The following is a 57,671-nucleotide window of genomic DNA, read 5'->3' on the forward strand; positions in this document are numbered from 1 at the left end:
CCATCACAGTCGATGAGAGGGATCCCTAGTTGAGCCGCCACGACAATCGGAATCATTGAATTCACACCTCCGGCCTCCATCGGATACGTTCCAGTGATTTTTTCTTTTCCTAAATATTTAGCTAGCTTTTGAAAAACTTTAACAAACTCGTCTCCACGCGGAAATTTCTCTACTAGAACAGATGGTGCCCCCATCATTGCAGCTGGGATGAAAAAGTCTTCATCATCTATTTCATCTACAGAATACAATTTTACAGGTCCATTTTTTTCAATGGCTGAGAGGGCCATCAATTTTCCAATATAAGGATCTCCTCCCCCGCCAGTTCCTAAAAAGGCAGCTCCAATCGCAATATGTTCAATGGCTTCTTTATCTAAATATCTCATCTATTCTCCTCCAACATAACAGTCTTTTGTACGGATATACGATACCCGAAAAAATAAATAACAAATGAAATCACAATACCAATCAAAGGCTGATTAGGTACTTGAGGCAAACTTGGGAAAAAGGATAATACAACCGGAATACTAGCAATGACAGCACCTACTAACCAAGAAAAAACGCCTAAACGGTTTACGCCTTCTACCTCTTTCCAGCTACTTTTATCACCCTTGTTCATCACCCAATATGAGGCGATCATCACACCTGCAACTGGTGGAATCATCGCTGATAAAATTGACATAATCGGTGTAAAATAATTTAATATCCCTACCACAGCGAGCAAAGTCCCTACCGATCCAGCAATTCCAACCGCCATTTTTTCTTTTCCTTTGGAAATGTTGAACCCATTAATCAAGGCAATTCCACCCGATATCGCATTCACCATATTTGTTTTCCATGTAGCTAAAATCAAAACAACACCACCAATAAACGGTGTTGCTATATTCAAAAAGACAGCAGTAATATCACTTGTTTGATAGGCAATCGTTAACAAAGCTCCTACACCAATCATTAGTATTCCAGCAGGGATAATTCCAAAGATTGCCGCTTTTAACACTTCCGAACGTTTTTTGGAAAACTGGGAATAATCACCCGCTATTACCGCACCTAATGCAAATGAACCCATTGTTACCGAAAGTCCATCCATAAAACTCATATTCCCATTAGGTTTGTAATTGTGAATAGCTTGTAGATGATCTCCAGTCAATGTTTGAACTAAGCCAATGATAGAAATGATGACCAATAATGGAACGGCAATATAACTTAATACACGTAGCACCTTGATACCGTAAATAGCTGAAATCACCATCACCAAACCACTTAGGAAAGAAGCAAACGGAACGGGCATATTCATATCATACTTCGCCAATAAATTAGCTAACGAAGCTCCACAAACATTGGCTTGGATACCGAACCAACCTAAGCAAGCAATCGTCAAAATAATGGATAAGATCGTCCGAGATCCTTTTTTACCAAACACTTGTCCCGCAATATGAACGGTTGGCTTTCCTAAGTCACTGCTTTGAATGCCTTGTAAAATCATGATGAGTACGACGATTGCATAACCAACAAAAGATACAAATAATGTCTTTGGTAAACTCATATTAGAAATCAGCGTATTCCCTACTAAAAGACTTGGTATGCTAATCATCGCACCAGCCCAGATAATCCCTAGGCTATACCATGACTGATGCTCGCCATCGTTTCTCATATTGCCCACTCCTCTTCGTTAACTTTATTTTTTAAAATTATAAAAGAAAGAGTAGGTACGAGTCTTTTTCAAAAATGAAAAAAAAATCCGAAATTTTGTCGTTTCTGACAAAACTCCGGATCAAACTAACTATTTATTAAACGATAGATCATACAAGCCAAATACACATCATAAAATTCGGAATAAACCGTTACATCGCTTCCAATTAGATCACTTATCTTTTTAATCCGATACTTTACTGTATTTTTGTGAATAAATAAAAGCCTTCCACATTTATCAAAATTTCCATTTGCATCTAAGAGAAAGGTCATCAATGTTTTCAGAGACTCCTTATCATCTAGAATGGGGGCAATGACAGAAAGGTATTCTTCAATTACTTCTTCCCCTTGTTTGCTTAAATCAATGGCCCGCTTCATCGATCGGACTTCAGCAGCCGTATACAATTTACGCATTGGATAGATTGAATGGACTTTCTTTCCTACATTATTCACCAACTGGTACATGCGGCGAACATCGGTCGTGTTTCTCATTTTTGGCGAATAAACGACCTCCGATAGTTGAGAAAAATAATTTGTCGTTTCAATATACTCAGTGGCAATCTCAAACTCATGATAGTTATATAAGCAATTCCCTAATAGGACAATCATACAATGATCAATACTTTGAATCACTCTCGTTTTATAATATTTCGAAAGTTGTTCTTCCAATTCTTCTCTTATTTCCTTTTCTGCTGACAAATCATTAATGTAAACTAACCACATCATTTGAATGGCAGAGACATCAATGTTAAGCAGATTAGCTAGTCTTCGCATTTTTTCACTTTCATCATTAATGATTGCTTTCACTAATGCATATTCACTCACTTCATCATGCTTGTCTCCCCATAGATTAATCGCCACTTGTACAACTTCGCTCACTTTTTCAATGGTTTTAGCCGGCAATTTTGTATTCTCTTTAATAAGAAACAGGTAAAGCGGTTCCCCATTCTTTTGGTGAATGCTCTTACACTCAACGAAGCAAGATTTGGCCATTTTTTCTGCTTCCTGTTTCTCCTTGCTACCATTTAAGTTAGATTGTTTAAATTCTTTAATAACTTTCATCACATCTAAGGAAGAATTCCGGGGCCACATCACTTGGTTCACAATATCATAATGGATATTTGTTAATACAAGATTGGCTTTCAGGCGATCAGATAACATTTTAAGTGTGATTTCTACACTCTGCAGATGTTCTGGTAAAGAGGAAACCTTTTCTAAAGTTTCTTTTACAAAATGATCATTAACAGCCTGATTGCTTACAATCGCTTCCATTACTTCATAAATTACTTCATTATAGCGAAGCGAATAATCGTTTTTTGGCATGCAAATAATAATAAAATCCTGGGAGTCTGCTAATTGCAAGACCTCCTCTGGTATTTCCGGCAGGACAATTCCCACATAATATAAAATGAGACCTAATTCTCCTAAATCATGCAAGTGTTGAATGGCTTCACATTGTTTTTCGACACTCTCTTTAACCGAATAAAAAGAACTAATGACAAGTTCTTCCGCATACCACTCATCTTGAACGGTTTGAATAATCTGCGAGAAGAAATCTACATTTGAAACTTCTAGCACCGATAAAGAAGAAACTGTTCGATTAAGAATATTTTTACCAGTTAACACCTCTGCTCCTCTTAATGAGGGCAATTGAAGCAAATCTTTTACCGTTACCCCATTTTTATTCACCACCCGCTTTCCACATTTCCATTGCTATAGAGTAAAATAAACATGTTTAATCCAATAATCTTTACATTAACCTTATGTCATCAATAAGTGCATCAATATCTTCTGTTTTTGTTGCCCAGCTCGTACAAAAGCGGGTTACTGTATGACTTTCATCTACCTTACTCCAAACCTCAAAACCATATTTCTTTTTCAAAACATTCATTTGTGCATTCGTTAGAATTGGAAATTGTTGATTCGCAAGTGAATGTCCATGAAGTTCGATCCCTTTTTCTTCGAATGCATGTCTTAATTTTAATGCGTAATCCACTGCATTACCACAAATCTTAAAATATAGATCCTCTTCAAAAAGTACACTAAATTGAATACCTAATAACCTACCTTTTGCAAGTACACTACCACGTTGTTTCATAGTGTATCGAAAATCTCTTTTTAATGGATTAGCACTTATAACTACCGCTTCTCCAAAAAGCGCACCACATTTTGTGCCCCCGATATAGAAGACATCACATAAATTAGCTATATCCTCAAGTGTTAAATCATTATATGGACTTGTGAGAGCATAGCCTAAGCGGTCTCCATCTAAAAATAAAGGAAGGTCCAGTTCTCTACACACTTTACTTAATGACTCTAATTCAGCTTTCGTATAAAGGGTACCCATTTCAGAAGGGTTAGAAATATAAACCATACCTGGTTGTACATCTGATTCACGCATTGGATTATCCCAATGAGCATGATACAACTCCCTCACCTGTTCAGCTTGAATTTTTCCATCATCTGTTGGGAGTGTAAGTACTTTATGTCCTGTCGCCTCGATCGCACCAGCTTCATGGTCAACTATATGTCCAGAAATCGCACTCACTACCCCTTGATGCGGGCGCAAAATCGATGCAATAACGATAGCATTCGTTTGCGTTCCTCCTACAAGAAAATGCACATCTATATCCTCTTTATTACAGGCTTTTTTTATCTTAAGGACCGCATCTTTCGTATACTCATCATTGCCATATCCCGAAGATTGCTTAAAATTTGTTTCTATTAATTTTTCTAAAATTTTCGGATGGCATCCTTCTAAATAATCACTTTGGAAATTAATCATTCGTGTTCACCCCTGGGATTTTTTCTTTTATTATCTTAAAGTATCGATTCTCAAATTCTACTACTATGATGTGCTAAAATGCAAAAATGCAATTTAAACAATTAATAATTGTTTTACTATTTTCAAAGGATAACTAACATGTAATGTCCGGCACTCTAGTAATTGCCTTTTTTATAAGAGGTTAGAGACATTTCCTACTAATAGGAAAGAAACGTAAATGTAAGCGGTTAATATTGTTGTTATGATTGAATTAATCAAAAGGAGGATGAACATTATGACAAAAAAAGTTCTATTAGTTTGCGGCGCAGGAGCATCATCTGGATTTATGGCGGCAGCTGCTCGAAAAGCGACTAAAAAGTTAGGTAAAGATATTGAATTTAAAGCAAAAAGTGAGTCAGAAATTGGTGAACATTTAAATGCGATTGATTTGCTATTAGTTGCACCGCATTTGAAATACATGATTGACGATGTAAAAAGTGCATGTGAAGAAGCAGGCGTTAAATACGGTATCATTCCTCAAAAAGTGTATGGATCTTTAGATGGTCAGGGATTGGTAATAGTAGCCGAAGAAATATTACAAGGCGGTGTTCAATAATGGAACAAATTAATAAAGAAGAACTCGCATTAGTTTCAATGAACGTAATCCTACATGCTGGAAACGCGCGCGATTATGTTTATCAAGCTGTAGACAAAGCTTCAAATGGAGATTTTGTTCAAGCTGATGAACTCATGGAAAAGGCAAATGAGGAAATCGTTACCGCTCACAAAGCTCAAACAAATACTTTGCAAAAAGAAGCTGAAGGTATTGAAATTCCGTATTCCCCCTTATTTGGCCATGCCCAAGATACAATTATGACGGTTAAATCAGAAATGAATATTATGCGGGAGATTATAAAACTTTACAAAAAAATCTAAAGGGGTGAAAAAGATGGATAAATTTATGTCATGGATGACTGATCGTTTTGCTCCGAAGGTTAATAAGATAGCCAAAAACGCTTGGGTTGCATCCATTCAAGACGCTATCTTGACAGCCATGCCAATGATTTTTATCGGTTCGTTTGCAACTATTTTGTCAATTGTTAAGGATTTTTGGAAGGGCTTTCCTGATTTTTCGATGATTAGCACTTTTTCATTCGGTTTATTCTCATTATTTTTAGCTTATTTAATTCCAGAATCAATAATGAACCATAAGGGTCATAAGGGTGTTTCAAAACAAGCAGGTCTTGCAGGTTTGGCATTTTTCTTAATGTTGGTATATCCCCAAATTACTGAAGACGGTCATATTAAGTTTGATTTAAATACATTTGGTACCGGTGGAATGATTGCTGCTTTAATTGCCGGATTGTTTGTAGGTTTTATTATGAACCTCTTCTCAAAATGGAAATTTATTGGTGAAGATTCACCGATTCCAGACTTTGTTGCCGTTTGGTTTAACACATTAATTCCAATCATCGTCATTTTATTAATTGGTTGGATTTTTACATTTGAAATGAATATCAACGTATATGATGTCGTAAATTCAATCTTTTCGCCACTAATTCATCTAGGTCAAAGTTTCTGGGGATTTGTATTGATTTTCTTCCTAGGTTTTTCATTCTTATACACGTTTGGAATTTCAAGTTGGGTTTTATATCCAGTTCAAACCGCTATAGCATTACCGGCTATTGCGGAAAACCAAGCAAACTTTGCAGCTGGAAAGGCTGTCACAAATATTTTCACGGTTGAGACAGGTTCATTATTTCTTATCGGTGGTGGAGGAGCGACATTAGCTCTTTGTATCATGTTAGCATTTATGGCTAAATCGCAACGTTTAAGAATGATAGGAAAAGCATCGCTTGTTCCTTCGATTTTCAATATTAATGAGCCAATTGTATTTGGGGCGCCAATCGCCTTCAATCCGATTTTGATGATTCCAATGTGGATTAATGGACTACTAGGACCTATTCTAACTTGGTTTGTGATGAAAATTGGTTTGGTACCAATTCCACATGAGCCATTTCAACTTTGGTATTTACCAGGTCCAATTCAAAACTGGATTATTACTGCATCCATCATTGGGCTGATTTACTTTATTGTATTATTTGTCCTTTCATGGATTGTCTATTATCCATTTTTCAAAATTTATGACAAACAAGCGGTTAAACAAGATGCAGAATTAGCAGAGGAAGGAGAATAATAATTATGAGACAAAATAAATATGCGAGTTTTCCAAAAGATTTCTTATGGGGCGGCGCAATTGCCGCGAGTCAAGCTGATGGCGCTTACAGTGAAGATGGGAAACAACCCAATTCATCTGATGTTCAACCATACCTCAAAGGAATGTCAAATGCAGAAATTCAAGAGTTGGAGAAGCAAGGGATGACGTTGAAGGAAGTGAAAAAGAATCTTACCGATACAACTCATTACTTTCCAAAACGCCATGGTATTGATTTCTATCATACTTATGAAAAAGATTTAGAATTGCTAGCTGAAATGGGTTTTAAAACGTTTAGAACTTCCATTGATTGGTCAAGAATATTTCCTAATGGGGATGAAACCGAACCTAATGAAGCAGCTTTAAAACACTATGACAAAATGATTGATAAGATGAAGGCGCTCGGAATTGAACCAATTATAACTATGTTGCATTATGAAACACCGATTAACATCACATTACAGTATGGTGGTTGGTACAATAAAGCGGTCATTGATATGTTTGAACGTTATGGTAAAGTATTGCTTGAACGCTTTGGCGATCGGGTGAAGTATTGGATTATTATTAACCAAATTAACATGATTCAAATAGAACCGTTTTTGTCTTTAGGTATGTGTAAGGATCAATATGATCATATTGAAGAGGCAGAATATCAAGCCGTACACAATCAAATGGTAGCTTCAGCTAAAATTCAAAAGTATGCGAAAACCTTAAATTATGATTTAGAAATCGGTACAATGGTTGCTGACATGACAGTATATCCATATTCATGTAAGCCAGATGATGTAGTGTTAGCCATGGAGCATAATCGTATGCAGTATTTCTTTACAGATGTTCAATTTCGTGGCGAGTATCCAAAATATGCTTTAAATTATTTCAATGAAAACAATATTCATCTTGATATTACCAAAGAAGAAGTACAACTATTGAAAGAAAATACGTTGGATTACCTGGCCATTTCCTATTATTTCTCACAGATGGTTGATGCAACGAAGAATGTGAATAAAGCTGATTCAACTACGGTAAATCCAAACTTAGAGGCAAATCCGTGGGGCTGGAATGTCGACCCACAAGGGCTGTATAATACACTTTCCCAATATTGGGATCGCTATCAGAAACCAATCATTATTGCAGAAAACGGATTCGGTATGTATGATACGCTTGAAGACGGAAAAGTTCATGACGATTACCGCATTTCATACTTAAGTGACCATATTGAACAGGTTGGCCGAGCTATTTATGATGGCGCCGATGTTATTGCCTATTGCGCTTGGGGACCGATTGATATCGTTAGTTGTTCTTCACAACAAATGTCAAAACGATACGGTTTTATCTATGTTGATTTAGACGATGAAGGTAATGGGTCTGCAGAGCGAATTAGAAAAGATAGCTTTTATTGGTATAAACAAGTCATTTCTACTAATGGTTCAGAAGTTTAATACAAACAAAGAAAGGGAGTAACCTTACTCCCTTTTTTAATATATAAGGACTGATTTAATGAACAAAACTGAAATGTTACTAGATTATCTTAAAAGTCATTCAGGGGAAGACTTTATATCCGCAAAAACGTTAGCCGAACTATTAGGTGTAACCGACAGAACCATTCGTCATTATGTTAAATCGATAAATGACGAACAGCCTAATTTGATTGAGTCTAGCCGAACAGGATATAAGTTAAGTGATAATACAACCAATATTGTTAAACATATAGATAATAGCAATCATATTGATAATCGTCGTTTTTATATATTAAGAAGACTCATAAAGAGTTCCGATCGCGGCTTAGACCTATTCGACTTAGCCGACACTCTCTATATCTCAGACGCAACGATACGTGCCGATATTGCTAACCTTAATCGTTTAGTAACCAAGCATGGCTTACAAATCATTCAACACAATAATCGTTACATTCTTACTGGAGACGAAAAGAGTCGCAGAAAATTGATGATTGATTTAATTGACTTCTCAAAACCAACAAAAACATCCCTTGAAGAAGAAGTTCAAAAACTCCTAGGGAACGTCTCACTCCAAGAATTGATGAAAATAAGTAAAACCAGCTTCGAAAAATATAGCGGTCATCCAAATACCTATTTCTTCAAAAATTTTATTTTACATTTAGCAATTGCTATTGATCGTGTAATTGATAACGAACAATTAGAACAAAGTTCATTTCAAATAAAGCATCGAGATACAACCGGACACAAAATTGTAAACGAAATAACAGACAAACTGAACAAAATATATCATATTCAGTTTTCGCAGGCGGAAATAGACGAATTGGCCATCTTAATTAATGGACAAATCAAAGACAATAATATCTCAATGGATCAATATGCAAACAACAAGGTTTCGAATGCATTAGAACACGCCATTCAGGAAATAGGTGAAGTCTACATGCTAGATTTCGACAATGCTAATTTTAAAGCACGCCTATTGGTTCATGTACAAAACTTATACAACCGTCTAAAACAAAACAGATATTCTAGAAACTTGAGTGTACTAAGTATTCGAATTAAATACCCAATCATTTTTGATATTGCTGTATATCTAGCTTCAGTTCTAGCAAATGATTTGAACGTTGAAATTAATGATGATGAAATTGCCTTTATTGCGTTACACATTGGATCATTTTTAAACAATCAACAAGATGAAAATAGCAAAATTAATACAATTATCATCACCCCTGCGTATCTAAACCAGCAATCAGAAATAGAAAAGTGTATCCAAAAACACTTTAGTGATGATTTAGTTATTAGAGGGATATTTGAAGATATAAATCAATTGAACTCATTAACCTCAAATGAATTAGTCATAACAACCCAAAGCAATGAACATGTAAAAAATAATTTTGCAACGGTTAACACTGAAATTGTAAATATACATGAGTTTATAAATAAACATGATATTGCCATGATTAGCCGTGCAGTAGAGAAAATTAAACATAATAAGTACTTTGATTTTCTTAAAGAAAATATTCCTAAGTTAATAAGAGAGGAGTTTTTTGTCAATATTAATGACGATTCCTCGAAGGAAAAAATGATGAAGATAATAGCTGATGGCTTCCAGCAAAATGATTATGTAGACGATAATTACTTAAAGAAATTAAATGAACGAGAAAATGTATCATCTACTGCTTTTCCAAGTGGCATAGCAATTCCTCATACAATGAAGTTTGAAGCAAAAAGTACAGGTTTAATAATATTAAAACCAGTCAATCAAGTTGATTGGGACAGGATAAAAGTTAAATTAATTATTGGGATTGCTGTCAACAAAGAAGACTCACACATATTTAACAGGATATTCCCCCGAATTATCGAATTGACCGCAGAACCTTATAACATTAATTATCTTGTTGGAACAAATACTAGAAATGAATTTATTGATCGCTTAATTGAATTAATGGTGAAGGATAACTATTTTCCAGAATAAATATAAGTGGATTGCGAATGTTTTACAATTTTCTAAAGCGATAAGGGAAGGGAAGGATGCCATTAGGCCCTTCCCTTTTCGTTAAATCCATTAAGAAATGGGCATATTAACAAATAGTTTTCATTTTTAGGAGGGAGAAGATTTGTCTGATTTTTGCGCCTCATTATGGCCGGAGGAATCCACACCAGATAATCTTATGAATTGCAGCGAATGCGGTCTCGACAAGCACGGGTCGCGGATGGTTTGGGGTGAAGGGAATCCGGATGCACCGATCATGGTTCTATTAGATAATCCCGGGGCTCGTGAGGATCGGGAAAACAAACCCTTTGTCTGCGGGACAAGACAAGCCTTACAAAAAGCTACTAATCAAGTAGGCTTAACAGTCGATGACCTATATGTAACCTATGTTTTAAAAAGAAAACCAACAAAGGCATATAACAAAGAAAAGACAAGGCAAATCTGCATGAATCATCTTAAACAACAGCTTAAGTCAAAACAACCTAAGCTTATTGTCTGTCTCGGAAATATTGCAGTCCAAGCCTTCTTTCAAAATCCAGAAATAGATGTTAAATCATTGCGTGGTAAATTCCATGATGTTCATGGATATCAAACAACCGTCGCCTACCACCCTTTAGCTGTAAGGAGACGTCCTAATCTATGGCATTTATTTTTAGAGGATTGGAAACTAGTAGCGGAAAATTATTTTAATCAGATACGATTGAGTTAAGGGGGAAAAGTCCCCCTTTGATGTTGACAAATGATAATGTCCTATAACCGTTAACACTGAAAAGAGCGTGTGAGAACAGATAGTGCGTGCCAAAATTTAATTTTATTTTCTTCTATACCTAGATAATTGCAACTCTCCCTCTATAAATTAACTTTTATTCCAGGTAAAGTACTTTTGTTAAGTGAATTAACATGATTATTTTTTTTTCGAATAAAAGAAAGGATCAATATGCATACGATATAAAGAATAGATAAAACAATTACAGAGTAAATATTTCTCTCAAGTGAAACTTGATTAGAGATACTCGCAAAGATATTAAAAAACGTGTGAGCTAACATGACGATCAATATCTTTTTAGTAATGAAAAAAGTTAAAGCGAAAACAATACCTAGTAGAAAAGCATTTACAACTTGAAGAATGACTAGGGTTGAACCAGTCTCCGGATTAATGGCACTTGCACTGTGCAAAAGGCTAAAGACAAGGGAAGAAAATAATACATACAAAACTGGACCTTTATCTTTTAATTTGAGAAAAAAGATACCCCTAAAAAGTAACTCCTCTGTGTAGCCTACTAAAATCATCTGCACAACTGTTAACATAAGAACAGATAAAGAAATAGTTACGTCTATTCCCAACATCATTGGTTGAACTAATATGATCACTCCCAACATGATAAAAATACGGTAATCAATATTTTTTAGAGAGAAGCCTAATTTCTTTAGAGATGTATGGTTCTTAATTATTTGTCTTGTAAAGAAGATTGCCATTAAAGAAAAGGCAAGAATTTGAATGACAATCATACCTTTCTCGCTGGTATGCAAAATTGCGGATAATGCTGAAAAGAATGACACTGTAAAAGTTAAGAAAATACTATACAAAATAAGCACTAAGTAAGAATTTTTTTTGATCATTATGAGCCCTCCATAACTGAATTTTCTCTAATTTATCATAGAGATTAAAGCATTTATTTGCTAAAATTCCTGTATACAGGAATTAAGGAGGGAGAAATTATGTATGGCGCGACATTGAAGAATATAAGAAAACAAAAGGGGCTGACGCAAAAAGAGGTCTATACTGGTGTAGTGTCAAAATCGTTTTATAGTGATGTTGAAGCGGATAAATACTCCGTTAGTGTGGATAAATTTCAAGGACTTCTCAAAAACTTAAATATCTCTTTTGAAGAATTCTTTTACTTCCATAACCAGATGGATTTATCTGATACTCAGGAATTAGAAAAAAAGATAGATGATTACTACAAACAAGGTAAATTTGAGGAATTGTTTAGTATTTATCAAGAATATTACTCGAGCAATAGTAGAGAAATTCGTTACTTGGCATCGAAAGCTTATCTTTTAGTATTGATTACTAATAGTAACTTTTACAACTTTTCTAGAGATCCCCTGAATGAAATAATTTCGAATTTAGAAAGTACCAAATCTTGGACATTAAATGAGATTAAACTAGCAAAGTTAGTTCTCCTTTCGATACCAGAGAAAAAAATGACGGAATCCTCCAATCTTTATAAAAAAATATCAGAACAATTATCAAAGTATAAAAACTTTAGTGATATGGTCTATCAAAAAGAATTAGCTGATTTGTATTTCAATAGAATCCAAAGCCTTCTCGTTCTAAACAATATTTCCGAAGCGGAAAAGGTATTCCGTGATTACTCAAATTTGATGAATGGAAATGACGATCTTAATTTATTCATCCAATTCTATTTCATCAAGACTTTGCTTGGTCTGTATTTAGATTATTTTGTTTCCAAGGAAGAGTTCGATTGTTTCTTACGTAGCATTGATAACGTTCCAGTATCAGAATGCCATTTTTATAAGATTATTTTTCAAATACATAACGAAAAAGCTAAGAATTATTTCTTACGTTATCAGAAGTCCAATCCCACTTCCAAATTACAGAAAGATCAAAAAGCAAGAAAAAACAGCACCAAAAATGGTAAATAGCGGAACGAGTCAAATCGCAAATCACATAAATTTCACACTCAAAAAGAGTAAGATATGCAATTATCTCTCGGCCTTTTTTAAAATTTCCTTCTTTTCTTGAAACCACCCGTATGTTGGACAAATTCATTAGATATTAAAGTGAGTTCGATAAATAAACGGAGAAATTCCTCTTAATTAGAAAATAGCATTAAATAAAGCTTAAATAGACGGAAGAATTCCGACTATTTACTCAGAAAACGTAAAAATGGGTAATTTTACTTTGCTTAATAGGAAAATCTCCGCTTATTTACCCCAAACTGGTCTTCTGTCAAGAAAGTAGACAATAAAAATCGAGACTTTTTTAATAAAACACTACCGCACTTCGTTTGCTGGGGTGTTAGAAATAATCAGTCCAAAACCACGACTGATTATTTCTAACACCAAATGGCTAATTTATGAGGTATACTCCACTTCATTTTGTTGCTGTTTTTTCTCGAATTGGTTAGGAGAACAATTATCCAAAGTGGTATGTTTTCTTTTTCCATTATAAAAACTACTAATATAGTAATTTATTGCCTTTACAGCTTCCTCTCTTGTTTTAAAGCGTCTTCTGTAAATTAAATCTTTTTTGATTGTGGCATGGAATGATTCAATGCAGGCGTTATCGTATGGGTCACCTTTTTTACTCATGCTTATTTGTGCATTCTGTTCTTTCAAGATATCAATGTAATCATGCGAACAATATTGAGAGCCGCGATCAGAATGATGAATAAACCCTTCTTCGGGCTGCCTTGAAACAATCGCCATATTTAACGCTTGTATGGCTAACTCCTTTTTCATGTGAGTGGCAAGACTCCACCCTACAATTTTTCTAGAGAATAAATCCATAATCGACGATAAGTACAGCCATCCTTCCAACGTCCAAATATATGTAATGTCAGCTACCCAAACCTTATTGGGTTCCTCTACATCAAATTGTCGGTTAAGTAGGTTAGGGTAAATAGTTAAATCATGATTAGAATCTGTAGTAACTACGTACTTTTCTATTGGAGTAGCTCTTAAACCCATTTCCTTCATCATTCGTGCCACTGTTTTTTGCGAAATACTATACCCCCATTCCATTAGGTCATCGTGAACTCTAGGGCTTCCATAGGTTCCGTAACTCTCGTGAAAAGATCTACTAATTTTTTGTTGGATCTCTAAACGGTAATATTCCTTCTTAGAAAGAGGATTATTCTGGACCCTTAGCCACTTGTAGTACCCACTAGTTGATACTTCTAAAACTTTACACATCTTCCACACAGCGTATTCATCTGAGTGGGCTTGAATGAAGGCGTAAATTACTTTTGGCTTTTTGTGAAGATGTGCATACTTTTTAGGATTTCATTTTCCTCTCTTAACTGTTCTATTTCCCTTTCGTGTTGTTTCTTAAGATCTTCCAGTTCTTTGGGTGTAATATAATCTGGCTTCTTACTGTTCAATTTCTCCCTGTATGCCTTAACCCAGATAATGAGGGTCTTATAAGGGATCTCAAGCTCATAGGCAACTTCTGTTGCTTTTCTGCCTTCCTCCACAACTAACTTTGAAACATACTCTTTGTATTCTTGTGAATGATGCTTCCCCATGTGAACACGTCCTTTTAAATGTTGATTCAATTATAAACTAAATCTCGTTTTCCAGTGTCCACTTTTTAGACTAACCTCAAAACCGAGCTCTTTCCAGCGGGATAAGCGGGAAATTTCCGCTTATTTTTAAATATCACTGGTTACTCAATGAAGGATAAGACTTCTTATGTTTCGAAAAAACCAAGTAAACCTCATTTAGATGCTTTGAATCTATTGTAATCGCAATAATCCGCATACTAAATCACAAAAAATTTTCACACCATTCAATAATTTTTTCATACCCTGTGATTTACTATGTGAATTAGGGAACCAGTAAGCGATTAAAATTCTCCAAAATATTGATAAATCAATAAAAACGCATTGTGAATTCAAGCGTCTTTTGCTATGTGTTTTATAATGTTTTGTTTGCATTATTTTAACTTTCGCCATAAAGAACCAAGGATGATTGCCCATTGTCCGGTTATGTATTTCATACTGTAATCGAAATCGCCTTTATGAAAAATAAAATGGCTTTTTGTACTCATTTTCATTGTTAACAGTCAATCAATTTTTTTGCATTATCCTCTGTATTTGATAGCTAGTCCTTTCAAGAAGTTTCTGGCGAAATTATCTCCGCATTCTTTATAATTCTTATGTCCTTCTTTTCTTAGTAAAGCCCCTAGTTCTGCTTTTGATACCCTTAATCCTGCCTGTTTAAAAATATCCAGTATATCCTCCGTCGTTAAAGCCAATGCAATTTTCACTTTCTTTAAAAGTAGATTATTCACATTTCCACTAGTCTTTAACGGAGATTCTGGAGGATTAGGTTGTCCTGGCTTCGGCTCTTGTTTTCCTCTTTTGTATATAATAAGCCCATTTAAAAATGAATCTAACATGCTATGCGTACATTTTATTTGATCTTCATTCTCGAAATCCTCATCATCGTATGTTTTTATGAGTACCTTGACCACCTCCGGTACAGACAACTCCATGCCACCAAGTTTAAATATCTCTGCCATCTCTTTATTTTTTAATTCCAACGCGTATCTTAATCGAATTAATATATCGTTATTATCCATTTAAAGACCTCCTTATAATTTGTGCTTTTACAAAGTTCCGTTTATCTATTCTTTTCATCCTTTTAAATATTCCTTGCATCTTATTTAGACCCAATGAGAATCGAATAGGAGAGTTTTCAGGTACACTAATTCGGTTTTTGTTATTTTGACATAAAAACTAAAAAAGTATTATTTAACATCAATTAAATATACCAACAAAACTTACCCGAAGGAAGAGTATTACCGCCCCAATATTAAAAGAAGCAGGTTTTTCCCTTTTTGGGAACCTACTTCTTTTAATATCCGTTATTTATCCATTCAATTAGTTCAGATTCTGTAATTTTTTCAAAGTTGATTTTTTTTTCCACTTCTGAAGCGATTGATAATTTCATACCATTCGGTAAATCTCTTGATAAAAAGGAACAAAAATCATCTTTTAAAAACCATCTTTCCTTTATCTTATTGAAAGAAATGTTCGTAGGATCGATAAAAAAACCTTTTCCTTTTAATTTTAAATACGCTTCCTTTAAAGTCCATATCGATGTTAGTAAATCAGCCCTGTTTTTACTATTATTAAGAAGTTCATATTCCTCATCGGCTAAAAATAATTTATATCCCACAGTTGATAGTTTTTTTTCCACATCTATTCCTACTTTATTAGTAGACATAGCAACTACAATCGTATTTTCACAATGGGAAATAGAAATATGCTCATGATGCCCCATTAAAAAAGGTTGCCCAAGCTCAGTGTGCAACAAATTTAATTGCGCACTAAGCTTCTTATTCGTTAACTTCTTTGCCAACGATAATGCGAGTAAGGAATTGTACCTATCTGCAAATTTTTTGTACTTCATTAAATAATCTTTTTCAATCGTATGGATGAAACGAAATAATTGATCATAGACTTTGGAGTTAAAGCTGGCAGATATTTGACAAATTCTGATTGTATTATTTTGGGACAGCATTTTACAATTACTTATACCCCGGCTAATACTGCAGGTCGATTGACATATCCAACGTATATCGCATGCTCTAGCATACGATACACAAAAGCTTTGTCTGGAGTTGGCACTTTTACCCCATTTTCATTCAACACACTCATTGTATGAGGGCAAGTATAAACAAGTGGCGAATCTTTGGCTCCATCACCCTCTAGACCTGCCATTGCTAACTCTAAGCCTTCCTTATCCTTCGGTTGATCTGAGTACAAGTAATCTACATATTCTTGTTGAGGTAATAATTTTATATCATAACCAAAGTCGTTTATTGCTTGAATAAATTCTTTATAAGAGATATTCAATGGATTGCAAATGTTGTAAACTCCACCGATAGATTCATCTAGCATAGCAATCGTCGTAATCGATTTACTTGCAAAATCAACCATAGTAAAGTCCATCTTATAATCTACATCCGGTGCTACACCTAACAGAATGAATCCTTTGACCATTCGATAGACAGCATTATCATTAATGTTCATTTGAAACAAGCCTGTCTCATATTGACAAGTAATGTTTCCTGGACGATAAATGGTAACGGGCAATCCTTTTTTATAATATTCCTCGACCAACTTCTCTGATTCCAGTTTACTATTAGTATATAAGCTCATAATTTCGGGAGCATCTGCTATATTAGTAGCCTGCAAGAACTCATCCCAATTTCCTTCCATTGCGAGGTCTTCAGGGATCCCTAAAGTCGACACATAATGAAAACGATCATTACATAATTGTTCGGCTAGCTTTAATAAATTCTTCGTGCTATCCACGTTTGTTTTCGTGAATTCCTCTTTACTTCCAAAGTGACGCACATCTGCACCACAATGGATGATCGAATTGACTTTCTCTTGGACCCTTGCATAGTCTTCTTCAGATAATCCTAAATCGGCTTTCGTAAAGTCACCAGGTATAACAACCACTCGATCTTTTAAGTTATAGTTAATATAAAAATTCTTTGGTGCATAGTAACTAAGCGTTGATTTTAAACGTTTTAATCCTTCTTCTTTGGTTTTTGCTCTTACCAATGCAAAGACGGTTGTATTAGTATCTCTTACTAAATCGATTAAAATATGTGAACCAAGATAGCCGGTTACCCCTGTTAGAAGTACTCCTGTTTGCGAAACAGCTTTATAGTCCAAAGTTGTATGTAAGCGTTTTGGATGTTCATATAAATCTGTTTCCTTTAAATTAGTAAATACATTTTCTTCAGTTTCTACTACCTGATCTTGCCTGATCTTTTGAGCTAATGCTTCAATCGTTGGATAAGTGAAGAAATCATTGATTTTTAAGGTTGGAAAATCCTTTTTTAAGATTGATAGCGTCGCTAGAACCTTTAACGAGTGACCTCCAATTTCAAAGAAGTTCTCATCAACACCGACTGACGATAATCCGAGAACACTTTTCCATGCTTCAACAAACTTTTCCTCGACTTTATCTGAAGGCGCTTTTTTATCCTCATCAAAACTTGATTTCAGCTCGATTGGTCGTGCGGTTAACTCTTTGCGGTTAATCTTTCCGCTTGGTAATTGCGGCAGTTCCTCTAACTCTATGATATAAGAAGGAATCATATATTTAGGTACCTTTGCGGTTAAAAAGTCTAACACCGCTTTTGGCGATCCAATCACATTATCTTTTTGTTTATAGTATGCCACCAGCATTTTATCGCCGTTAACATCTGTTGCTACAATGGCGCCGTCTTCGATGAAATCTACTTGTAATAGCTTATCTTCAATTTCGCCCATTTCGACACGATAACCACGAATTTTCACTTGTGAATCTTTCCGACCAACAAATTCAATATTCCCGTCATCTAAAAGTTTCACAATATCTCCGGAACGGTATACTAAATGATCAGATAAATCGGTTTTCACGAATACTTCTGACGTTTTTTCTGGTAAATTTAGATACCCATCAGATAGACCTTCGGTTTCAATAAGCAATTCACCCGGTACACCAATTGGATTTAAATGATCCTTTTCATTTACGATATAAACGGAATAATTCTTCAATGGTTTTCCGATTGGTATATTGACTAAGTCTTCTGGTACCTTATCTGTCACAGTATAAGTGGTAGAGAGTACGGAACATTCTGTCGGCCCATACACATTAATTAATGGAATGCTTCCAAAACGATTTTGGAATAAACGAGCGGTTTCTGCTGTTAAAGCTTCTCCTCCGACACCAAAATATTTTAAGTTACGAAAAGCTTCTACATCTTTTTCTGTTGCATATAAGGAGAACTGCTTCAATGCACTCATCGGTAACATCATGGCTGACGTGATATTTTCGCGCTTAATGGCATCTGCAAATAGACTTACATCTAACCGTTCTTCCTTTGAAAGCATATATAAACATGCACCAGTGAAAATCATCGGGCAAAGCTCCAGTAACGATGCATCGAAAGTTAATGTATAAAATTGTGTTAACGTATCTTCACTCGTAATATCGTAGATTTCTAATTCGGAGTAGCCAAATGTGATAATACTTTTATGAGGAATTTTAACCCCTTTTGGCTTCCCCGTTGACCCGGAGGTATAAATAATATAAGCAATATCTGTCGCTTTCACATCTACAAGAACAGGTGTTGATGGACCAGCAATATTTTCAATGTTCATTATTTGTGCATCCTCAGGCACTACGCCATCAATGAGATGCATACTTTCACTATTTGTAAGAACGACTTTTGTATTCGCATCCTTCATAATATACGCATTTCGCTCGTTTGGGTTGTCCGGGCTTAGCGGCACATACACCGCTCCTGCCTTCATGACCCCTAACATCCCAACAATGGCCTCAATGCTTCTTTCCATATAAACTGCGATATAATCCCCTATTTTGACCCCATTCGTTACTAAATAGTTTGCGACTTGATTGGAGTAATTCTCTAATTCTCGGAAAGTGATTTTATTAAATTCATTGGAAAGTGCATATTTCTCAGGGTAATTTCTAACCGTTTTAGAGAAGATACTGTGTAAGGTTTCCCCTTTTGGAAAGTCCTTTTTATTATTATTGATGCTTTTCCATAGTACTAATTCTTCGGGTGTTAAAATTTCTAAATCAAGCACAGCCTTTTCTTTATTGTAAGTAAGGTCAAGTGCTAGAATATTGAAACTAGATAAGTAGCGTTGCTCAAAATTGGCATTAATTATTTTCTCTGCTCCAGCAAAATAGAATTTATCCCCTTCTACAACCAACTGAAATACAATATCTTCCACGTCATCGATTTGCTTATCTGTGAATATAATATGGGTTGTACTAGCCTCTACTCCGCCTTTCAAAAGAGCTTTTTGTACCATAGATGCTACTGTTTTAACTGTAGTCTCCTTAGAGAAAGAGATTTCCAATGGGTAAAACTTACCATTCCTATGTATATCTAAAGAAACCGTCTCTTCATTTGTCATGCGATGAATCCATGAAATAAAAGCTGTTACAAGCAAAACATTATCTGTATAGGGTAATTTTTTTATGGAGGTTTTATATTTATTGGAAGTTGATTTCAGTTCTTGTTTTACTGGAAAATTTAACGTATTAATCATTTCACTGATATTTTCTTTACTATTGATCTGTTTTGTCATAATCCCTCTATCCTTCAATTATTAAATGTAGATTAATAAAGATCTATCAGGTGTTCAAGATTTTCATCACGAACACCTGACCATTCACATTTATACCTATCTATCAGCCTTTAAAGTTGATACAACACTATCTAAACCTTCTGCCACTTGGCTCATATCTTTAGCTGATTGGATGATTGTTTTAAAAGTTGCTTCTTGTTCCTGAATATTTTCCGATATCGTCTCTACTGTTTCATTATTTTTATTTGCGATTACCGATAACTGTTCAAAAGTAGATGTTACTTGTTGGTTCCCTGCAGCAATTTGTTGTGTTGCCGCCGATACTTCTTGTATACGAACAGCTACCTTACCAGCAGAATGCAAGATTTCAGAGAAAACTTTCTCCGTTTCTTCTACCAATTTAACCCCTTCATCAACAAATTTTGCTTCACTTTGAATGGATTCAACTGCTTTCCCTGTTTCAATTTGAATACCGGAAATTAGTTCTTCAATCTGCTTAGCCGATTCCCTTGACTGCTCTGCAAGTTTCCTTACTTCATCAGCTACTACTGCGAATCCCTTTCCTTGTTCTCCTGCCCTTGCTGCTTCAATAGCAGCATTTAAAGCTAATAAGTTAGTTTGGTCTGCGACGTCGGTTATTAACTGAACAATCTTACTGATTTCATCTGAGCGTGTTTTCAAAGCTAAAATGCTTTCTTCCGAATTTTTTGTTGAACTACTGATATAGGCCATTTGCTCTTTCACTTTGTTGACTGATTCATTCCCTATTTGAGCTTGCTCTTCCGTTTTAACGGAAAGCTCACTAACATCTGTTGAATTACGTGCAACTGAATCAACACCAGTAGCTAATTCTTGTAATGATTGGAGAACTTCATCTGTTGCCTCCGTCTGAGTATTAAAACGTGAGGACATTTCGGTAATTTCACTTGTTATCTGTTCAATTGTCTTTCCTGACTCTTCCACTGATGAGTAAAGAGTATTCGCATGATCTGTCGTCTCACTTGATGCAGATTTCACCGAATTCAAGAGATTTCCAACCGTTTCAACCATCACATTAAATTTAACTGCTAATTGACCGAACTCACCTTTCGTCTCTTTTAATTTAATTGAATAATCTCCATTTGATACCTTTTCGACCCCTACCATCATGCCCTGAATAGGTCTAAATGCTCTGTTCATAATAAAATATTGAATCACTGATGCTACAATCAATAATCCTATTAAAATACTAATAATAATGAACGTTTCATGATGTTTACCATCGATATAAGATTTTGCTTCAAAGTCTACTCCGTAATATGCTACTACATCACCTTGTGGGTTCATGATTGGTTTTAACACCGTAATCCATGTTCCAAAAGAATCCTTATAAGGTTCGGAAGAGACTAATGACTTTGTCTCTTTCATTTTCTTAATAGCTTTGGCAATGATATCAGGTTGTGTATACATATCTCCGATGTTAAGATTTGATTTCTTGAAATCCTCCATAAGAAAAGTCGGCCCTGAAACAACACTCGTATCTGTACCATTTTTCAATTCAGTCCCAAAAATATATCCTTGAGCTACGGCAGGTTGATATTTTGCTAATTTATCAAAATGTTCGACAAGACTTTTCGAAATCTCACTATTCTCATCCTTACTTTCCATTAAGGATAAAATATCATCATTATTTAAATCTTTTGACCAAGCCTTTACCGTGTTAGTAGAATCGGTTGTTAACTTATCCATTAGAAAATTCATGTCTGAAAAATAACTAATGCTTGTAACGACAATAGCGACTACTAATGTGCTTATAACGCTTACCATCGTAAATCGCGCCTTGTATGATACATTTGCAAAACTAAAGAATTTCTTCAAAATAAACATTCCTTTCATTATTTTTTAACCTTTTCGGCTTATAGCCTAATCACTAATCTTAAGCTAATACCATACCAACTCGCGCTTCCTTCAACTATTGAAGTTTAAAAAAGGTGATACACAGACAAAAAAGCTCACCAATTAAGATTGGTGAGCTTTTAATAAATGAAGTTAAATAAAGCCATAGCTGTACATATAAACTCATTTCAAAATTCCAATCCTTCTTGGTAACCCGGCGGTCCTAGCTTAAAAGCCTTAGATCCGTAGCTTTGCGTCCTTATTTTTCAATAAGTTTGCCCTTATCAAAAGGTATTATTCTATGAAATTGTATTAGCGAGAAATCTCGTTTGTAATTTAAAGATAGGATTAATGAATAGAACTAAATCACTATTGATACGATAGGATAATTTACTCAAACAAAAGAAGTTTGATTAGAACGTTTTACCCATATCAAAATATTATACAGGGTAAAATGTTATATGTGAATAATAAATAAGGAATTACTTTGAAAATGTGAATTTTTTGTGCAAACCATTATTGACTAATCGTAAGAAATAAGCGGAGAATCTCCGGTTATACTGCAGAAATATGCTTTGTTTAGGGGATATAAGCGGAAATTTTCCGATTAAGCAAAGCAAAATTACACATTTTCATGTCTTGCGAGTCAATAGTCGGAAAACTTCCGTCTATTTTAGCTAATTTCAGTGCTATTATGCTAATTAAGGGAACTTTCTCCGCTTATTTATCAAACTCGCTTTAGCATCTAATGCATTTGTGATTTTGTAAAAAAAAGGCTTAGAGATATTTACATCTCTAAGTCTTTTTGACTGTGAATTAAACAGTGAAGTTTATGTGATTTACCGTTTTGCGACTTACAAGTGAACCCGTTATCAATATGAAGGTGTCTATCTTTTTTGTGCTACATCAATATTGTACAAATTCGTCTATACTCCCCATTAGAGCAAGTTGGTGTAAATGATCCAGGTCTTCTTGATTCAGCTATAAATCGCCCCAGGCAAACAATCTCTGGTAACCAACTATTTATGAAAAAGCTGCTGCTTTGTTTGAATCTATAGCTAGAAATCATGCTTTCTACAACGCTAACAAACGAACTCCCCTCGCCACAATTATTCCTTAATAACCTTAAACAGGCCGTATCCTATCTGAATTCTTTGGATCACCCAACCCCACATGAAACATACTGCGTTTTCGTCATTAATCTAAGTTGAACTGGCTTAACAAATGGAAAAAGCCCAGTTTTGACACTAGGCTGGGATGATTATTTCATTTTATGCTTCACAGAAACCTTCACAACATCATCCATATATTTCATTGTATTATATCCGTGAATAACCAGTCTTTTGGGAATCACTTTTTCTTTTGCATTGTCAGTGCGTAACGTCATTTTATAAACAGTTTCGAAATAACGCGGCTGCTCGACCATTTCATATGCGACAGGATTTTCATTCATATCGTATTCATTCCCGTTTTTATCGACTAGCACTCCTTGATTCTCATTTTCTATTGAACTCAGATCATTTTTATCATCACCGAAGATTTCCAAATCGAGCGACTCATATGCACGATTCTTAATTTCGGAATTGCTTACGACAACCTCAGTAGGTTGTCCAACTTTCACCTTGTCGATGGAAATTTTACTTCCTGCATATTCAAAGGTTTGAGGATATTCTTTAGAAGCATCCAATTCAATAGTTTTTTCATCTTTAAATGATAATTGGGCAGAATTGAATTGAGCGTTTACCTCTTTTGGCTTTTCTCCAAAAAGAGGGTCAAAGTTTGCCTGAAAAGTACTCCAATCAGTGTTTTGATCTAAAAAAGAAGCCCCATATAAGTCAACTTTCACTTTTTTATTATTCACTTCTAGATTATCGAGATTAAGAAACTCAACCCGTTTATCTGTCCGTTTATTATTAACAGCATAATCTAAAACCGTCGTTGTTGGGGCAATGGTTAGCTTGTCAAAGCGAACTGGAATCCCCTCGACCACTGTTTCACCGCGCAATGTATATTCGATGGACGGCCTTTTTGTTACAGGGATCTCGAAGTTCCACTTCCCTGTTTCCGCTTCTTCCATGTCCTCGAAACCCCATAAACTATTCTTATCTGAGGAATTACGAACTAATTTTAGAAGCTTTGTGATTGTAAGTTTGATAGTCCCTTTATCTTTTAGTAGTGGCTGAAGACTAATCTTTCCGTGATACACGTTCTTTTCTTTATTGTTTAAATCCGATTTTAGGTCAGGAGGATAAAATCTCATATTTGCTTCGGTATTCGTTTCAATTTCGTTCTCGACAGAAACCCCTTCACCAAAGTCTATAAAGAATTGACCATCTTCCCTTGTATCTACTATTTCATAAAAAACAAGTGTCTGAATATCATCAGCAATCGCGCTTTTAATCTTAATTTTTATCCCATTACTCTCAGCTTCCAAGTTCAGCCTTTCACCCAAGCCTTTTTGCAGGAAGGTACGCAATTCCTGATCTTCTTCTGTCCATGTATAGTAGAGGTTAGTAAATGAGCCGGTAAATATCCCGATACCGATTAGTAATGCGAAAAAACTTGCAATAGCAATCCCAATTTTTTTTCGTTTATTGTTCTTTAATTCTCTGATCTTTTCCTTTTCTAACAACCTAGCTTTGACGTTTTCCATGAAATCAGAAGGAACATGTAAGTCTTCAATGATCCTTTTAGAGTTTAAAATAGTTACCATGACCCTCTGAAAGGACGCCAGATCCTCCTGACAATCTTGGCAATTATGCATATGTACCTCAAAATCAATCTTTTTTGCTCGATCAAGATTTTTTTCTAAGTAATCAATGTAATACCTATGGTAGTCATTACATCCATTAAAGGATTGCTCATAACCCACTCCTTTTCTAAGTGACTGGATTCCGAAAAACAATAACTCTTTCAACTTTTCTATTGAAACTTGGAGAAGATGTGATACTTCCTCATGAGTGTGCCCTATTAAATAGGTAAGAACGAGTGCCTCCCTCTCATTCTCCTTCAACTGATGGAGTGCATTAAATAATTCCTGCTGCGGTGAACCTTCCTCTACAGCTTGTAAACTTCTATCTGTTGAAAGCTCCCGGCAGGTTTGTATAAAAATAGATGTAACACTCGTTTCAAATGATGTTTCTTTTTTTAATTGTGGTAACTCTTTGAGAACTTTTATAATGGTCCGGTAAAAAAGCTCCCCCATTTGCTTCTGATTCCTAAGATAGGACCACCCCAAAATATAGAACGACTGTTTGTGCAGATCGAACCAATCGATGATGGATTCCATGCCCTTTTCTCTTTTAGTAGTAATTAAAGCGGGCTCTATTTTTGTTGGAATCATCAACGCATTCCCCCCTTGAATTGTCTCATTAAACCTAATGATATTTATATTTTAATCTACTCTATCATTCTATCTTTTAAAAAGGTTACCATTATTCTGTCTTTTATTCTTAGATGCTTTCCGTAAAAATTTACCCCACATCCAGTTGTTTACTAAAAAAACAATTTTATCCCTCTTTTTATTGTACATGATTTAGGTAAATAAAGCATAATTGATTGAAGGGTATAGAAATAATAAAGATATTTTCTCCAACTTTACTAATTTATAATGGAGGGAAAAAAATGAAGATCGTTATAGCTGGTGGTTCAGGATTTATTGGACAAAAATTGACGAACGCATTAATTGATGATGGGCATGAAATTATTATCTTAACTAGGAAGGAAAAAACATCTACGGGAAATATATCATATTTAAAGTGGCTTGAGGAAGGTACTACTCCAGAAAGTCAATTAGGGAATGCCGATGTATTTATTAATTTAGCAGGTGTTTCAATTAACGATGGCAGATGGAATTTAAACCATCAGAAGCAAATTTATGATAGTCGAATGAGAGCAACTGATGAATTATTGAAAATCATATCAGCTTTACCACAAAAGCCTTCGGCACTAATTAATGCAAGTGCAATCGGTATTTACCCATCATCATTAGATGCCGTATATACGGAAGAATCTATAGAAACAGCAAATGATTTTCTAGGTAAGACTGTACATGATTGGGAAAACAAAGCAAAGCAAGTAGAAACATATTCAATTCGTACCGTCTTTATGAGATTCGGTGTTGTGCTTGGAAATGAAGGCGGGGCATTTCCTCTTATGTCGTTGCCATATAAATTATTTGCGGGCGGCACTATCGGTTCAGGTAAACAATGGGTGTCATGGGTCCATATAGCAGATGTAGTACGGTCCATCCTATTTGTCATTGAAAATGATAAAATACATGGCCCTGTCAACGTGACATCACCATCTCCAATACGGATGAAGGATTTTGGTAAAACAATCGGTTCCGTTTTACATAAACCCCATTGGTTACCCGTTCCTTCATTTGTAATGAAATTAGCCCTTGGTCAAAAAAGTAACCTTGTTCTTAAAGGACAACAAGTTATACCGCAAGTATTAATGAAAGAAGGATTTACATTCATGTTCCCTTCACTCAACTCAGCTTTGGAAGATCTGCTAACAAAAAAGTAGGGAAAAAAGGTAAAATGTACCCTATAGAGTAGACACATAAAAAAGTCTACCTATAGGGTGCTTTTTTGTATAATTAATAAATACAACTAGAGAATTAACTTGGAGACGGGGAAATTATGAGTAAAAAGACTTTCACGGAGAAAGAGATCAAGCAGCTAAAAACCAATAAATACGTTAAATCTGTAAGTTCAAAGGGGATCACTTATACAGATGAATTTAAGCATATTTTTATTGAAGGAAAAGAGAAAGGAAAATTTGCTAGAGAAATATTTGAACAATGCGGTTTTGATGTAGAAATTTTGGGGACGAATAGAGTTAAGTCGGCGAGTAAAAGATGGCAGAAAGCCTACAAGGAGAATGGGATTATTGGTTTGCGCGACACTAGGGCAGAAAACTCAGGGCGGTTACTGAAAAGTGAACTTACCCTAGAGGAGAAAAATGCTCGCTTAGAAGCACAAATTAACTTACTGAAGGCGGAAAATGAACTATTAAAAAAGATACGATTTGCAGAAAGGGGGATGAGGAAATAGAGCTTCCCCCTAGCCAAAAGTATGTCCTCATTCATGCGGTGATTGAAAAATACCATTTAAAACATATGGTGAAATATCTATGTGAAATCGCTGGAGTTTCAAGAAGTGGGTACTATAATTACTTCTCGATAAGGTCACAAGAACAAAGAAAACAAAAAGATGAAAAGGATGAGGTTGTAAAGGAGATAATTTTAAAAGCCTTTAATTTTAAAGGCCGTAAGAAAGGGGCACGTCAAATCAAAATGACCTTGGCGGGTCAATTTAATGTTGTCTACAATTTGAAACGTATTAGACGAATTATGAAGAAATACGGTATTCTTTGCCCCATCAGAAAGGCAAATCCGTATAGACGAATGATGAAGGCTACCAAAGAACATAGAGTGGTGCCAAACCTTTTAAACCGGGAATTTAAGCAAGGTATCCCATGCAAAGTTCTTCTAACTGATATTACTTATTTATTTTACGGTAATGGCAAAAGAGCTTATTTATCAACCATAAAGGATGGATCAACGGGTGAATTATTAGCCCATCATATGTCGGAACGGATGACTATTGATTTAGCCACAGACACCCTTAAAAAGCTAGAGAAGAACAGAAACTTTAAGAAATCGAAAGATGCCCTAATTCACTCAGACCAAGGAGTGCATTATACTCATCCGGTATTTCAAAAAGCAGTAAAGAAACTAGGTCTACGCCAATCTATGTCAAGAAGAGGAAACTGTTGGGACAACGCTCCTCAAGAATCTTTCTTTGGCCATCTTAAAGATGAAGCCTCTATTAAAGCATGTACAACTTTTGATGAAATAAGAAAAGAAATAAAACAATACATGATTTATTACAATCACTATAGATATCAATGGAATTTAAAAAAGATGACCCCTGTTCAATACAGAGATCATCTTCTTAAAACTGCCTAGGTCTTTTTTAAAATGTCCTTTACAAAGGGTACACTTTAAATAGACTTGATCTTTTTTTTAAGTAATAATTTTGCATCGCACTCGAATTGTGCTGAGTATGCGCCAACACATAGGGTGCTGCTGGGTTTTCAATTCTAACGACTTACAATTCATTTCTATTTGGTCATCTTTAACGCTTCCTGTATATATTGATAGATTTCGCTGTCTAACCCATATTGCAAGTTATTGTCGGGATTTTCCTGATGGAATTTTCCTGCCTGTTTCCGTATATTGGTATCATTTATAGTTATTGAATGCAGGTTCCTTCTCCATTCCTCCGATAAATTTCTCACTTTTTCATCCGAAGGTGGAGTGCCCTTGTCTTTTTCCGAACGGATTTCTTCTAAAATCTCCACAAACTTTTTCTCTACATTTTTTAGTTTCTCTTTATCAACCTTGTTATAAAAATCCCTAATACGATCTAATTGGTCTTTTGTAAAATATTTTTCTTGGTACAATTTCATGGCTCCCAACAGCTCTGTTATTTCGTCGAAAGGCAACATTTTTTTATTTCGAATGAATTCTAAAGTGATTTCTAATTCTCTTAATAAATTTTGTTGAATTTGTATATCCCTTTTTACACGTTCAATTTGAGTTTCAATGATGTTTGCAGCAGAATTTTCATTTTTATTCTTTATAACTTTCTTTATATTATCTAAAGACAATCCCATTTGTTTTAAAGATAAGATTTGCTGCAGATTTGTTAAATCTGATTTCGTGTAGAGCCGATGCCCCGACTCGGTATACTTGGATGGAGAAAACAACTGAATTTGATCATAATATCTCAACGTTCTTATCGTTAAACCCGTCAATTCTGCAAGTTCTCCTACTTTCCAATACTCTTTCATCCTAATCAGTTCCTTTTCTTAAAAATAAATTCTTCCTCAAATAAGTGCTTGAAGTTCATCTGGATGAAAACTATATGTTCTCCCACAGATTTGACATCCTGTTTCAATTGATTCTTTTTTGCTTATTGCTTGCCTTAACTCACCCTTATTTAAAGCATAGAGCATTCCATAGAACATTTCTTTTGAGCAACCGCAGAAAAATTGAACAGGACTGCACCCAATTATTTTCACATCCTCAAAAAGCTCAGATAACTTTTCTTCAATATTGTTCTTGTTTTTTCCTAAATCGTTAAAAAAGTCCCTATTTGTAAGAAAGATATGTTTTATTACATCAATCAGATGATGTGGAGCACCGGGGAGTAATTGTACAAATATTGCATTACTAAATAATAAACCACCCTCAAGATTTTGCCCAAAATTGGTTCCTAAAAAAGTTTGAGTTTGTTCACTTTGTATAAAATAATGTGAAATATCATCAACAATATTTTGGTAAGGCATGTCTGTGATCCCAGTAAACTGATTCATGGCGGATCCTTTAATAACTCGAATATTTCCTTTGTCACCGATTAGCTGTTCGAGTGATACATTACTAATAAACTCCGAAGAAGCATTTCTTAATCCCTCATTAAGATAGCCCCTAATATTTCCTTTAGCATCTGCATCAGCAAAAACCTTATATTTTGGATTGCTCATTGTAATCTGAAGACTTACACGATGATCTCCTTTTAAGATTCCAGACATTAAACTCACTACTGATATTGTTTTTCCTAATAAGAGCTTTTGCAATTTATTTGTTTCATTATTTAGGCTAATAATGGTATTTATCAATTTAGTATTATCAACAAAATACAAACGAACTTGTTTGTCATATATGAGTGTCTTAATAATCAAATTTTGCATGGTAATGTTTCCTTTCAATCATTTTTTCTGTTAAGCCCACTATAAAACATTACCTTACGTAAGGTTCAAGGATAAAGTTATTTCCTTGAAGTAATTTGTACTATATTAGAAAATATATGAGTTCCCATAAAAAGAACCCCGAATTCGCAAAAGAATTATTTTACGAAATCAGGGTCTGATTAACAAATATATATTTTAATGACCAAGATTATTTCTTATCTGAATACCCATATGTTATGGATATCTTTACTAGTCACAATTTGCGTTAAAACATTACGATTATCGCATGATTCAAGATATAAATCCTTTCCCTCCGTGTCACCAACAACAACCTTTATATTAGATGAAAAATTTATCACTCTAACGATATCAGAAGAAGAAGACACCTATAGGGTGTGTTTTTTTATGCCATCAAACAGAAACAGAAATAAAACGCATGCATCCCTCACTTTCTCTCTTGGTACCAATTTTATAAGTGCTATAATGCAAATTAACGAGAACCCTATAAGAATCCATCTCTCAATATTCATCTTAATCATCCCAGAAACATTTACCTATACTATGCTTCAATATAACCCATTAATACCTATAAAATCGCAAATTTCAATAAAAGACTAAATGTGGCACATAGCTTCCTCAATAAGGCGGCCAATCTTACAATATACCCCGGCGGAACTGCATCTGCTTTAAAATTGCTTTATTATCGGTTCCTAAAGAGTTAGCTATTTCATGATAACTTTCATTTTTATTTAAATATCGTTTAACTGCGTGTAATTTATCTTCTGAATTAAATTTATCCATAAAAAACTACACCTCCAATTGTTAGATGGTGTCTAACAATTGGAGGTGTAGCTCATTGTAATGGAGTATTAACAAAAATTGAGGTTAGTTTAACATACGCTAATTTATGTTTTACACTTTTAAAATGAGTTGCCCCACGCACTCCACATGCGTGAGGACTTATTTCTTATACAATTACGCAAAAGAAATTTCTCTAGGGGGTGAATTTATCTATTTTTACCCCTTTCGCATGATAATTTACCCCTTTAGACAAAGCTTTAGACCCCGTGGGGTAAGTTTTGCTAAAGGGTTATACTCTTAGCAAAACCAAATTACATTCCATCAATCTCTTTATCTTCTAAACCCATAATTAGATTTTTAATCCAACCTGGTGCATTTTGTATGGGCGTACCTTTTTCTAAACATCTTACTACTTCTTCAACGTCTTCTTTTCTCCAAAATCTATCTCTTATATAACATTTGGTAGAACAGAAGTTTGCTTTGGATTTCCTAGATTCAAATTCGATTCCACAATAGTAGCACACATTGATACATAGTTGGATGGGTTTCCTCCCATTTTCTTTTACACTTCTGGGAGCAGTAAACCTTTGGGCGTCCCCCCGTGGGTTTTTCATTTATTCGAGTACCGCAATTCTTACAAAATTCTTTCGAATAAATATCGTCCTCTTTTTTCTTTTTAAGTTCAGCACCATACCCATCAAGCCCTTGTGCCTTACAAAAGTTTCTTACCTTATCTCTGGATAAATCCAAAGCAGCCGCGATGCTTCGATACCCAATACCTATTTTACGCAATTCTATAATCTTGTCTTTTTGATCATCGGTCATTTGCATTACCTCCACCCTTTTATTGATGTCTAGTAATGCTCTGAAAGGTACGTAAAGTCAAATTACAAAAGAATCGTACCATTCATTTTTCTTTAACAAAGAAATTAAATTGTAGAGCATAACATTTCTTGCTCCAGAATGGTGCTTTAAAAATTTTGACCACTACTGGGTTAATGGAAATAAAAAGAGTCCAATCTAAATGCGGTTTGGTTCAACTAATTAGTGTTTTCGTATGTTTCCTCCGCAATAACGTTACTACTTATTTTCTATAAAACTCTCTTTTATTTGAATAAAAAAGAATGAACCTCATCTACTAATTTTTTTGAATTATTATCCATGAATAGAAGTTTATGGTCATCTCTCTGATGTTTATAAATGGTTTTAGGATATAGAGAATCATGAGACAGATAATTTATCATCAACGACTTAAAGCCATTATGCCTAACGTTATCAATTCGCCTTAAATCTTCCACAACGTTTGGATTCTTCATTTTTTTAACAGCTTTAACAGAGATTAATGCACAGATTTCCGTTCCCTTATAAATAAGAAGATCAGGGACGTTATGACCTTGAATTCCGTTCACAGGCTCTACAGGACTTAAAGCAAACTCTTTTTGTTCCTCGAGTAAAAAGAAGAATAGTCGATTGGTCAAATATTCGCTAAACCCTGTAAGATTTTCCGAAGTTCCACAACGATCATAATGAACCTTAAGAAAAGACTGATATACTTCTGAATACTCATTACATGAGAAGTTATACAAATTTTCTTTAAGAAAACGATCTAATTGGTCAAACCAGCTTGTTATAAATTCCACTTGAATCTTTCCCCTCTTGGATTTATGAAAAATTCTTTCCGGTAATTTTCCTGATTAGTTTGCAAAAAGCATCCCATTCATCTGGAAACTTGTTATCTCCTTGCTTGCTTATATTTCGTCCTTCTCTTATGATCTCCACACTCCATAGGGTACCATCAAGAACACCAGGTTCTATGTACTTTGCCTTCCAATTAAGTAAGTTAACTATCTTCAATTCTTCAATAAATTTCTTTGCTGTTGTGGGATATAGTGTTTTTTGAATCGATTCTTCTCCTCCACCAACCCAATGGCTCCATGAAACTAGTAATGGAGATAGATTAACTTCAATATTGTAATAGCCTTCGAAGTAACCCCCAACCGAAGCCTTTAGTCCCTTAATTTTATCATAAGAAGCTTCAAGAGCTTCCTCCTTATTCCACTCATGCTCGCAATCTTTGCAGGAGTACTCCGGTCCACCAACAATAATGCAGCATCCTCCAAGTTTAATTTCTCCCGCTTCTGCCTTGTGAAATGCCTCTTGGGTGGGCATACCATATAATATTTTCATAGTATTTTTGGACCCATATTTTGGACACTGTTGATATTTGATAGCCATCGATTCTTCTTTCTCCTTTACATTGATTTCAGGGACTGTCATCCCTCGAAATTTAGCAAGTTTTATTGGAAGAGCGATAGGGATTGGAGAGTATAAAATACTAATACTTTTTCCACTATGTTTTTTTGGATGTCTAAAGGAATACTTTAATGTATCAAAACACAAATAAATCCCAGTCCAAAACTGAGATGAAATTCATCTTAATATAATTTTCATAACCACTTCCACATGAAGCGAGAGGACAGAATAAATGTCTTTCGAACTGTCCGTTCTCGGAAACATATCCATGGCGTTTTTTGCTGTATCGGTAGGCGTAAAGATTGGTGCATGAAAAGGCCTTATTCATGTTTAATAGACTGTAAAAACATATATAATGTGGAACCTAACATTATAAGAAATTCATTGACTATAATCACTGTTAAGAAGCAAGAAATAGGCTACTTTATACTAAAGTGGCCTACCCATACGTTAGAAAACTGACCCTTAAAGGGGAAAATGAAAAACCCTTTTAATACATCTCTCCCTACTTCTATTCCGTGTTCTTTCGTACTGTATAGAAAACGATATGGAAAACACCTGAACACGCTATGGACAAGGGATTGAAGGGATATTGGACATAAAGAAACGGGACGAAGTCCTACTGGACCCGCCCCGATATAATATTGATTTTTGATTGAAAAAACCGATTGAGTAACGATTAATTACATAATTGACTGTCCGCTGCTCTTCCCGCTTCCTTTGCCGTTTGGAAACCAACTATTTAACAGTAGGTAGTAACTTTTTAGCAGAGGGAAGAGGAAAGTAACAGCTACATCTCTAAGATCATAATGACCCCTTTACATCCCTACCCATTTTTTACATTAGCTTTTTAATACTAACTTTTGATCCTCTATGACATAAACACAATCAGCCACTCTATCAACAAAGGTTCGATCATGCGATACAAATAGTACAGTTCCTTCATATCCTTTTAAAAACCGTTCCAACGCTTCAATACAAAAAACATCCAAAAAGTTCGTGGGCTCATCCAAAATGAGTATATTGTATCTTCCTAAGAATAACTGACACAATATTAGACGAATAGACTCTCCACCGCTTAAATTCCGGACATTCTTTTTTAAATCATTTCCTGTAATATTCATAGAGTGTAGAACAGAACGAATTTTGCTCTCATCGAAATCACTTCTATCTTTCATAAATTCCAGTACAGATTCATCCTTTGTAAACTGATAGTCCATTTGTTCATAAATGCCGATAACCGCTTTTGGCGAAATCGTAATCCCTTCACCACGCTGTAAAATATGCCGAAGCAACGTTGTTTTACCTGAACCGTTTTTACCTGTAATAGCAATGGTCTTGCCTAACGGGAATTGAAAACCCGATTTATCAAGAAGTGTCTTCTCCCCCGCCTTTAGCCTTAACTGATCTGCCATTATCGGAAATTTATTGTGTAATTGCAAAGCACTAGACTGGTGAAATCGAATGATTTGCTCTTCTTTCGGTGCTTCCACCGCTTCAAGTTGTTCTACTCTTTGCTCTATTGCTTTTGCTGCTCTTTGGACTGCCTTTTGACTTGTATCCTTGGATTTCGTCATAAACATTTTATTCGCCTTTGCTTTTGTTTCTTTTTTGGACATATGTCCATTGGCCTGTGTAATTTTTTCAGCCTTCTTCATCTTTTCTTCTGCGGCTTTGATAAGACGTGATTTTTCTTTTAAATACTTGTCATGTTGTTCCTGCTGTTGCCTTTTCTGAAGTTCTTTTTGTACGACGTAATCCGAATAGTTCCCTGTATATTCCGTTACAATTCCATCTTGGACTTCCCAAATCTTCGTCACAAGTTTATCTAATACATACCGGTCATGACTCACGAGTACGAGTGCACCATAATAGTAAGCCAATTCACCGATAAAAAGTTCTACACCCTCTGCATCAAGATGCGTGGTTGGCTCGTCAATTAATAAACCTTCATGATAGTTTGAAAAAAATTGAGCTAGTTTCAGCCTTGTTTGTTCCCCACCGCTGAAATTATTGATGTCTGTTTCAGGGATAGACAGCTTTCCTTTTAGGTCATAATCCACCTCTGCTGGCCCTGGTACAGTTAATTGATCAAAATAAGCAAAGTCTACATGACTTTTCACTTTTCCGTTTGACGGTTGAACTATACCCGCTAGTAACTTTAATAACGTACTTTTTCCTGCTCCATTTTCCCCGACAACACCGATGCGATCAAACTGATGAACAGCTAAACGCTCAATCACTAATACAGTTTTATCTAAATAAGTTAGTTCAACATTTTCTAATTCAAAACATATTTCTTCCATTTTTGCTACCTCCCGAAAATTGGTGATTTCGTACCGATAGCTAGGACCGATACGAGCCTTTATTTCAAGTTAAAGCCCGTATCAAAAGAATAATAAAAATTGCATCGTTTACTCCCCCTATTTCGTAGGATTATTTATATTCCATTTATTGATAATCAAATTGTTATAGAAAATGGTACAGCTATGGGACACCCATTACACTTTTTCGAGTCTAATTTGGCCGTTCATTAGTATTATTTGACTTATTTATTCCTACCAAAATATCTAAGTCAATGGTAATCCTGGAAATTCCACGATTTATAATTTGTTCCATATCGTCCTTGCTCATATTCCAGGAAAGTGGCGACATTTGAGTTAAATTTGTTAAATCTTTTACATTTAGTCCCTTGGTATAACTAATTTCGAAAGTGTCCATAAGATGAAAATGCTGTTTAAAAAGAGATACCGTTTCATCATTTTTATAAGACGTTTTATCTTTCTCATCGAATCGTGCTTCTCGTAGTTCTTTTAAATAATTTGAACGAGGAACAACTTTAATAATGAGACCATTAGGTACTAAGATCCTTTGGAATTCCTTATAATTTGCAGGTGATAGGATATTCAAAATGATATGGCATGATTGATCCTGTAATGGTGAATTTGCTAAATCACCGACAAGCCAAATGGACTTTTTGTAATTGCGTGCCGCCATTCGTATGCCCTCTTTTGAAATATCTAAACCAATTCCTGCAATTGTTTCATTCTTACATTCATCTAAGATCCTTTGTAAATGTGATCCTTCTCCACACCCTGCATCAAAAATTATAATTTCACCCTTTAAAGCATCCATATTTTCAATGATAATTTCTGAAATTTCCTTGTGTAGGAGGGCAAAAAGGTTATTTTCCATAATGACTTTTTGTCGTGCTTTAAATAATTCCTTGGCATAATGGCTATTTGTAGAATGAGTCATCATGTTTACATAGCCTTGTTTCGCAAAATCAAACGTATGATTATTCAGGAAGACTAGGCTCTTTAAATGAGTGACCTTCATTGGACTTTTACAAAGCGGACAACTAAATACATGAACATATTTATTAACTAATTCAGCACTTTTTTCTTTATTAATCATGGTTTCTCTTCCTTTCAAATAAAAAAATCACAAGCATCTGCCTGTGATTTGAGAGTAAAGGGAAAGAGACCCATCCTTATTCTATTAGGGGGAGCTATTAAAAGCCGTCAGCAAATAAAACCTGCCCTTGATCTAAACAACGAAAGGTTAAATTAGACAAAAATAAAGAAAGGCAAATAAGTCGCCTTTCCTTACATTACATATTTTCCACACATAAACAGGCAATAAGGATCCACCCATAAGTTGATTGGGGGAAATAAATTGCTGGATGTGGTGAATAACTATGAAATGAAGATTATTAAAAAAGGACAGACTAATCCCGTTTACTCTGCATACACAAACAGAGCCTTTGAACGTATTCAATTACTGGTTCAAAGTTGGGAATCGTAGTCTCATAAAATGTGTCATTTTTTAATAATCCTCCTTAACGTTTAAAAGTATAGTGATTATTATAGGTTCTCTTTTACAAAAAGTCAAAGATAAATAGTGCTTTTACAATTAGAGACGGTTATTTACCTTCAACTTGATATTTATTTTAGTATCTTTTCCGTTTCCGACACAAGGTCATGCAACATTTTAACCGCTTCACTCGTATGATCTGAATCGGAAGAAATTAATGTAACAATCTGGTCGATGTTTTTCTTATAATTATTGGGTTTCTGATTAAAGCTCTCAATCATTCGGACAGCTTTTTTCTCATTGATACAGTATTCATCATTCAAAGCAAATAATACTTGATTTAAACATGAAATAGTTCGGAAGCAGTGCCCCGTAACATATGTAATATCATCCTTATCCACATTGTCCTTCGCAAACATCAAAGAAAAAGATGCTTCAAACATGAAATAGCCGATTATGGCATCCTTTAATGATTTTGGATAAGGGCTAGTCTTAGCTTTTAAATCTGAAATTTGATTGGTACATTCATACAATATTTTACAAATGGAGATTTCCCCCATATACATAACATTTAGATAGGCATGTGGATGTCCTGTATGATAATGAGTAGAAACCTTGCCCTGTAAACAATCATCAATTACTTGAGATACCCTTTTTATATCCCGAAAAATCAAATCTACATGGTACCCTTGAACGACAATCCAACCACCACCATTTATCCAGGCACCCCACTCACCTAAAGATGTAACTAGATTTTCTCTATGGTCATCATCCAATCTAGTAGCAGCTTCACTAACCCCTCTGACATCAAACCCTGCCGATGTATCATAATATATTCCAATATCTATATCGGAAGTTGGGTGATTCGTACCTCTTGATCTTGATCCTCCTAATACCACTCCAACAATGCCCGGGACATCTTTTAATTCATTGTTAATTTCTTGTAAAATGTTTTCTACGCTCAACAATTTTCAACTCCTATTTTTATCCTATGGTTAATAACATTCACTCAGTTATCATCGAAACAATCGGTTTTTCCCAAATAATCCCCATTGCCCAATTCATTCTACGAAAGGTACAATTAGGCAATAATTTTCCATATATCTCATAGTATTTCTGTTCTGAAAGGTACTTGTCAGATGCTAAATGTTCGAGCCACGACTTTGAAGTGTTATACTTGAATACTCTCACAGCATTTTTCACACCGAATTTGAAACAGTTAGGAAGAAATTCTTGGATTGCTCCTAATATGTAAACGTACGTTGGTGGGGTTTCAACCTTAGACACATTATCAAGAATAACAATTTTCCCACCTTCGTACAGCAATTCTTTCATTTGATTAATTACAATTGATATATCCCTCAAATGATGGAAAGTCGTCCTGCTTACGATATAAGCAAACTTATACCCCAAACTAAGATTTTCTGCATCCATCTTCAAGTATGAAATATTCGAACACTGACGCTTCTTGTTGGCAAACTCAAGCATCCCTTCCGATATATCAATACCAACTACCTCGCTAAAGTAATTGGATAATTCATAGACTAATATTCCCGTCCCACATCCAATATCTAATGCTCTCCCTTTTTCTATTGGCATATTAGCAATAAAAAAGGTATTGTCATTCAGAAGATTAGTTACAAAGTCATACTCTTCAGCCACTTTATCAAACTGTGATCCTGTAATACTCATATGTTCACCCCCTCCTATTCAACAATGGGATAGATTTACCTTACCATTTATTTATTTCATTCAACTCTTCCTGTAAATAGTTCATCGTTATAACTCTTTCTTGTTCCCCTTGTTTATCATATAAAAGTTGTTCCATAAATTCCCATATATCTTCCAATCGTCTCTTTCCCTTATAAAAGGTCATTGCTTCAGGATTAATTGAAAAGTTTTGATGAGTTTTCCGATAGATTCTTAAAAATTCATTAAAGTAGGGTTTATCATCTAAGAACATCAAGTCAGCTTCAGGCGGGGCTAGTTTCAATCCTTCCCAATCAATTAATATTAGCTCTTGTCCCGACTGCATTAAATTCCAATTGTGTAAATCTGTATGACATAAGGCCATTCTTAATTTTGAGTTTTTCAAGTTCTGTGAATGCTCCTCAAGTGTATAAATCAGATCATTTAATTGTAGAATGTAGGAATGGATCAATTCCCATACCTCAGACGGAAAATCATTTCTCCCTTTTTGCAATGTTTGTCTCAACATCGGTAAAAATGGAACCTCAAAATCTTCTATAAAAGCATCAGTCCCAATTGGAATGTTATCACTATATGAATGAAGCTCTGTTATGATCTTTGAAAGCTGATAAACCTGATTCTCTGTTAAATCTCGATCCCCAATCGTTTCCCCCTCAATATATTCATAAAGCAAATAAATCCCATACTCATCTTCACATTTATATTTTCTTTCACTTGTCATCATAGGAACGGAGATTTTCCCTTTTAAATTGCTATTCTTTATAAGCCATACCAAGATTGGAACATATTGATCAATCAGAGCAGTCAACTTCGGTGTGGAAGCTCTGCTTTTTTCATATACCTTCAAAAAATAGCTTTGATTTTTATTTGACACTTTATATGCGAGGGATGCCCAACCACCCTGCTGAGGCGACACAACATTAATCTCTATGTCATAAAAGTCTTTTAATATACTTTTTACTTGATTCATCCTAGCCCCTCCAGTAAAAACTTACAACACGGAAAAAGTATAACACAATTCGAGGTTGCCCTTTAATTATTGTAAAAAGCCATACATATGCGTATTAGAATGGTTGAATATGAATTTCAAATGATTTAGTATCTTATTTAAAGCATTATTTATGAGGTGAGGGTATTGGTGAAAGCAGACAAGTTAGCCTCCTAAAAATCAAAAACACATTTTTAGGAGGCTAATCAAATGAAATTTAATCTAATTGAAAAAGAAAAATGGGATAGATTGCCGTATTTCGAGCATTACTTAAATCAGAAGTGCACATTTAGTATTACAGCAAATATAGATATTACAACGTTATTGGAACAGCTCAGGAACAAAGGGATAAAGCTATATCCATCCTTTATTTACATGGTCACTAGAATAGTAAATTCTCATAAAGAATTTAGAACTTGCTTAAAAGATGATGGTACTCTGGGTTATTGGGAAAGTTTGTTGCCTAGCTATACAATCTTCCATAATGATAACAAATCATTCTCAAGCATATGGACCGAATTCTCTGATGAATTTCCTGTCTTCTATAAAAACTTTCAAGACGATATGAAACAATATTCAGAGGTTAAAGGATTTTTCATAAAAGAAAATGTACCAGAGAATTCCTTTCCTATATCTAGTATTCCATGGGTTAGTTTTACTGGCTTCAACCTAAACGTAAATAATAATCATAACTACTTATTACCAATAATTACTGGCGGAAAATACTGTAATCAGGAAGATAAAATATTATTGCCTATTTCTTTACAGGTACATCATGCGGTTTGTGATGGATTTCATGCTAGTATTTTTATAGAGGAACTACAGCAACTTTCTAATAACTGCCTTGATTGGCTCTCATAAGTATTGATGATGTAGCTTAATAAATTTAGTTAAGGAGTTGCTTTGGTGACTCCTTTTCTTAATTATATTCAAACCCTATCTTTACCTAGTTCTGATTAGCTCACCTATATTTGACCTTTATTACTCATTCAATGACTGATAAATGTTTTGCGTATACTTCGTGATGGCCTCGTCATAATCTGGATACTTATATCCAAGACTTTCTGCCACAGATTTAGAGTATTTTCTAAATAACTCATAACAAGTAAATAAAGACTTCCACATGTTTGAGTAGCTACTCTCAGAATAAGTTGTGAGTAATGTTTCCCAATCATCTTTCGGTAAATACTGTTCAATAAATTTATAGTTTTTCCCCACACTAAAGGTAAACCCTCGCTCTAATCCTATTTGCCAAGACATCATTCTTAACAGATTAGGCCGTACTATCTCGTTCAAATGGTCAATTGTAAATAGAATTTCTTTTCTAGCCAATCCCTTTACTACATATGTAGAAACCCACCAAAATTCATTGCAGCAATCATCAAATTCTCTTGCTGTGGGCTTTTTAATCCAATACTTCCGATCATTTGCGACCACTTTATTTTTGACAAGACCACCCTTATCAAGTAGGACTTCTACTAGCCCATCACTATTAGAAAAGTAATCATCTACTTCGTTTATCGGAATAAGTGTTAAGTCAATTCTATTGCCATCTTCAAATAGCATAAGGTAGGAAAACCAATGCCCTAACTCCGGCGGAAAAAGCTCCATGTCTTCCGGTTTTTGCATTATCAAACGTTTCCCAAAAACATTCAGCCATTCATCATTCTTTTTGAAGGAATCCATATCTGTTACAAAATAAGAAATATCATAATCCTGCAATGAATCACGGGGAATGTTTTTGTTTGCACGTGAACCTTCCAAAGTTACCAAGCGAATTCGATTATCGTTCTTAGCAAAACTAATGAGCAAATTCTTCATTTCTTGTTCACTTCTCATTGTATTAATCCTCCAATTTGTTGAAAAGTAGTTTATGTGCCGTATACGAAGAAATCTCAGAAAATTACTGTTCTCAGATTTCTATTTGTGTACTTTTTATTTAGCAAACTATTACTATTACTTTTCTACTGAAATGATTAAAAACATGGGTCTTCTGTTTTCATCTTTCATCCCTGGATCATTCCTTACCATTTCTTCCGTAGCCATAGGTTCCTTAACCGCTTTTATTTTAAAACCTATATGAATTAAATCATTAATATAAGTAGAAATTGTACGGTGATATTTGATCACATTCTCGGTTAGAAAAGTTGTATTACGTACTTCTTCTGATTGGTAATTATCCACTGGCCAATGAAGGCGATTTCCTTGATCATCATAATACCAATCTTGTTCGTCCCGAGAAGTAAAAATCGGATGTTCCACGGAAAAAATAAAAGAACCTCCAGGTTTTAAATATTGATAAACTTTTTCGCAAATAGTATCAAACGATTTAATATAGTGAAAAGCTAAAGAACTGATCACTACGTCAAATTGTGCGTCCGAAAAATTGATGTCTTCAATTGGCATTTTAATATACGTAATTAAAGGATCATCTGTTTTTTCACGGGCTGTTTCAAGCATTTTTTCGGATATATCTACTCCAATTACCGAACTTGCTTGGTGTTCACGTGCGTATCGACAATGCCAACCGAATCCGCACCCCAAGTCAAGTACACTCTTATTTTTCAACTCTGGAAATAAGGATTTTAAAACCGGCCATTCTCCTGCACCTTCAAGCCCTTTAACTGATCTTGGCATTTTTTTTCATATTCAGAAAAAAACACAGCATCATCATATTTGTTTTGTTTCATAATTTAAACATCCCCTATAATACTCTTTCCTTAACACATGTCTATTCCTCTATCTCCCAAGCTGGGTTCCAGACTACTTCCCACAAATGCCCATCCGGGTCCTGAAAGTGACCGGAATATCCACCCCAAAAAGTGTTGTGTGCAGGGTCCGTTATTGTTGCACCCGCTTTTTCGGCTTGTTCTAATACCTTATCTACTTCTTCTTTACTATTTACATTGTGACCAATTGTAAATTCAGTAGGACTTGCTGGAGCCTGTGTAACTTTTGCCTCATATGCAATATCTTCTCGTTTCCAAATAGCAAGTTTCAAACCTGATTGTAGTTCAAAAAAGGCTACTGCTCCATGCTCAAATTCTTTACCTACAATACCTTCTGTGGGTAGTCCCAATCCATCACGGTAGAATTCTAATGCTTTTTCCAAATCATCTACACCTAATGTGATTACTGTGATTCTTGGTTTCATAATTAATGACACCTCATCTTCATATTCATTTTTACCATTAAACTTTTGGCAATAACTAATCCGAGTCCTGTCCCCATGTCCCTGCGTCCACTACCCGCTACTTAATGTAATTTCAAATTACATTCCAGCTAAACCTAATTCTTTATTTGCCATCTGAATATATTCATCCATCCCAGATATTAAGGCAAATTCGGCAATTCCAACAGGGTAAGCAGCATTTAATTCAATAATATGTTCCCTCATCTTAGGCCAATGATACCCTCCAGCTTCTTTGTAAGCCTTGATAAGTGTATCAAGACCTTCTTCACCAAATACTCTGTAATGGCCAACGAAATCAGTGGAAATATCAGCTACCTTTGCTTCTGTCCAATCAATTAACCCCGTTACATTTCCTGAACTTTCAACGAGGATATGTCCTGGGTGCAAATCTCCATGAATCAGTCCGGTTTCTTTTGGCCATATTTCTTCATCATTCAACCACGTCTGCCATCTATTCCATAACGGCTCTCCCACACCAAATTTTTCCTTAACCGCATCCATACGATTCTTCATGATTTGTTTTACTTCCTCTGGTGTTTGAACTATAACACCTGCTTCAGATGCTTTCTCCCTTGGAATGCTATGAAGTGTAGCCAATACTTTTCCAAGCGTCTGATAAAAACATTTCGGTATATTATTTTCATCAATTTCAAAAACATATCTTTTAGCTTCAGGATCAATGGTTCCTGCTGGAACTCCATTTAACTTTTTATACGCTATCAGCTCTTCTGTGTAAATTCCCCAATCAGGAGCTTCAAAACTAGCATACTTGTTTATTAAGTCCAGTGCTGTTTTTTCTGCCTTTGTTCTAGGGAATACATCAAACCGCCTCGGAATACGCAGCACCCATTCTTTTCCTTCCTGATCCTTAGCAAATACCACCTGAAAGTCTAATCCAGATTCATTAAAAACAAAAAAGTCCTCTATCAATTGGAGACCATGTTTTTCTGCAATTTCCAATACTTCCTTTTTTGTTTTACTCATTACTCATCACATCCAAATCATATTTTTTGAAATAATAGAGACAATATTAGTTATGAATATTACGTATATATTGAACCTCTCCCTCATCTTTCACAACTATTCCAAGTTCATTTAAGTCCATTCTTAAATGTTTTATTTTTTTCTTATCTCCTTCTCTAATTGCATTCCTACGTTCATATAAGATGGCATAGACATTTTCTCCAACCGTGCGATCTTCAAGCGTCCAGAGTTTATATTGATCGGCATATGAATCCTGTTCACTCCAAGGATAGTGATGATTCAGGAATTTTTCTCGTATGATTCCTTTTTTTATGTCTGTCTTTTCTCTCAATAATTCTTGTCCTTTATTACCTGTAATGATAACTGTTTGATCCTCCATAAAGATTTCTTTTACGTCTGAACTGTTAATTCTATTTTCTTTATCATCTTTATTAATCAAAATTTCTGTATCACTAATACTCACTTTCAAGGCTTCACTATAGACTGTTAATGACAAAAGAACCCCTATAATCGCACCTATAATCATCAAGACAATAGAAGTCCAAAAAGGGTCAAGTGACTCCAAGAGTACAATGACCTTTGAATCATTAAAAAGCGGAATTTTTATGATGAAATCCAATAATCTTGGAAGAAACCAACCAATCGTTCCTAACACAATAGGAAATAAAACAGCAAAGAGCTTTTCCAAGAAACCCATACCAATTGTGGATGTATCTTTCATATTATTTTTTTACTCCTTCATTCTATTTTTTTTAATAGATGATTCTATTTCCTAAATTAGTGCTATATGACTATTTTTAACACCATTTTAATTAATTCATTTTTATATTTCTCAAAACTAAAGGTTTTATTATGTTTAAGCATACTTTCCTCAATTGCTCCTTGAATCAGGACACAGATCATTTCAACATCAAACTGATTAGAAAACTCCTTCTTTTGTTGCCCATCTAATAGAATCTCTTTGAGCAATGTATATATTGGATCTTCGTCTTCTTCCCCATTGTCAGCTCTATAGAATGGAATTCCTTCTTCATTTTCAACATTAAAGACAATCTCAATTAATGCGATATTATATTTAAAGTTAGCCACTTGATAAGCCAAACACGCTTCAATATATGCAGTTAATTGCGAAGTAGGTGTTTCCTCTTGAACCACTTTTCCACTAATAAAATCCAATTTTTTTTCTAACAAGTACAGTAAAGTTTGATTAATTAAATCCATCTTGTCGGAAAAATGATAAGAAATTAAACCTGTGCTCACCTTTGCCTTTTTGGCAATTTTAGTTAAACTCACTTTTGTATAACCAACTTCTTCAAGTGTGTCAATACAAGATTGAATAATCTGCTCTCTTCGTGCTTCCGCAATAAAAGATTCACCCATTTTTAAAAACATCTCCTTTAAATCATATTACTTATCCAAATAAAATATTGATTGTACAATCAAAATATTGATTATACGTTTTATTTTACTTGCATCTTTTATTATTGTCAAATATGCTTCCATAATTAATGGAGCAGGACTTCTGGGTTTTATTTATTAGGAATTTTAAACGAAAAGAAAAGCAGTTTAGATGATTGGATCCTTATTGGACAAAGGATTATATAATTATTGAACAACAGAAACAAAACTGGACCCGCTAATGGAATCTAGCCTGAATTTTGATTGATTTGTGATGAAAACAACTAATTGTTTAAGGATTGAATACATATGGGTTGCCCGCTGCTCCTTCCCGATACCTTTGCCGTTCGGATACCAACTATTTAGCATGGGGAAGTAGAAAGTAGCAACTATATAGTTGTGCTAGTACGCATTACATACAGTGTGATCCATCAAACAAATCTTCCTAAGTAATTTAGGAGGGGGTTTCTTTTTTCTCCGTCCATTTATTTCTTTAGTTAGTATCCCCATTATCAATTACTTTGAACATCAGGTACAAACAATCCCTATCTCCATTTACCTCATTTATGAAAATCCAAGTCCATCTACTATGTCCCCAATCGAATAATTAACCTTCCCACACCCCTCCTTCCTCACATCACCCTCAAGCCCTTCTCTCCCAAGGGCTCACGCCCCCTTCACATTACCTTCCATTTTCTGTTATAGAATAATTACGTTCCCGCCTTTTTCCCGATTTTCGCCCAAAATTGTACCGATTTCGCAATGATTTTTATAAAAAAATTTCGTTCCTTTTCGAATAAATACGGAGTAGATGGTGAGGGGCCATTTGATTTAAAACGTGTGAAAAAAACACTAGAAAGGATACCGATTCAATAGCGTGAGGAAACCAACTGAAAAAGAACTTGAGTTGGACTAAACCCTTGCTGAACAAAGGATTGGAGGAATATAGAATTAAAAAAACGATTGGATTCGGATTGAATTTTGATTGAAAATGGGATTGGACTACAATTGGAACCCCAACGAATTTTACACAAAAAAACCGAAGGTCTGCCGGGAAAAATACCGGAAAAACCTTCGGATAAGGAACAGGCTCCCCATACCAAGCAAATAATATCAAATTTACAGTCAAACTCTTTGAGCTAGAACCAGCTCGAACTTTTTTTAGTATTGATATAAATCTCAACACGATATGATGATAATGAATAAAAAATGAAAGGAATGATGTGAATATGACAACTTTATATCGAATCAATGTGTTCGAAGACGAATTCCATTCCAAAGTAGTAACAAGGGTTAAATACAATGAAATCCTTGATTATTGGGATGGTCACAATTGGACAAATGGTGGAGTAGGAAGGCATTTGGGTATCACTAAGCTAAAAGATGGCAGGTATGTACTCATTTACGGTACACAATGGCAAGGAGAAAAAGATTATGGGAGGGTTGTTTCGCCAGAGGAAGCCTTACATGAGATATTAAAGTCTCACAATACAGAGCTTTTGACTCTGAAAAAGTTTAAGGATTTGAAAACTTTAGCAGAAGAAAAATAGATTATCGGTGACATTGAATACGAAAGGAAATAAAAGACCTAAAGGAGAACATTCTCCTTTTTATTACTTGAATCTATAAAACTGAGTTAAGATTGAGTACGTAATGCTCTACTGCACTCTTTTCTCTATTTTCCATATTATAGATGAAATATTACAAACCAAACTAAATTCTTCTTTCCTCCTATGTATACCCCAAATAAACCCTTCCGAAATCCCGCTCCTCAAATCCGCATTCTTCCGTTCGAGTTATAATAAAGATTTCCGACTGAACCCCTATTTTGGACCATTTTCGATTCAAATATGACCGTTTTTCCGCCTGTTTTTCCTCATTTTTTTCACCTTTTTTCGAGAGTTAAAATAAAGTCCTCCGATTTTGGAAGAAGGAGAAAAGGAGAAAAAGAATAAGGGAAATAAGAAAAAGCATTGAGAAAAGATTGAATGAGACCTTCGGTCTCTTATTGAATAAATACCTGAGTGAAATATTGAAAAAAGCCTGAATTGGTAAGGGTTCAAACAGGATTAAGTTAGGATAAAACTATTGAATTTTTATTGATTTCCTATTGAATTATAACAGAAAAAAGCCCGGGTTCCTAATGAGGAAAAACCGGGATGATATTGAGTCAGAGTCGAAAATCGGAAATGTTTATTTTCACTGTAATCGAGCCTGAATCGGAAATGTTTTTTTTGGTTCGGAAGAGTTTAATATTGGGTTACATTTTTAAAACTAACTGTGAAATGCACTCCACGTGTGTGGAGTGCTGACGGTAGGAAGCCAAAAAATAACAATGAGATGTAGTGGTGCAACATTGTTTATTAATTTTGCTTTATATTTCTTTCAGAATAAATTGATTTTACGCCTAATAAATAAAGTGACCCCATTTATAGTTACCAAAGCATAATAACAAAACTGTTAAACATTAAACATCTTTAAATAAAAATGGTAAAATCACCAATTTGAAATAGGGTTTTACTAACTTAATACCCATTATAGAAATGCTTAATTGTGTTATTTTAACAGTAAATAACTGAGACTTAATGTTCTTCTAATCCTAACCTCTAACAGATTATAGTTACTTGATCAATCTTTTATGCTCTAGATTGAATTTTATAATAACTTGGGAGTCTATATTCTTGATTTTCAATAGAATATAATATTTCTAAAACCTTTTGCATTGCCTCTTCAATTAATTTTAACTCTCCCATTGTATCAGTTTGAGAAACAATCTCAATAATTTCATCTATAACTTCTTTATATTGACAATATAGGTCTAATCTCTCCCTTAATTCCCATAAGTCAGGATAGGTAATCAAATACCATACAACACCTAATAATTTTTGCCAACCGTAATCATATTTTTCAGGATTGTTATTATGGTTGTAAATACAAATTTCATTTGCATTATTTCTAAACAGACCTTCTATTTCACTTAGACCAAAGCTCATAGATAATTTTCTACAATGGGGATGACTAAATAGTTCAAACAATCTCCCCATTACTTCATCTTCTCTAGTGTTAACGACAATTGGTAATCTTCTAGCTAAGTAATCTGCTTCACCTAATTCATGAATTAACACAGATAGGACCTCTTCATCCTTGATATCTCCCCGAAGTGTTATAAAAATCTTTTCCAATCTATTATCCTCTAATGTATATGCTTTAGAGCCTCCATTTGTAGTTTCAAAGAATAATTTTTTATCTAAATTTTCACTTATTAAGTTTGAAACTTCACTAAAGAGTAACCGTGTTTTTTCTTCCTTGTTAAGAAATGTTTCAACAGCCTTATTTTCTAGAATATTTTTATTTCTTTTTTCTATTCCTAAATTATTAATATAATCCTCAATCATTTGTTGTAACGACATATTTTCACCTCTAAAACATTCACTACTCTAAAGATTTATGTTTATCCTCTACTCTGAAAGAATCCTATTTAATGTTAGAAAAATGATATACCATTATGTGTGGGTCTATATCATCTTATATTTCTATAAAGAATTTGTTATTATTCAAATTCTCCTTGAGCTTTAAGTTTTTTCATTTGTTTATTGGTGTAAACATATCCATGACTTTCTTTTAAATCTTTCAGAGTATATAACCATCCCCCAGCGTTATTTGTAGGGGGATATGGATTATTGGGGAGATCAAATAACAAACTTAAAAAATAAAATTTATATTTAGGAGCCTTGTCAAATTCAAAATCCCTATATCGATTAACAATATAGCTAATAAGATTTTCTTTAAGGGTTTCGGATATCTCCATCTTTTCAATTTCGTTTCTCCATTGGTTCATTTCAAGAGGAAACGTTTTGTTAATACTAAATATTTTTTCCATAACCCCTCCATTAGCCCTTCGAAATGTTATGTATTTTGTAGGTGAGTAATTATAACCCTTTGAAATTGGATGGGCATGAATAAAATACTTTTCTATGAGATGTATCGTACCTCCGGCGGGAACCGATAAAACAATTGAATCTTCATCGACAACATCTTCTGATTTTAAATCAGATCCCCATGTAAAATTTATTTTTTCGTTATCTCTTTGGTTATTTTGATATCCTAGTAAGATATCCTGTTCCATCTGTATGTGATTCATTGTGATTTGCCAGTTACCTGATTCTTCAATTTTTTTTATTAATTCGTTGGTATAAAAAATAACTTTGTCAACATCATCTTTTTTGTCAAAGTATAATAGCAATTCGTGATTTTTGTTCAAACCTTTATTCGTAAAATTCGCCGAACCGACAAAACATTTTTTACAATCAATAATATAGGCTTTTGAATGTAAATCTTTTAAAGCTAAAACCTTTATTTCATTTTGGATAAGTAGTTTTAATGCATCTAAACTACTAGCTTTTTCTATAAATGCTTTACGTTCAAATCTAGTAACGATAGTGCAATCTATTTGGTTATTTTTAATTATATTTACTAATTTCTCAGCAGTATTTAGACTCAAAAATGGACTAATAATAACAATATTATCATGACACAGTTTCAAATTTTTAAATAATTGCTGTTCTAAATCACTTGTTAATAACTCCAAAGTAGTTTACCTCCAAACGTTTGTATGTAAATTTTACTATAAAATACAGGATCTGAGAGCAATAAAGGATTCCAAATTGGAATGGTACTATTGTTTATCCTTATGATGCGGTTCACCGCAGTTATTTAAGAGGCAAAAAATTAAGCATTGAGATCGCCCCAATGCTTATTATTTATATTTGTGATGTAATCCTTATTCAACGACCCAATAATGACTTTGAGGGATCTTTAAAAAATACCATTATAGGATAATTAACTAACTGTAAGTTCTTCTTCAACTATTTCCTCTAGACTTTCTTGAATATCCTCCATTTTTTCTTGCATATTTTTTGAAAGAATATCTAAAATCTCTTCGTTTGAAAGTTCTTCAAAATTTTGCTCATTCCTAAGAAAATCTGAACATACATCGATGAAGGCATTTGCAATTTTTTCGGTAACCTTCCTATTAAAACTTCCCATTATTAATCCAACAACAGGTGACAATATAATATTGCTTTTACTTATATTTTTACCCAATAATTTTGTAATAAAGGCTATTACCTTTGGTCCGAATTTTTCACTTCCATATTTAACAGCAGCCTTTCCAGCTGTTTTACTTCCTTCAAATAATATAAAAGGTAGCAATATAGATTTTAAAAGAGGTTTTGCCTCCTTCGAGAACTTTATGAAATTTTTAGAAACAGGGATTCCCATTACAGTCATTATATCCTTTGCTATATAAAGATACACAGCTCCCTTACCTAGTACATCTAATCCAATCGGAAATGTATCTGCAAGATGTGCTAAATTTTTATAATTAAACGGGCCTTTTGAGTCTAATCGTTCTTTGAGTAGCTCTTTTGCAGACTTTATTTTTTCTTCAATCTTAATTTTTTGGGCGGCTGTAAATGCTCTTACTGTAGCATCTGGAAGTATATTCATTGTTTCACTAATTAAATTTTTTAATCCATGTGGGGGTATATTTAGATTTCCGTATAACTTCCTTTCTTCAGCTAGTACCCGGCATATTTTTACTTCTGGACATTCTTTTTCAATTATTTTCTGGAACGTCTCATCAGTATCAAGTGTTTGTGTTAATACAACGATTACTGGCATGTAATTTGAAAAATCCCTTATCCACTCTAATTCTACATCTTCGATTCTTCTACTTTCATTTGAGATACAATACCACATCACATGCATATGCTCTTCAACATTCGAAGATTCTGCACGTTTACTAATTTCTTCAATAATACTATTTCGGGATTTTTCCCTTTCTTGAGGATCTAGTTCTAATCCCTTTGTATCAAATAGGTTTACATTAATATCTGCAATATCATATTTATCTAATGATTGCGAAACAGGCTTACCTTCACCCGCCTCAGCAATTTTAGAACCAAATATAGCATTGATTAATGTGCTTTTTCCTACTCCAGTTTTCCCTGAAAGAACTATATTAGGTTTAATAAAATTCTTATCAAAATTCTCATTAAACTTATTGAATTCTTCCTTCATCTCTGAAAAAATATCTTCCCAAAGATCTTCTTGCTTAGTCTCTTCACTCATATAAACCCCACCCTTGTTACTATTCTAGTTTCTTATTCCCTAGTAATATTTTATCAAACTCATCTAATTAGTTTGCATTTTTTCCCTTATTTAATTTTTTAATAAAAATTTCTGACATGAAATTATCATACACTCAGTTTTTAACAAAATGAAACGCAACTAGAAACGAAAAAGAGAAATACAGGTCGGACTTCTTAAAATTACAAAAGCCCTCACTAAACTCAATTTATTCAAATCCCTTTTCCAAAATTAAATGTTTATCCCTTGACCTACCTCTTCCCATCGGTTCAAAAAATTAAAGTAAGGAGTTTTATCCGATAAAATTGCAACATTCTTTTTACTTCTTGTAATTGCTACATAGAACTGTGCTATTACTGAATCCGACATTTTGTGTCTACCTTTTATTATATGTTTTTCCATTTCTTTAGTAGGAAGTATTAAAACATTATCAAAGCTTAATCCTTTTGATTTGCCAAAAGTTATTGATTCAAAGTCGATATCTTCTTCTAGTTTAGACATAAATTTGTTAAGAGAACTTATATTATAATAAAGTACTGTTGGCTTATAACGTTCTATGAACAAAGTTACATTGTCCATACTAACCAAGTGTGTACCTACATCTTCATTGTCAACTCTCTTTGCTGATTGCATGTTAAGGTCACTATATAATGTATTTGCTAAATCGCAAACTACCTGTGGACAGCGGTGGCACACATCTAAGCTCTCAAGTTCGTCGTGCTTTAGTACCTCAGCAAAGAAATTAAATATATTAATCCCTCTGTATCTGCTGAGAAAAGGACCTGAATTTGTTGAATATGTTGCCTGTCGATGGTCTCCAACAACTACAAGATTAAGGTTAGAGCGGTAAATAGCCTCAATTATTTTTAAGTCATATCCTCCCATGTCTTGTATCTCATCTATAAGAATTGTGGTATAAATTTTTTGGAGTCTATCAATGATTACACCACTAGAAGCTTCTAATATTACATGGCAAAATTGAGCCAGCCTCTCATAATAGAGCCTTCCTTGAAAATCGTAATAATATCGCCAATTAGCGGCTGTTATACCCTTTAAGCGCGGGATTTCTCCTAACGAACAAAAATTAACCCCTTCAATTTCGGGTCCTTCCATAACCTTTCTATATGGCCTAGCACATTCATTAAGCAAAAAATCCGTCCATGTCTTACATTTTATGTTCGTAGGGATTATTCCTACTGAATCCATAAGATCAGACTTCATAGAGTTTAAATTTGCATTCGTATATGTGAGGTATAATACCTTACCTTCTAGATAGGTTTTTACTGCTTCTCCTATTAATAATGTAGTCTTTCCTGTTCCTGCTGCAGCCTTAATAATTCTTTTATTGGATGGCATCATTTATATACTCCGGAAAATTCAATTGTGTTTCGCTGTTTAAAAATACTTTTAGCGCCCAATCAGTTTTGTTTTTCAGCATAAATTCTAACAACTCTTCTTCAGACTTATCTTGTTTTCCTAGTATAGTTTTTAATTTATCATAATTACCAGCATCACATTTTAACACCTGTGGTTCTAACGTATTTAGCTCATTATTTGTGCTAAAACACAATTTAATTGTACCACCCGTATAGTCTCTATATTTGTTGTTAATATTCTTTTCATAATCATGATCGTTATCTGTAACTACTACAGTACTTATATTTAGTAACTTTGCTATATCCAAAAATCTTTTGAATGATAGCCCATTTACTGATATGACATCTATCCCGTCATCTAACGGAAGTTTATTATATCTTTGATGGTAGGCTTTTTGGATGATTAAGTCATCTGCAGGCCCCTCGACCAATATTACCCTCTTAGATAAGATAAATCTTAAAGTGTCATAGTTCGGTAGTTTTTGAAAATAGTCTCTTGTATCCTTTGGCAATTGATTTAGCTTCCCACTTCTATTTTCACCAAGAAGAATAACATTTTCCATTGCCATTTTATTTAATACATATGAACTATGAGTAGTAATAAGTAATTGTTGATCAGAACACTCTGATATGATTTTATCTAATAAGATTCTCATGTTTGAAAATGATAAATGACTCTCAGGTTCCTCAATTAGCACTAAATTTCTTTTAGGCTTTCTGTTTCCAATAGATAGTGTAGTCTTTATAACATTTTGTTCCCCTTTACCAATATAATCGAAGGGGATATTGTCTAAAAAGGCAGCTATTGCAGATTCCCAAGTAGCCTTTTGAGTAATATCCAACGATATTGATAAATTCCTAGTGTCGTCTAACATAAGACTTTTCTTCTCGTTTAACACTTCATTTATAGAAGTTATATTAGGATCTTCACCAAATTTTTCCTTATAGCTTCTGTAGAGAACTGCTAAATTAGCTTTTTGTTTTTCATCTAATACATCTGAGATAATCTTCATAATATACTTTTGAGAACTAGTAGCTAGACTTGTAGTGGTTGAGTCAATAAGGTGTGATTTTATAGGAATCGATCTTGTAGTTATTGTTAATCCTGCGAAACTTTTCCATTCAACTGTATAGTACTCAGTAGGAATATGTATAAAATTTTCATTTTCAATATACTTCTGATATTCCTCTCGATAATGCTCATTAAATTTAATAGAGAATACAAATCCCGGCACATTCATATTTTCGCTATTCTCCATACCCAATAATTCATTGAGGTCAGAGTCTTCTGACTCTCCGAAGTATAACTCGATTATTGTTTCAGGTGGAGTTTTTTTATTATCATCTTTTACTTCCTCGATAAACTTGTTAACAATTTTTCTATTAAATATATAGGGAGATAATTCATAAAAGATTGGTTTCCCATTTATTGTCCCTGTCAGGGCTAAGTGAATCGCTTCTAATAATGTTGATTTCCCAGCCCCGTTATTTCCTATCATTATTGAATAGTTATTATCAAAATCTAAGGAAAAATCTTCGAATTTCTTGTAATTACAAATTTTAACTTTTCTTAATAACATTTACTTTCTTCCCCAATCCATTTTAATAGAAGTATTTTTCTAAAAAAAAGAGGGCGCATTTCTTCTCCTGAAATGGGCCCGATTGTTGAATATTAAAAGTCAGAAAAAGTTTCTAAATAGTTTATATTATTTAAAGCTTCCAATCCCAACTATTCACTCTTATTTAATATCCATAAGAAATAATAACCGTTTACTTTTACTTCCAGATATCTGTTAACACAGCATTACGTTTAAAAATATTTCAAAAAAGACTAACTATGTATAAATATTGAATAACTCATTATAAGGATTTTTAGTGGAATAAAGATTTTTATCAATAGCATTACATTGGCAATGCTCATTCTCATGTCTTAACTGTTTACGATAGTTATAATAAAGTAATTCTAAAGAAGGAAAATCTAATTGCTTTAACGAATTTTTAGGGAGTCTTCCCCCTGTTTTCTTATAATAATAATAGTTTATGGATTTATAGACCCATTTATCTAAACTCTTTAACTGATTTGTATCTGTAATCACTAAAAAAAATCTCATCCAATTTCTCGATTTTTCAAGGTTCCCACAGGTTTTACACTTGAAACTCTTATATTCATTACCGAAGTATTTATAACTCATCCTTAATTTTAAAAGCTCTAGTGACTTCTTCTTTTTAAAGTTTGTAGTTTTTAAAATTTCTTCTATTCTTATTTTAAATTTCTTTATATTACTATCTTTGATACCAATATATTTTTGTGAAATTTTGAATCCAACAAAATCTAAACTTCTACTATTAGATAGTGTACATATTTTTGTTTTTTTGGGGTCTGGGTGCAGTACCAGCCCAATATTTTCAAGGAATTCCTTACATTCTCCCTGAATTTTTGTAATATCCTCAATATTTTTTGCTAATATAACAAAATCATCAGCATACCTTGTATACCTAATATCATATTTAGCTTTTAAAACTGTCATTATCCAGAAATCAAATTGATGAAGATATATATTTGCTAGCATTCCGGAAATTATCCCACCTTGCGGAATACCTTCTTTACGCTTTTTTCTAATTACCTTATTTTTATTCTTACTTTTGTATCCAATATCAATATGAATAAAACGATAAAGAAGCCTTTGAATTTCAGGCATATCTTTAAAGAAAGTCTGAATTTGTTTAAAAAGCTTATCATGAGGAATAGTATCAAAAAATCCTTTTAAATCAGCATCGAGAGCATAAATATAACGATCATTTAGATCATTGAATACTTTCTGTGCTGCTTTCTGAGCATTTACATTTTTACGATACGCAAAACTAACATATGGTAATTCAGTGAATTTTTCTTCAGTAAATGGACTTAGATAATCATATAAAATTTTTTGAATTATTACATCTCTGATAGTAGCAATTGACAATTTTCTTATTTTTCCTTGCTTTTCAGCATCCTTAATATTCAATAATGGATCTTTTGAAATCTTTACTTCTCTCAGCGGATAAAAGTAGTAATTTCCTCGTTGTATCCTTTTGAAGATTGTATCAACTTGATGACCAAGAGTTTTTTGAAATAATTTATAATCTATACCATCAAGACCTTCTGGGACCTTAATTTGGCATTCATCAGTTAAAGTGTCAGTCTTTTGAGCAACATACAGTTCGAAAGTCTCTTTAATTTTATTCCTAGTTACTAATTTTTTAAAAGAATCATCTGTACTCATTACAGCAATTCCTCCCTTATATTGCGGCGGTGGACAAGGAGGAATTGGTTTTCAACCGCCTCCCTAACAAAAAATGATAGGTTAAAGTTTAACAGTCCTATATTGTATATAAGACTGCTGGATAAACTGATAAGTCAATTAATAGTTTCATTAATAGATTCATTAGCGTTATCCTCCATTCAGTTTCAACGTCTATAATTATATTATAAATCATCGAAACGAATGCCCTATACCGATTATCGGGACGCATGTGTACCTAAATACACACGCTTTAGGCTAATACCTACATGTAAAATGTTACCACAAAAACAGAATTTAACATATAGCTTTTAATCTATTTCCTAAAACTAATACTTCATTAAGAATCAATCTCGAATCTTGACTTGATATTATATTTGATTAACTTCCAGTGACTTTTTAGTAAGACGGGATGTCTAGGTTTAATGTTATTTAAATCTTCTTTACCATCCCAAAAGATATAGATTTTATCTTGGTAATTCCGGAGCATTTCTATAACATTTGAAATTCGCACATTAATATCTCTTCTTGTTACAGCATTTACCTTACTAAAATCTCTACCCCAAGCAACTATTATAATATTAGAATTATCAAATGCTTCCTTTAGAAACTTATCATTTTCCATCTCATAATCTTGCCTTCTATTTACTAAGAGTTTTGGATCAGTACTACGGTAAGCAAAAAGATTAACAATTGAATATGAGCCATAAGATTTACCCTCATAGTCCATCATTAAATTGTGAACATTCATTATCGTTGTATCAAATTTCAAGTGAGTTGCCTTACTAGGATTTAGCATAATTACTGTAGCCTTCTTTTTATTACTATCCCATTCCCTTGTCAGTAAATACCGATACTCGTTATTTTTATCATCTGAGAAAACTGCAGTTGATTTGATATCCTCGGAAACTACTTTTGTAAACGAGCACATTATTCCGGATACACTTTTTCAAATTACTCCAGTCAATTTACCGAAATAATGTGCGTATTTTTTTACAATGTTTCCGATTGTGCAAAATCTTGTTCGAATTATTTCATCTATATAGATAAAGAGAAATCCCCTAAAAAGGGGAATCTACTGGTATATAATCGTGCTTTTCTATTTTAATCTTATATATTTCATCTATGTGAAGGATAAAGCTAACATCATAATCTAAAGTAATAAACCAATCCAAATCCTTTTGTAAATGTGTCCGAAAGTACTTGTTTCGAATACGAAGCTCAAACGAATCGCCCTGACCCATCCAGTATGCTTGTTGCCCAATCCAGACTCTCCACTCTTGGTCGCGATGGTCAAATACTAATATCCCCCGTGATATCATAAACTGCTGTCCTCTATAGCCAACCTTACGATTTCTTCGTCAATTTGTTCCTTCTTTAACTGCGATCCAAACAGTAGACTATTGATTGTGAGTTTGTTGATGACACGTGGCCATCCTTGAGAACGTAAGGCAATGGCTTCTATTGCTGATTCGGTAAAGATGGGCATCTTCGCCCCAGCTATTTTCATATGATGATCGATGTATTTTGCTACTTCCTCCCTTGATAATGGCTGTATTTCAAATTTCGCGATTACTCTTTGAGAAAGCGGACGATGGTGAGTTAAGGTTAATCGCGTCTTTAAATGTGGCAACCCCGCCATAATTAAGATAAATGGGTTTATAGAATCCATTTGAAAATTAAATAAAATTGCTATATCCTGTAAAAAAGCATCTTTTGCCATATGCATTTCATCTAATATAAACACGGGAGTAATTTTTCGTTCTCCTGCCATTCGCTCAATCCCTTGTTGAATTTGCCGAAAAAGATCTACCTTACGAAACTTCGGCTCTTCTCCTAGGCCATAGACTAATCCTCGATAAAAATCCATTACACCGCCTGTTGAAAGGGGGAAATAGACGACATGATAGAGGGAAGGATTCAATGATTCCTTAAAAGTACGCAAGGTAAATGTTTTTCCTGCTCCAGGGTCTCCCGTAATAAGTCCAATTCCTTTTGATTGCTGTAAATACTTTAATGCGCTCAATGCCCCATGATAATCCGATGAAGGAAAAGCGTCTGAAGGTCGTAAATCCTTTGAAAAAGGAGTTTG

Annotated in this window: 51 protein-coding genes, 1 pseudogene and 1 riboswitch (2 of these 53 only partly in view); of the genes and pseudogenes, 13 read left to right on the forward strand and 39 right to left on the reverse strand. The window is 34.2% G+C overall.

Annotated elements, in window-relative coordinates; all coding sequences use genetic code 11:
* The 4 genes from I5776_RS18715 to I5776_RS18730 form a co-directional block, all read right to left on the reverse strand.
* A protein-coding gene (locus I5776_RS18715) for an S-methyl thiohydantoin desulfurase family protein (protein ID WP_202778045.1) crosses the window boundary here: on the reverse strand, positions 1-383 show its 5' end (the start). Its footprint begins 721 nt before the window's first position; the window shows 383 of its 1,104 coding nt (coding positions 1-383); its start codon is at positions 381-383; the stop codon falls past the left edge of the window.
* Positions 380-1,648: a cytosine permease gene (locus I5776_RS18720; RefSeq protein WP_202778046.1), complete on the reverse strand. Its 1,269-nt coding sequence runs from the start codon at positions 1,646-1,648 to the stop codon at positions 380-382. Before I5776_RS18720 ends, I5776_RS18715 begins: the two co-directional genes overlap by 4 nt.
* A 125-nt stretch (positions 1,649-1,773) precedes the next feature.
* Positions 1,774-3,378, reverse strand: coding sequence for a PucR family transcriptional regulator (locus tag I5776_RS18725; RefSeq protein WP_202778047.1), 1,605 nt, complete (start codon positions 3,376-3,378; stop codon positions 1,774-1,776).
* Between the two features lie 58 nt (positions 3,379-3,436).
* Positions 3,437-4,471: a threonine aldolase family protein gene (locus tag I5776_RS18730; protein WP_202778048.1), complete on the reverse strand. Its 1,035-nt coding sequence runs from the start codon at positions 4,469-4,471 to the stop codon at positions 3,437-3,439.
* Between the two features lie 274 nt (positions 4,472-4,745).
* On the opposite strand from I5776_RS18730, the gene I5776_RS18735 reads away from it, so the two are divergent.
* From I5776_RS18735 to I5776_RS18760, 6 genes are all read left to right on the forward strand, one after another.
* The gene (locus I5776_RS18735) at positions 4,746-5,066 is read left to right on the forward strand and encodes a PTS sugar transporter subunit IIB (RefSeq protein ID WP_202778049.1); all 321 of its coding nucleotides are present in this window, start codon (positions 4,746-4,748) and stop codon (positions 5,064-5,066) included.
* The gene (locus I5776_RS18740) at positions 5,066-5,386 is read left to right on the forward strand and encodes a PTS sugar transporter subunit IIA (RefSeq protein ID WP_202778050.1); all 321 of its coding nucleotides are present in this window, start codon (positions 5,066-5,068) and stop codon (positions 5,384-5,386) included. The genes I5776_RS18735 and I5776_RS18740 overlap by 1 nt, the downstream gene beginning before the upstream one ends.
* Positions 5,387-5,399: 13 nt before the next feature.
* Positions 5,400-6,647 (forward strand): PTS sugar transporter subunit IIC, encoded by a 1,248-nt coding sequence (locus I5776_RS18745; protein ID WP_202778051.1) that lies wholly within the window; start codon positions 5,400-5,402, stop codon positions 6,645-6,647.
* A 5-nt stretch (positions 6,648-6,652) separates the two neighbouring features.
* On the forward strand, positions 6,653-8,104 hold the full coding sequence (locus tag I5776_RS18750) for a glycoside hydrolase family 1 protein (RefSeq protein WP_202778052.1): 1,452 nt from the start codon (positions 6,653-6,655) through the stop codon (positions 8,102-8,104).
* Between the two features lie 58 nt (positions 8,105-8,162).
* Entirely contained in the window at positions 8,163-10,094 is a 1,932-nt protein-coding gene (locus tag I5776_RS18755; RefSeq protein WP_202778053.1) for a BglG family transcription antiterminator, read from the forward strand.
* A 142-nt stretch (positions 10,095-10,236) separates the two neighbouring features.
* Entirely contained in the window at positions 10,237-10,821 is a 585-nt protein-coding gene (locus tag I5776_RS18760) for a uracil-DNA glycosylase (RefSeq protein WP_202778054.1), read from the forward strand.
* Between the two features lie 140 nt (positions 10,822-10,961).
* Here I5776_RS18760 and I5776_RS18765 read toward each other — a convergent pair whose 3' ends face one another.
* Positions 10,962-11,732 (reverse strand): CPBP family intramembrane glutamic endopeptidase, encoded by a 771-nt coding sequence (locus I5776_RS18765; protein WP_202778055.1) that lies wholly within the window; start codon positions 11,730-11,732, stop codon positions 10,962-10,964.
* 99 nt (positions 11,733-11,831) lie between these two features.
* On the opposite strand from I5776_RS18765, the gene I5776_RS18770 reads away from it, so the two are divergent.
* The gene (locus tag I5776_RS18770) at positions 11,832-12,782 is read left to right on the forward strand and encodes a helix-turn-helix domain-containing protein (RefSeq protein WP_202778056.1); all 951 of its coding nucleotides are present in this window, start codon (positions 11,832-11,834) and stop codon (positions 12,780-12,782) included.
* A 432-nt stretch (positions 12,783-13,214) separates the two neighbouring features.
* Here I5776_RS18770 and I5776_RS18775 read toward each other — a convergent pair whose 3' ends face one another.
* The 6 genes from I5776_RS18775 to I5776_RS18800 form a co-directional block, all read right to left on the reverse strand.
* Positions 13,215-14,102 carry an IS3 family transposase gene (locus tag I5776_RS18775; protein WP_202780864.1) on the reverse strand — a complete coding sequence of 296 codons (888 nt, stop codon included), beginning with the start codon at positions 14,100-14,102 and terminating at the stop codon, positions 13,215-13,217.
* Positions 14,102-14,386, reverse strand: coding sequence for a transposase (locus I5776_RS18780; RefSeq protein ID WP_202778057.1), 285 nt, complete (start codon positions 14,384-14,386; stop codon positions 14,102-14,104). The genes I5776_RS18775 and I5776_RS18780 overlap by 1 nt, the downstream gene beginning before the upstream one ends.
* A gap of 557 nt (positions 14,387-14,943) precedes the next feature.
* Positions 14,944-15,444 carry a YehS family protein gene (locus I5776_RS18785; RefSeq protein ID WP_202778058.1) on the reverse strand — a complete coding sequence of 167 codons (501 nt, stop codon included), beginning with the start codon at positions 15,442-15,444 and terminating at the stop codon, positions 14,944-14,946.
* Between the two features lie 275 nt (positions 15,445-15,719).
* Positions 15,720-16,388: a 4'-phosphopantetheinyl transferase family protein gene (locus I5776_RS18790; RefSeq protein ID WP_202778059.1), complete on the reverse strand. Its 669-nt coding sequence runs from the start codon at positions 16,386-16,388 to the stop codon at positions 15,720-15,722.
* An 11-nt stretch (positions 16,389-16,399) separates the two neighbouring features.
* Positions 16,400-19,990: a non-ribosomal peptide synthetase gene (locus I5776_RS18795; RefSeq protein WP_202778060.1), complete on the reverse strand. Its 3,591-nt coding sequence runs from the start codon at positions 19,988-19,990 to the stop codon at positions 16,400-16,402.
* 96 nt (positions 19,991-20,086) lie between these two features.
* Positions 20,087-21,847 (reverse strand): methyl-accepting chemotaxis protein, encoded by a 1,761-nt coding sequence (locus I5776_RS18800; RefSeq protein ID WP_202778061.1) that lies wholly within the window; start codon positions 21,845-21,847, stop codon positions 20,087-20,089.
* A 223-nt stretch (positions 21,848-22,070) separates the two neighbouring features.
* Positions 22,071-22,155, reverse strand: a riboswitch (cyclic di-GMP riboswitch).
* 606 nt (positions 22,156-22,761) lie between these two features.
* Here I5776_RS18800 and I5776_RS18805 point away from each other — a divergent pair.
* Entirely contained in the window at positions 22,762-22,923 is a 162-nt protein-coding gene (locus I5776_RS18805; RefSeq protein ID WP_425490298.1) for a hypothetical protein, read from the forward strand.
* Positions 22,908-22,985, forward strand: coding sequence for a hypothetical protein (locus I5776_RS21840; protein WP_425490391.1), 78 nt, complete (start codon positions 22,908-22,910; stop codon positions 22,983-22,985). Before I5776_RS18805 ends, I5776_RS21840 begins: the two co-directional genes overlap by 16 nt.
* 141 nt (positions 22,986-23,126) lie before the next feature.
* Here I5776_RS21840 and I5776_RS18810 read toward each other — a convergent pair whose 3' ends face one another.
* Positions 23,127-25,208, reverse strand: coding sequence for a DUF4179 domain-containing protein (locus I5776_RS18810; RefSeq protein ID WP_246483840.1), 2,082 nt, complete (start codon positions 25,206-25,208; stop codon positions 23,127-23,129).
* 281 nt (positions 25,209-25,489) lie between these two features.
* Between I5776_RS18810 and I5776_RS18815 the strand changes: the two genes are divergently transcribed.
* Together I5776_RS18815 and I5776_RS18820 are read left to right on the forward strand one after the other, a co-directional pair.
* Positions 25,490-26,395 (forward strand): TIGR01777 family oxidoreductase, encoded by a 906-nt coding sequence (locus tag I5776_RS18815; protein ID WP_202778063.1) that lies wholly within the window; start codon positions 25,490-25,492, stop codon positions 26,393-26,395.
* A gap of 116 nt (positions 26,396-26,511) precedes the next feature.
* Positions 26,512-27,842, forward strand: a protein-coding gene (locus I5776_RS18820; RefSeq protein ID WP_246483841.1) for an IS3 family transposase whose coding sequence is annotated in 2 segments (ribosomal slippage) — positions 26,512-26,884 and positions 26,884-27,842 — 1,332 coding nt in all. Because the reading frame shifts where the segments join, the coding sequence is not laid out codon by codon here.
* A 155-nt stretch (positions 27,843-27,997) separates the two neighbouring features.
* On the opposite strand, the gene I5776_RS18825 is transcribed toward I5776_RS18820, so the two are convergent.
* The 12 genes from I5776_RS18825 to I5776_RS18880 all read right to left on the reverse strand — a co-directional run bounded on the left by I5776_RS18825 (position 27,998) and on the right by I5776_RS18880 (position 39,179).
* Positions 27,998-28,729: a MerR family transcriptional regulator gene (locus tag I5776_RS18825; protein WP_202778064.1), complete on the reverse strand. Its 732-nt coding sequence runs from the start codon at positions 28,727-28,729 to the stop codon at positions 27,998-28,000.
* Positions 28,730-28,765: 36 nt separating this feature from the next.
* Positions 28,766-29,629: an Hsp33 family molecular chaperone HslO gene (locus tag I5776_RS18830; protein WP_202778065.1), complete on the reverse strand. Its 864-nt coding sequence runs from the start codon at positions 29,627-29,629 to the stop codon at positions 28,766-28,768.
* A 654-nt stretch (positions 29,630-30,283) separates the two neighbouring features.
* Entirely contained in the window at positions 30,284-30,430 is a 147-nt protein-coding gene (locus I5776_RS18835; RefSeq protein WP_202778066.1) for a transposase, read from the reverse strand.
* 495 nt (positions 30,431-30,925) lie between these two features.
* Positions 30,926-31,255: an Fpg/Nei family DNA glycosylase gene (locus tag I5776_RS18840; RefSeq protein WP_202778067.1), complete on the reverse strand. Its 330-nt coding sequence runs from the start codon at positions 31,253-31,255 to the stop codon at positions 30,926-30,928.
* 281 nt (positions 31,256-31,536) lie between these two features.
* The gene (locus tag I5776_RS18845; protein ID WP_202778068.1) at positions 31,537-32,070 is read right to left on the reverse strand and encodes a hypothetical protein; all 534 of its coding nucleotides are present in this window, start codon (positions 32,068-32,070) and stop codon (positions 31,537-31,539) included.
* Positions 32,071-32,092: 22 nt separating this feature from the next.
* Positions 32,093-32,707 carry a hypothetical protein gene (locus tag I5776_RS18850; protein WP_202778069.1) on the reverse strand — a complete coding sequence of 205 codons (615 nt, stop codon included), beginning with the start codon at positions 32,705-32,707 and terminating at the stop codon, positions 32,093-32,095.
* A gap of 818 nt (positions 32,708-33,525) precedes the next feature.
* Positions 33,526-34,989 (reverse strand): Msr family ABC-F type ribosomal protection protein, encoded by a 1,464-nt coding sequence (locus I5776_RS18855; RefSeq protein WP_018665426.1) that lies wholly within the window; start codon positions 34,987-34,989, stop codon positions 33,526-33,528.
* Between the two features lie 211 nt (positions 34,990-35,200).
* The gene (locus I5776_RS18860; RefSeq protein ID WP_202778070.1) at positions 35,201-36,100 is read right to left on the reverse strand and encodes a putative RNA methyltransferase; all 900 of its coding nucleotides are present in this window, start codon (positions 36,098-36,100) and stop codon (positions 35,201-35,203) included.
* Positions 36,101-36,463: 363 nt separating this feature from the next.
* Positions 36,464-36,508 carry an erythromycin resistance leader peptide gene (locus I5776_RS21845; RefSeq protein ID WP_115648277.1) on the reverse strand — a complete coding sequence of 15 codons (45 nt, stop codon included), beginning with the start codon at positions 36,506-36,508 and terminating at the stop codon, positions 36,464-36,466.
* A 122-nt stretch (positions 36,509-36,630) separates the two neighbouring features.
* On the reverse strand, positions 36,631-37,464 hold the full coding sequence (locus I5776_RS18870; protein ID WP_018665429.1) for a nucleotidyltransferase domain-containing protein: 834 nt from the start codon (positions 37,462-37,464) through the stop codon (positions 36,631-36,633).
* Positions 37,465-37,504: 40 nt separating this feature from the next.
* Positions 37,505-38,191: a class I SAM-dependent methyltransferase gene (locus I5776_RS18875; RefSeq protein ID WP_018665430.1), complete on the reverse strand. Its 687-nt coding sequence runs from the start codon at positions 38,189-38,191 to the stop codon at positions 37,505-37,507.
* Between the two features lie 40 nt (positions 38,192-38,231).
* On the reverse strand, positions 38,232-39,179 hold the full coding sequence (locus I5776_RS18880; RefSeq protein WP_018665431.1) for an aminoglycoside phosphotransferase family protein: 948 nt from the start codon (positions 39,177-39,179) through the stop codon (positions 38,232-38,234).
* Between the two features lie 228 nt (positions 39,180-39,407).
* Between I5776_RS18880 and catA the strand changes: the two genes are divergently transcribed.
* On the forward strand, positions 39,408-40,058 hold the full coding sequence (catA, locus tag I5776_RS18885) for a type A chloramphenicol O-acetyltransferase (protein ID WP_026562332.1): 651 nt from the start codon (positions 39,408-39,410) through the stop codon (positions 40,056-40,058).
* A gap of 120 nt (positions 40,059-40,178) precedes the next feature.
* On the opposite strand, the gene ant(6) is transcribed toward catA, so the two are convergent.
* The 6 genes and pseudogenes from ant(6) to I5776_RS18915 all read right to left on the reverse strand — a co-directional run bounded on the left by ant(6) (position 40,179) and on the right by I5776_RS18915 (position 44,754).
* Positions 40,179-41,036, reverse strand: coding sequence for an aminoglycoside 6-adenylyltransferase (ant(6), locus tag I5776_RS18890; RefSeq protein ID WP_026562331.1), 858 nt, complete (start codon positions 41,034-41,036; stop codon positions 40,179-40,181).
* 117 nt (positions 41,037-41,153) lie between these two features.
* Positions 41,154-41,887 (reverse strand): annotated as a pseudogene (locus I5776_RS18895) (class I SAM-dependent methyltransferase).
* 41 nt (positions 41,888-41,928) lie between these two features.
* Positions 41,929-42,351 (reverse strand): VOC family protein, encoded by a 423-nt coding sequence (locus tag I5776_RS18900; RefSeq protein ID WP_026562329.1) that lies wholly within the window; start codon positions 42,349-42,351, stop codon positions 41,929-41,931.
* 117 nt (positions 42,352-42,468) lie between these two features.
* On the reverse strand, positions 42,469-43,374 hold the full coding sequence (locus tag I5776_RS18905) for a macrolide 2'-phosphotransferase (RefSeq protein WP_026562328.1): 906 nt from the start codon (positions 43,372-43,374) through the stop codon (positions 42,469-42,471).
* A 46-nt stretch (positions 43,375-43,420) separates the two neighbouring features.
* Positions 43,421-44,095: a YqeB family protein gene (locus I5776_RS18910; RefSeq protein ID WP_026562327.1), complete on the reverse strand. Its 675-nt coding sequence runs from the start codon at positions 44,093-44,095 to the stop codon at positions 43,421-43,423.
* Positions 44,096-44,157: 62 nt separating this feature from the next.
* Positions 44,158-44,754 carry a TetR/AcrR family transcriptional regulator gene (locus tag I5776_RS18915; protein ID WP_026562326.1) on the reverse strand — a complete coding sequence of 199 codons (597 nt, stop codon included), beginning with the start codon at positions 44,752-44,754 and terminating at the stop codon, positions 44,158-44,160.
* A 1,247-nt stretch (positions 44,755-46,001) separates the two neighbouring features.
* Here I5776_RS18915 and I5776_RS18920 point away from each other — a divergent pair.
* On the forward strand, positions 46,002-46,322 hold the full coding sequence (locus tag I5776_RS18920; RefSeq protein WP_018665455.1) for a hypothetical protein: 321 nt from the start codon (positions 46,002-46,004) through the stop codon (positions 46,320-46,322).
* A 1,086-nt stretch (positions 46,323-47,408) separates the two neighbouring features.
* Here the strand turns inward: I5776_RS18920 and I5776_RS18925 are convergent.
* From I5776_RS18925 to I5776_RS18965, 9 genes are all read right to left on the reverse strand, one after another.
* A complete protein-coding gene (locus tag I5776_RS18925) occupies positions 47,409-48,182 on the reverse strand; it encodes a hypothetical protein (protein WP_202778071.1) in 774 nt (257 codons plus the stop codon).
* A 140-nt stretch (positions 48,183-48,322) separates the two neighbouring features.
* Entirely contained in the window at positions 48,323-49,360 is a 1,038-nt protein-coding gene (locus I5776_RS18930; RefSeq protein WP_202778072.1) for a phospholipase D family protein, read from the reverse strand.
* Positions 49,361-49,611: 251 nt separating this feature from the next.
* The gene (locus I5776_RS18935) at positions 49,612-50,853 is read right to left on the reverse strand and encodes a GTPase (protein WP_202778073.1); all 1,242 of its coding nucleotides are present in this window, start codon (positions 50,851-50,853) and stop codon (positions 49,612-49,614) included.
* 300 nt (positions 50,854-51,153) lie between these two features.
* Positions 51,154-52,278, reverse strand: a complete 1,125-nt coding sequence (locus I5776_RS18940; RefSeq protein ID WP_246483842.1) for a UvrD-helicase domain-containing protein — start codon at positions 52,276-52,278, stop codon at positions 51,154-51,156.
* A complete protein-coding gene (locus I5776_RS18945) occupies positions 52,265-53,878 on the reverse strand; it encodes an ATP-dependent nuclease (protein ID WP_202778075.1) in 1,614 nt (537 codons plus the stop codon). Before I5776_RS18945 ends, I5776_RS18940 begins: the two co-directional genes overlap by 14 nt.
* Positions 53,879-54,133: 255 nt before the next feature.
* Complete coding sequence (locus I5776_RS18950; protein ID WP_202778076.1) at positions 54,134-55,561, reverse strand: reverse transcriptase domain-containing protein; 1,428 nt, start codon at positions 55,559-55,561, stop codon at positions 54,134-54,136.
* A 358-nt stretch (positions 55,562-55,919) separates the two neighbouring features.
* A complete protein-coding gene (locus I5776_RS18955; protein WP_202778077.1) occupies positions 55,920-56,510 on the reverse strand; it encodes a DUF1643 domain-containing protein in 591 nt (196 codons plus the stop codon).
* A 130-nt stretch (positions 56,511-56,640) separates the two neighbouring features.
* Positions 56,641-56,901, reverse strand: a complete 261-nt coding sequence (locus tag I5776_RS18960; RefSeq protein ID WP_066233683.1) for a DUF5348 domain-containing protein — start codon at positions 56,899-56,901, stop codon at positions 56,641-56,643.
* Positions 56,898-57,671, reverse strand: partial view of an ExeA family protein gene (locus I5776_RS18965; RefSeq protein ID WP_108073572.1) — the 3' portion only. 27 nt of this gene lie beyond the right edge of the window; only the last 774 of its 801 coding nucleotides appear in the window; its start codon lies beyond the right edge, outside the window — the gene reads right to left on this strand; the stop codon is at positions 56,898-56,900. Before I5776_RS18965 ends, I5776_RS18960 begins: the two co-directional genes overlap by 4 nt.

Source organism: Heyndrickxia vini (assembly GCF_016772275.1).
Classification (GTDB): domain Bacteria; phylum Bacillota; class Bacilli; order Bacillales; family Bacillaceae_C; genus Heyndrickxia; species Heyndrickxia vini.

What these genes read in the sequence shown, in the direction of transcription:
- I5776_RS18960 (WP_066233683.1), bottom strand. Translation starts at nt 56,901, where the DNA reads ATGATATCACGGGGGATATTAGTATTTGACCATCGCGACCAAGAGTGG.
- I5776_RS18835 (WP_202778066.1), bottom strand. Translation starts at nt 30,430, where the DNA reads ATGGATAAATTTAATTCAGAAGATAAATTACACGCAGTTAAACGATAT.
- I5776_RS18790 (WP_202778059.1), bottom strand. Translation starts at nt 16,388, where the DNA reads ATGCTGTCCCAAAATAATACAATCAGAATTTGTCAAATATCTGCCAGC.
- I5776_RS18830 (WP_202778065.1), bottom strand. Translation starts at nt 29,629, where the DNA reads ATGCAAAATTTGATTATTAAGACACTCATATATGACAAACAAGTTCGT.
- I5776_RS18765 (WP_202778055.1), bottom strand. Translation starts at nt 11,732, where the DNA reads ATGATCAAAAAAAATTCTTACTTAGTGCTTATTTTGTATAGTATTTTC.
- I5776_RS18940 (WP_246483842.1), bottom strand. Translation starts at nt 52,278, where the DNA reads ATGCCATCCAATAAAAGAATTATTAAGGCTGCAGCAGGAACAGGAAAG.
- I5776_RS18740 (WP_202778050.1), top strand. Translation starts at nt 5,066, where the DNA reads ATGGAACAAATTAATAAAGAAGAACTCGCATTAGTTTCAATGAACGTA.
- I5776_RS18900 (WP_026562329.1), bottom strand. Translation starts at nt 42,351, where the DNA reads ATGAAACCAAGAATCACAGTAATCACATTAGGTGTAGATGATTTGGAA.
- I5776_RS18770 (WP_202778056.1), top strand. Translation starts at nt 11,832, where the DNA reads ATGTATGGCGCGACATTGAAGAATATAAGAAAACAAAAGGGGCTGACG.
- I5776_RS18905 (WP_026562328.1), bottom strand. Translation starts at nt 43,374, where the DNA reads ATGAGTAAAACAAAAAAGGAAGTATTGGAAATTGCAGAAAAACATGGT.
- I5776_RS18855 (WP_018665426.1), bottom strand. Translation starts at nt 34,989, where the DNA reads ATGGAAGAAATATGTTTTGAATTAGAAAATGTTGAACTAACTTATTTA.
- I5776_RS18860 (WP_202778070.1), bottom strand. Translation starts at nt 36,100, where the DNA reads ATGATTAATAAAGAAAAAAGTGCTGAATTAGTTAATAAATATGTTCAT.
- I5776_RS18955 (WP_202778077.1), bottom strand. Translation starts at nt 56,510, where the DNA reads ATGTGCTCGTTTACAAAAGTAGTTTCCGAGGATATCAAATCAACTGCA.
- I5776_RS18785 (WP_202778058.1), bottom strand. Translation starts at nt 15,444, where the DNA reads ATGGATAATAACGATATATTAATTCGATTAAGATACGCGTTGGAATTA.
- I5776_RS18840 (WP_202778067.1), bottom strand. Translation starts at nt 31,255, where the DNA reads ATGACCGATGATCAAAAAGACAAGATTATAGAATTGCGTAAAATAGGT.
- I5776_RS18795 (WP_202778060.1), bottom strand. Translation starts at nt 19,990, where the DNA reads ATGACAAAACAGATCAATAGTAAAGAAAATATCAGTGAAATGATTAAT.
- I5776_RS18730 (WP_202778048.1), bottom strand. Translation starts at nt 4,471, where the DNA reads ATGATTAATTTCCAAAGTGATTATTTAGAAGGATGCCATCCGAAAATT.
- I5776_RS18735 (WP_202778049.1), top strand. Translation starts at nt 4,746, where the DNA reads ATGACAAAAAAAGTTCTATTAGTTTGCGGCGCAGGAGCATCATCTGGA.
- I5776_RS18750 (WP_202778052.1), top strand. Translation starts at nt 6,653, where the DNA reads ATGAGACAAAATAAATATGCGAGTTTTCCAAAAGATTTCTTATGGGGC.
- I5776_RS18810 (WP_246483840.1), bottom strand. Translation starts at nt 25,208, where the DNA reads ATGATTCCAACAAAAATAGAGCCCGCTTTAATTACTACTAAAAGAGAA.
- I5776_RS18720 (WP_202778046.1), bottom strand. Translation starts at nt 1,648, where the DNA reads ATGAGAAACGATGGCGAGCATCAGTCATGGTATAGCCTAGGGATTATC.
- I5776_RS18925 (WP_202778071.1), bottom strand. Translation starts at nt 48,182, where the DNA reads ATGTCGTTACAACAAATGATTGAGGATTATATTAATAATTTAGGAATA.
- catA (WP_026562332.1), top strand. Translation starts at nt 39,408, where the DNA reads ATGAAATTTAATCTAATTGAAAAAGAAAAATGGGATAGATTGCCGTAT.
- I5776_RS18935 (WP_202778073.1), bottom strand. Translation starts at nt 50,853, where the DNA reads ATGAAGGAAGAATTCAATAAGTTTAATGAGAATTTTGATAAGAATTTT.
- I5776_RS18950 (WP_202778076.1), bottom strand. Translation starts at nt 55,561, where the DNA reads ATGAGTACAGATGATTCTTTTAAAAAATTAGTAACTAGGAATAAAATT.
- I5776_RS18875 (WP_018665430.1), bottom strand. Translation starts at nt 38,191, where the DNA reads ATGAGTATTACAGGATCACAGTTTGATAAAGTGGCTGAAGAGTATGAC.
- I5776_RS18850 (WP_202778069.1), bottom strand. Translation starts at nt 32,707, where the DNA reads ATGACAGTCCCTGAAATCAATGTAAAGGAGAAAGAAGAATCGATGGCT.
- I5776_RS18910 (WP_026562327.1), bottom strand. Translation starts at nt 44,095, where the DNA reads ATGAAAGATACATCCACAATTGGTATGGGTTTCTTGGAAAAGCTCTTT.
- I5776_RS18825 (WP_202778064.1), bottom strand. Translation starts at nt 28,729, where the DNA reads ATGAAAGAGTATTGGAAAGTAGGAGAACTTGCAGAATTGACGGGTTTA.
- I5776_RS18755 (WP_202778053.1), top strand. Translation starts at nt 8,163, where the DNA reads ATGAACAAAACTGAAATGTTACTAGATTATCTTAAAAGTCATTCAGGG.
- I5776_RS18920 (WP_018665455.1), top strand. Translation starts at nt 46,002, where the DNA reads ATGACAACTTTATATCGAATCAATGTGTTCGAAGACGAATTCCATTCC.
- I5776_RS18780 (WP_202778057.1), bottom strand. Translation starts at nt 14,386, where the DNA reads ATGGGGAAGCATCATTCACAAGAATACAAAGAGTATGTTTCAAAGTTA.
- I5776_RS18815 (WP_202778063.1), top strand. Translation starts at nt 25,490, where the DNA reads ATGAAGATCGTTATAGCTGGTGGTTCAGGATTTATTGGACAAAAATTG.
- I5776_RS18945 (WP_202778075.1), bottom strand. Translation starts at nt 53,878, where the DNA reads ATGTTATTAAGAAAAGTTAAAATTTGTAATTACAAGAAATTCGAAGAT.
- I5776_RS18915 (WP_026562326.1), bottom strand. Translation starts at nt 44,754, where the DNA reads ATGGGTGAATCTTTTATTGCGGAAGCACGAAGAGAGCAGATTATTCAA.
- I5776_RS18880 (WP_018665431.1), bottom strand. Translation starts at nt 39,179, where the DNA reads ATGAATCAAGTAAAAAGTATATTAAAAGACTTTTATGACATAGAGATT.
- I5776_RS18745 (WP_202778051.1), top strand. Translation starts at nt 5,400, where the DNA reads ATGGATAAATTTATGTCATGGATGACTGATCGTTTTGCTCCGAAGGTT.